This window comes from Yinghuangia aomiensis (assembly GCF_039542225.1).
Classification (GTDB): Bacteria; Actinomycetota; Actinomycetes; order Streptomycetales; family Streptomycetaceae; genus Yinghuangia; species Yinghuangia aomiensis.
Genome location: NZ_BAABHS010000028.1, coordinates 1 through 55,802 on the forward strand (window position 1 = coordinate 1; position 55,802 = coordinate 55,802).

General features: G+C 72.5%; 55 protein-coding genes and 1 pseudogene. 25 read left to right on the plus strand and 31 right to left on the minus strand.

Going from position 1 to position 55,802, the window contains the following annotated elements:
- Together ABEA93_RS30730 and ABEA93_RS30735 are read left to right on the plus strand one after the other, a co-directional pair.
- A pseudogene (locus ABEA93_RS30730) lies at window positions 1–350 on the plus strand (hypothetical protein); the annotation flags it as partial.
- Between the two features lie 171 nt (window positions 351–521).
- Window positions 522–1,085, plus strand: a complete 564-nt coding sequence (locus tag ABEA93_RS30735) for a YdeI/OmpD-associated family protein (RefSeq protein WP_345679122.1) — start codon at window positions 522–524, stop codon at window positions 1,083–1,085.
- 6 nt (window positions 1,086–1,091) lie between these two features.
- On the opposite strand, the gene ABEA93_RS30740 is transcribed toward ABEA93_RS30735, so the two are convergent.
- From ABEA93_RS30740 to ABEA93_RS30750, 3 genes are all read right to left on the minus strand, one after another.
- Entirely contained in the window at window positions 1,092–1,628 is a 537-nt protein-coding gene (locus ABEA93_RS30740; RefSeq protein ID WP_345679123.1) for an SRPBCC family protein, read from the minus strand.
- Window positions 1,629–1,834: 206 nt separating this feature from the next.
- Window positions 1,835–2,275 (minus strand): PIN domain-containing protein, encoded by a 441-nt coding sequence (locus ABEA93_RS30745; RefSeq protein ID WP_345679124.1) that lies wholly within the window; start codon window positions 2,273–2,275, stop codon window positions 1,835–1,837.
- A 181-nt stretch (window positions 2,276–2,456) separates the two neighbouring features.
- Window positions 2,457–4,649 (minus strand): MMPL family transporter, encoded by a 2,193-nt coding sequence (locus tag ABEA93_RS30750; protein WP_345679125.1) that lies wholly within the window; start codon window positions 4,647–4,649, stop codon window positions 2,457–2,459.
- Window positions 4,650–4,911: 262 nt separating this feature from the next.
- Between ABEA93_RS30750 and ABEA93_RS30755 the strand changes: the two genes are divergently transcribed.
- The gene (locus ABEA93_RS30755; protein WP_345679126.1) at window positions 4,912–6,201 is read left to right on the plus strand and encodes a sensor histidine kinase; all 1,290 of its coding nucleotides are present in this window, start codon (window positions 4,912–4,914) and stop codon (window positions 6,199–6,201) included.
- Window positions 6,198–6,899, plus strand: a complete 702-nt coding sequence (locus tag ABEA93_RS30760; protein ID WP_345679127.1) for a response regulator — start codon at window positions 6,198–6,200, stop codon at window positions 6,897–6,899. The genes ABEA93_RS30755 and ABEA93_RS30760 overlap by 4 nt, the downstream gene beginning before the upstream one ends.
- A gap of 21 nt (window positions 6,900–6,920) precedes the next feature.
- Here ABEA93_RS30760 and ABEA93_RS30765 read toward each other — a convergent pair whose 3' ends face one another.
- The 6 genes from ABEA93_RS30765 to ABEA93_RS30790 form a co-directional block, all read right to left on the minus strand.
- On the minus strand, window positions 6,921–7,475 hold the full coding sequence (locus tag ABEA93_RS30765) for a hypothetical protein (RefSeq protein WP_345679128.1): 555 nt from the start codon (window positions 7,473–7,475) through the stop codon (window positions 6,921–6,923).
- Window positions 7,476–7,477: 2 nt separating this feature from the next.
- Entirely contained in the window at window positions 7,478–7,834 is a 357-nt protein-coding gene (locus ABEA93_RS30770) for an MmpS family transport accessory protein (protein ID WP_345679129.1), read from the minus strand.
- Window positions 7,835–8,169: 335 nt separating this feature from the next.
- Entirely contained in the window at window positions 8,170–8,736 is a 567-nt protein-coding gene (locus ABEA93_RS30775) for a carboxymuconolactone decarboxylase family protein (RefSeq protein ID WP_345679130.1), read from the minus strand.
- Between the two features lie 74 nt (window positions 8,737–8,810).
- Window positions 8,811–9,647: an ABC transporter ATP-binding protein gene (locus ABEA93_RS30780; protein WP_345679131.1), complete on the minus strand. Its 837-nt coding sequence runs from the start codon at window positions 9,645–9,647 to the stop codon at window positions 8,811–8,813.
- A 4-nt stretch (window positions 9,648–9,651) separates the two neighbouring features.
- Entirely contained in the window at window positions 9,652–10,737 is a 1,086-nt protein-coding gene (locus ABEA93_RS30785) for a FecCD family ABC transporter permease (protein ID WP_345679132.1), read from the minus strand.
- Window positions 10,734–11,711, minus strand: a complete 978-nt coding sequence (locus ABEA93_RS30790; RefSeq protein ID WP_345679133.1) for a FecCD family ABC transporter permease — start codon at window positions 11,709–11,711, stop codon at window positions 10,734–10,736. Before ABEA93_RS30790 ends, ABEA93_RS30785 begins: the two co-directional genes overlap by 4 nt.
- A 208-nt stretch (window positions 11,712–11,919) precedes the next feature.
- Between ABEA93_RS30790 and ABEA93_RS30795 the strand changes: the two genes are divergently transcribed.
- From ABEA93_RS30795 to ABEA93_RS30805, 3 genes are all read left to right on the plus strand, one after another.
- Entirely contained in the window at window positions 11,920–12,966 is a 1,047-nt protein-coding gene (locus tag ABEA93_RS30795) for an ABC transporter substrate-binding protein (RefSeq protein ID WP_345679134.1), read from the plus strand.
- The gene (locus ABEA93_RS30800; protein ID WP_345679135.1) at window positions 12,963–13,844 is read left to right on the plus strand and encodes a siderophore-interacting protein; all 882 of its coding nucleotides are present in this window, start codon (window positions 12,963–12,965) and stop codon (window positions 13,842–13,844) included. Before ABEA93_RS30795 ends, ABEA93_RS30800 begins: the two co-directional genes overlap by 4 nt.
- A gap of 141 nt (window positions 13,845–13,985) precedes the next feature.
- Window positions 13,986–15,173 (plus strand): UDP-N-acetylglucosamine--N-acetylmuramyl-(pentapeptide) pyrophosphoryl-undecaprenol N-acetylglucosamine transferase, encoded by a 1,188-nt coding sequence (locus ABEA93_RS30805; protein ID WP_345679136.1) that lies wholly within the window; start codon window positions 13,986–13,988, stop codon window positions 15,171–15,173.
- Between the two features lie 18 nt (window positions 15,174–15,191).
- Here ABEA93_RS30805 and ABEA93_RS30810 read toward each other — a convergent pair whose 3' ends face one another.
- Window positions 15,192–15,623: a hypothetical protein gene (locus tag ABEA93_RS30810; protein WP_345679137.1), complete on the minus strand. Its 432-nt coding sequence runs from the start codon at window positions 15,621–15,623 to the stop codon at window positions 15,192–15,194.
- A gap of 118 nt (window positions 15,624–15,741) precedes the next feature.
- Here ABEA93_RS30810 and ABEA93_RS30815 point away from each other — a divergent pair, with 118 nt between their 5' ends.
- Window positions 15,742–17,115 carry an APC family permease gene (locus ABEA93_RS30815; RefSeq protein ID WP_345679138.1) on the plus strand — a complete coding sequence of 458 codons (1,374 nt, stop codon included), beginning with the start codon at window positions 15,742–15,744 and terminating at the stop codon, window positions 17,113–17,115.
- A gap of 130 nt (window positions 17,116–17,245) precedes the next feature.
- Complete coding sequence (locus ABEA93_RS30820; RefSeq protein ID WP_345679139.1) at window positions 17,246–18,028, plus strand: isoprenyl transferase; 783 nt, start codon at window positions 17,246–17,248, stop codon at window positions 18,026–18,028.
- A 196-nt stretch (window positions 18,029–18,224) separates the two neighbouring features.
- Here ABEA93_RS30820 and ABEA93_RS30825 read toward each other — a convergent pair whose 3' ends face one another.
- Window positions 18,225–18,791: a DUF6328 family protein gene (locus tag ABEA93_RS30825; RefSeq protein WP_345679140.1), complete on the minus strand. Its 567-nt coding sequence runs from the start codon at window positions 18,789–18,791 to the stop codon at window positions 18,225–18,227.
- 199 nt (window positions 18,792–18,990) lie between these two features.
- On the opposite strand from ABEA93_RS30825, the gene ABEA93_RS30830 reads away from it, so the two are divergent.
- Window positions 18,991–19,239: a hypothetical protein gene (locus tag ABEA93_RS30830; RefSeq protein WP_345679141.1), complete on the plus strand. Its 249-nt coding sequence runs from the start codon at window positions 18,991–18,993 to the stop codon at window positions 19,237–19,239.
- 188 nt (window positions 19,240–19,427) lie between these two features.
- Here ABEA93_RS30830 and ABEA93_RS30835 read toward each other — a convergent pair whose 3' ends face one another.
- From ABEA93_RS30835 to ABEA93_RS30850, 4 genes are all read right to left on the minus strand, one after another.
- Window positions 19,428–20,468, minus strand: coding sequence for a TIGR03086 family metal-binding protein (locus ABEA93_RS30835; protein ID WP_345679142.1), 1,041 nt, complete (start codon window positions 20,466–20,468; stop codon window positions 19,428–19,430).
- Window positions 20,465–20,875 carry an ArsR/SmtB family transcription factor gene (locus tag ABEA93_RS30840; RefSeq protein WP_345679143.1) on the minus strand — a complete coding sequence of 137 codons (411 nt, stop codon included), beginning with the start codon at window positions 20,873–20,875 and terminating at the stop codon, window positions 20,465–20,467. The genes ABEA93_RS30835 and ABEA93_RS30840 overlap by 4 nt, the downstream gene beginning before the upstream one ends.
- 128 nt (window positions 20,876–21,003) lie before the next feature.
- Window positions 21,004–22,878, minus strand: coding sequence for a molecular chaperone DnaK (dnaK, locus tag ABEA93_RS30845; protein ID WP_345679144.1), 1,875 nt, complete (start codon window positions 22,876–22,878; stop codon window positions 21,004–21,006).
- A 108-nt stretch (window positions 22,879–22,986) separates the two neighbouring features.
- Window positions 22,987–24,096 carry a CapA family protein gene (locus tag ABEA93_RS30850; RefSeq protein ID WP_345679145.1) on the minus strand — a complete coding sequence of 370 codons (1,110 nt, stop codon included), beginning with the start codon at window positions 24,094–24,096 and terminating at the stop codon, window positions 22,987–22,989.
- Between the two features lie 293 nt (window positions 24,097–24,389).
- Here ABEA93_RS30850 and ABEA93_RS30855 point away from each other — a divergent pair, with 293 nt between their 5' ends.
- Complete coding sequence (locus tag ABEA93_RS30855; protein ID WP_345679146.1) at window positions 24,390–25,853, plus strand: FAD-dependent monooxygenase; 1,464 nt, start codon at window positions 24,390–24,392, stop codon at window positions 25,851–25,853.
- 3 nt (window positions 25,854–25,856) lie between these two features.
- Here the strand turns inward: ABEA93_RS30855 and ABEA93_RS30860 are convergent, their stop codons facing one another.
- Window positions 25,857–26,744 carry a SigB/SigF/SigG family RNA polymerase sigma factor gene (locus ABEA93_RS30860; protein WP_345679147.1) on the minus strand — a complete coding sequence of 296 codons (888 nt, stop codon included), beginning with the start codon at window positions 26,742–26,744 and terminating at the stop codon, window positions 25,857–25,859.
- A gap of 585 nt (window positions 26,745–27,329) precedes the next feature.
- On the opposite strand from ABEA93_RS30860, the gene ABEA93_RS30865 reads away from it, so the two are divergent.
- Together ABEA93_RS30865 and ABEA93_RS30870 are read left to right on the plus strand one after the other, a co-directional pair.
- Window positions 27,330–28,505 (plus strand): alanine--tRNA ligase-related protein, encoded by a 1,176-nt coding sequence (locus ABEA93_RS30865; protein WP_345679148.1) that lies wholly within the window; start codon window positions 27,330–27,332, stop codon window positions 28,503–28,505.
- Window positions 28,506–28,661: 156 nt separating this feature from the next.
- On the plus strand, window positions 28,662–28,901 hold the full coding sequence (locus tag ABEA93_RS30870; protein ID WP_345679149.1) for a hypothetical protein: 240 nt from the start codon (window positions 28,662–28,664) through the stop codon (window positions 28,899–28,901).
- 118 nt (window positions 28,902–29,019) lie between these two features.
- Here ABEA93_RS30870 and ABEA93_RS30875 read toward each other — a convergent pair whose 3' ends face one another.
- Genes ABEA93_RS30875 through ABEA93_RS30895 form a run of 5 tightly spaced genes read right to left on the minus strand, consistent with a single transcriptional unit; the run spans window position 29,020 to window position 34,925 of the window.
- Window positions 29,020–30,063: a TIGR03617 family F420-dependent LLM class oxidoreductase gene (locus ABEA93_RS30875; RefSeq protein ID WP_345679150.1), complete on the minus strand. Its 1,044-nt coding sequence runs from the start codon at window positions 30,061–30,063 to the stop codon at window positions 29,020–29,022.
- 41 nt (window positions 30,064–30,104) lie between these two features.
- Window positions 30,105–31,265, minus strand: coding sequence for an acyl-CoA dehydrogenase family protein (locus tag ABEA93_RS30880; protein WP_345679151.1), 1,161 nt, complete (start codon window positions 31,263–31,265; stop codon window positions 30,105–30,107).
- A 38-nt stretch (window positions 31,266–31,303) separates the two neighbouring features.
- A complete protein-coding gene (locus ABEA93_RS30885; protein ID WP_345679152.1) occupies window positions 31,304–32,836 on the minus strand; it encodes a 3-hydroxyacyl-CoA dehydrogenase in 1,533 nt (510 codons plus the stop codon).
- 29 nt (window positions 32,837–32,865) lie between these two features.
- On the minus strand, window positions 32,866–33,324 hold the full coding sequence (locus ABEA93_RS30890) for a MaoC family dehydratase (protein WP_345679153.1): 459 nt from the start codon (window positions 33,322–33,324) through the stop codon (window positions 32,866–32,868).
- A gap of 59 nt (window positions 33,325–33,383) precedes the next feature.
- Window positions 33,384–34,925, minus strand: coding sequence for a class I adenylate-forming enzyme family protein (locus ABEA93_RS30895; RefSeq protein WP_345679154.1), 1,542 nt, complete (start codon window positions 34,923–34,925; stop codon window positions 33,384–33,386).
- A gap of 201 nt (window positions 34,926–35,126) precedes the next feature.
- Here ABEA93_RS30895 and ABEA93_RS30900 point away from each other — a divergent pair, with 201 nt between their 5' ends.
- From ABEA93_RS30900 to ABEA93_RS30920, 5 genes are read left to right on the plus strand one after another with little or no spacing between them, the layout of a single operon-like run.
- Window positions 35,127–36,266: an acyl-CoA dehydrogenase family protein gene (locus tag ABEA93_RS30900; protein WP_345679155.1), complete on the plus strand. Its 1,140-nt coding sequence runs from the start codon at window positions 35,127–35,129 to the stop codon at window positions 36,264–36,266.
- A 2-nt stretch (window positions 36,267–36,268) separates the two neighbouring features.
- Complete coding sequence (locus ABEA93_RS30905) at window positions 36,269–37,195, plus strand: acyl-CoA dehydrogenase family protein (protein ID WP_345679156.1); 927 nt, start codon at window positions 36,269–36,271, stop codon at window positions 37,193–37,195.
- Window positions 37,192–38,139, plus strand: coding sequence for an acyl-CoA dehydrogenase family protein (locus ABEA93_RS30910; RefSeq protein WP_345679157.1), 948 nt, complete (start codon window positions 37,192–37,194; stop codon window positions 38,137–38,139). Before ABEA93_RS30905 ends, ABEA93_RS30910 begins: the two co-directional genes overlap by 4 nt.
- Window positions 38,136–38,981 (plus strand): enoyl-CoA hydratase/isomerase family protein, encoded by an 846-nt coding sequence (locus ABEA93_RS30915; RefSeq protein WP_345679158.1) that lies wholly within the window; start codon window positions 38,136–38,138, stop codon window positions 38,979–38,981. The genes ABEA93_RS30910 and ABEA93_RS30915 overlap by 4 nt, the downstream gene beginning before the upstream one ends.
- Window position 38,982: 1 nt before the next feature.
- On the plus strand, window positions 38,983–40,104 hold the full coding sequence (locus tag ABEA93_RS30920) for an acyl-CoA dehydrogenase family protein (RefSeq protein WP_345679159.1): 1,122 nt from the start codon (window positions 38,983–38,985) through the stop codon (window positions 40,102–40,104).
- Between the two features lie 102 nt (window positions 40,105–40,206).
- Here ABEA93_RS30920 and ABEA93_RS30925 read toward each other — a convergent pair whose 3' ends face one another.
- The 4 genes from ABEA93_RS30925 to ABEA93_RS30940 all read right to left on the minus strand — a co-directional run bounded on the left by ABEA93_RS30925 (window position 40,207) and on the right by ABEA93_RS30940 (window position 44,596).
- Window positions 40,207–41,343 carry an SMP-30/gluconolactonase/LRE family protein gene (locus ABEA93_RS30925; RefSeq protein WP_345679160.1) on the minus strand — a complete coding sequence of 379 codons (1,137 nt, stop codon included), beginning with the start codon at window positions 41,341–41,343 and terminating at the stop codon, window positions 40,207–40,209.
- A 32-nt stretch (window positions 41,344–41,375) separates the two neighbouring features.
- Window positions 41,376–42,965 (minus strand): AMP-binding protein, encoded by a 1,590-nt coding sequence (locus tag ABEA93_RS30930; protein ID WP_345679161.1) that lies wholly within the window; start codon window positions 42,963–42,965, stop codon window positions 41,376–41,378.
- Window positions 42,966–43,027: 62 nt separating this feature from the next.
- A complete protein-coding gene (locus ABEA93_RS30935; protein WP_345679162.1) occupies window positions 43,028–43,396 on the minus strand; it encodes a Zn-ribbon domain-containing OB-fold protein in 369 nt (122 codons plus the stop codon).
- 57 nt (window positions 43,397–43,453) lie between these two features.
- Window positions 43,454–44,596 (minus strand): thiolase family protein, encoded by a 1,143-nt coding sequence (locus tag ABEA93_RS30940; protein WP_345679163.1) that lies wholly within the window; start codon window positions 44,594–44,596, stop codon window positions 43,454–43,456.
- Window positions 44,597–44,859: 263 nt separating this feature from the next.
- Between ABEA93_RS30940 and ABEA93_RS30945 the strand changes: the two genes are divergently transcribed.
- Complete coding sequence (locus ABEA93_RS30945; RefSeq protein ID WP_345679164.1) at window positions 44,860–45,738, plus strand: cyclase family protein; 879 nt, start codon at window positions 44,860–44,862, stop codon at window positions 45,736–45,738.
- A 17-nt stretch (window positions 45,739–45,755) separates the two neighbouring features.
- Here the strand turns inward: ABEA93_RS30945 and ABEA93_RS30950 are convergent, their stop codons facing one another.
- The 3 genes from ABEA93_RS30950 to ABEA93_RS30960 form a co-directional block, all read right to left on the minus strand.
- On the minus strand, window positions 45,756–46,754 hold the full coding sequence (locus ABEA93_RS30950; protein WP_345679165.1) for a hypothetical protein: 999 nt from the start codon (window positions 46,752–46,754) through the stop codon (window positions 45,756–45,758).
- Window positions 46,755–46,843: 89 nt separating this feature from the next.
- Window positions 46,844–47,572: a FadR/GntR family transcriptional regulator gene (locus ABEA93_RS30955; protein ID WP_345679166.1), complete on the minus strand. Its 729-nt coding sequence runs from the start codon at window positions 47,570–47,572 to the stop codon at window positions 46,844–46,846.
- 122 nt (window positions 47,573–47,694) lie between these two features.
- The gene (locus ABEA93_RS30960; protein ID WP_345679167.1) at window positions 47,695–48,279 is read right to left on the minus strand and encodes a TetR/AcrR family transcriptional regulator; all 585 of its coding nucleotides are present in this window, start codon (window positions 48,277–48,279) and stop codon (window positions 47,695–47,697) included.
- Between the two features lie 142 nt (window positions 48,280–48,421).
- Here ABEA93_RS30960 and ABEA93_RS30965 point away from each other — a divergent pair, with 142 nt between their 5' ends.
- The 6 genes from ABEA93_RS30965 (at window position 48,422) to ABEA93_RS30990 (ending at window position 53,612) form a co-directional block, all read left to right on the plus strand.
- The gene (locus ABEA93_RS30965; protein ID WP_345679168.1) at window positions 48,422–49,615 is read left to right on the plus strand and encodes an acyl-CoA dehydrogenase family protein; all 1,194 of its coding nucleotides are present in this window, start codon (window positions 48,422–48,424) and stop codon (window positions 49,613–49,615) included.
- Window positions 49,612–50,640 (plus strand): phosphotransferase family protein, encoded by a 1,029-nt coding sequence (locus ABEA93_RS30970; protein ID WP_345679169.1) that lies wholly within the window; start codon window positions 49,612–49,614, stop codon window positions 50,638–50,640. The genes ABEA93_RS30965 and ABEA93_RS30970 overlap by 4 nt, the downstream gene beginning before the upstream one ends.
- Complete coding sequence (locus ABEA93_RS30975; RefSeq protein ID WP_345679170.1) at window positions 50,637–51,395, plus strand: SDR family NAD(P)-dependent oxidoreductase; 759 nt, start codon at window positions 50,637–50,639, stop codon at window positions 51,393–51,395. Before ABEA93_RS30970 ends, ABEA93_RS30975 begins: the two co-directional genes overlap by 4 nt.
- Window positions 51,396–51,526: 131 nt before the next feature.
- Entirely contained in the window at window positions 51,527–52,027 is a 501-nt protein-coding gene (locus ABEA93_RS30980) for a nitroreductase family deazaflavin-dependent oxidoreductase (protein WP_345679171.1), read from the plus strand.
- 86 nt (window positions 52,028–52,113) lie between these two features.
- The gene (locus ABEA93_RS30985) at window positions 52,114–52,887 is read left to right on the plus strand and encodes a TauD/TfdA dioxygenase family protein (RefSeq protein ID WP_345679172.1); all 774 of its coding nucleotides are present in this window, start codon (window positions 52,114–52,116) and stop codon (window positions 52,885–52,887) included.
- Complete coding sequence (locus ABEA93_RS30990; protein WP_345679173.1) at window positions 52,884–53,612, plus strand: hypothetical protein; 729 nt, start codon at window positions 52,884–52,886, stop codon at window positions 53,610–53,612. The genes ABEA93_RS30985 and ABEA93_RS30990 overlap by 4 nt, the downstream gene beginning before the upstream one ends.
- A gap of 87 nt (window positions 53,613–53,699) precedes the next feature.
- Here ABEA93_RS30990 and ABEA93_RS30995 read toward each other — a convergent pair whose 3' ends face one another.
- From ABEA93_RS30995 to ABEA93_RS31005, 3 genes are all read right to left on the minus strand, one after another.
- Window positions 53,700–53,969: a hypothetical protein gene (locus ABEA93_RS30995; protein WP_345679174.1), complete on the minus strand. Its 270-nt coding sequence runs from the start codon at window positions 53,967–53,969 to the stop codon at window positions 53,700–53,702.
- Window positions 53,970–54,198: 229 nt separating this feature from the next.
- A complete protein-coding gene (locus ABEA93_RS31000; RefSeq protein ID WP_345679175.1) occupies window positions 54,199–54,846 on the minus strand; it encodes a class F sortase in 648 nt (215 codons plus the stop codon).
- A 163-nt stretch (window positions 54,847–55,009) separates the two neighbouring features.
- The gene (locus tag ABEA93_RS31005) at window positions 55,010–55,558 is read right to left on the minus strand and encodes a hypothetical protein (RefSeq protein ID WP_345679176.1); all 549 of its coding nucleotides are present in this window, start codon (window positions 55,556–55,558) and stop codon (window positions 55,010–55,012) included.
- Window positions 55,559–55,802 lie beyond the last annotated feature (244 nt).

Here is a 55,802-nt window from a genome sequence, read left to right on the forward strand (position 1 = left end):
GCGGCGACGAGCTGCTCGACCAGCTCATCGCGGGCGGCTTCCTGCTCTGCGGCACCCCGGAAGAGGTCTGCGAGCAGGTCGCGCAGTACCAGGAAGTCGGCTGCGACCAGCTGGTGTTCGGCCTCAGTGCGAACCTGACGCACGACGAGTACCACGAGCAGATCGAGCTGTTCGGCGAGCACGTCATCCCCGAGTTCGACAAGAACCCGGAGCACTCGACGAGCGTCTACCGCCGCAACGCGGGTGGCCCGAAGTACCCGCCGTTCAACGGCCCGGTCGACGAGAACCTCAAGCACAGCGTGCTGCCGGCCAACGCCATCCTCGGCCTGGACGGCAAGCCGCAGGGCTGACGGTCCGCAAGAACGCGGCCGACGCGCTTCGCAAGCGGTCCGCGGGCATCCGGAACTCCGGGTGTCCGCGGACCGCGGCGTTTGCGGGCGGTTGCGAGACGGCTTACGACCTGCGGTCGGGTTGCAGTCGGCTTACCCCGGGCGCGGCCCCCGGCCGCCTAGCCTGGGCGCATGGACGAGATCGGTGGGGTGGAGGTCGTCGCGTTTGCGGACGCGGTGGCGTTCGAGGGATGGCTGGCGGACCACCACGGGCGGCATGAGGGCGTGTGGGTCAAGGTCGCCAAGAAGGGGTCCGGGGTTGCGTCGGTGACCGCGGACGAGCTGGTCGACGTGGGGCTGTGCTGGGGGTGGATCTCCGGTCAGCGGCGGTCGTCGGATGCGACGTACTACTTGCAGAAGTACGTGCCGCGGCGGCCGAAGAGCCTGTGGTCGCAGGTCAACGTCGACAAGGTCGCGGCGCTCGCGGCGGCGGGGCGCATGCGGGAGCCGGGGCTCGACGAGGTGCGCAAGGCGCAGCGCGACGGGCGGTGGGCCGCGGCGTACGCGCCGCAGTCGACCGCGGCCGTGCCGGAGGAGCTGACGGCGGCGCTGGCAGGCAATCCCGAGGCCCAGCAGGCGTTCGCGGAGCTGGACAAGACCGCCAGGTACCTGGTGATGCTGCCGCTGCTGCAGGCCCGGACGGCGGAGGGACGGCAAGCGGCGGCGGAGAAGGCCGTGCGGGCGTTGGGGGTGTAGGGCCGGTCAGGCGCCGCTGTCGAGGCCGGGGACGGGGGCGCCGGACGGGAAGCCCGCGGTGACGTACCCCGCGTAGTAGGCGCGCCATTCGGGGGTGGGGCCGGCGTGCGGGCCGTCGTAGGCCTCGCCGCGGGCGGCGGCGTCCAGGGCGTCGAGGCACACGTCCCAGCCCGCGGCGTTGCGGGCGGCGGTGTTCTCCTCGGCGAGGACGTTGGTGAGGGTGAGGCGGGTGCCGCCGTCGAACGCCTCGAGGTCGAAGCGCAGTTCGTCGGGGCCCCAGGTGAAGGCCAGGTGGCGGGGGGCTTCGGCAGCCAAGACCTCACCGGTGGAGTCGGGCATGCCGGCGTCGAAGCTGAAACGGACTTCGCCGCCGGGCTTCGGGTCGATCGCCACGCGGCTCGGGAACCAGCGGGCCAGTTCGGCCGGGTCGCTGACGAACTCCCAGACCCGGCCCACCGGGTGGGGGTAGGTCCGGCGCAGTCGAACGGCTGGCTGGCCGTCATCGACGGGAAGGAAGTCCGCGTGGGAGCTCGTGGGGGTCATACGGGATCCGGTCCTTCGCCGTACGGGTGACTGGGCACGCGGCAGGCTATGCCGCGGGCCGGGCACGGGCGGGGGTGCCACGCCGCGGCGGTGGCCGAGGGGCCGGGTCGGAGCCGCCGTCCGAGTGCCCCCCACGCCACGACCACCACGCCTCGCACCACCACCGGCCCCCGCGACACGACCGCCCGCCCTCGCGACACCTCCGCTCACCGCGGCCGCACGGCCCGCGGCCCCACCACCGCCGCCCCCAGCGGAGTGACCCGCGCCCGCAGCCCCCGGTCCGCCGTCACCACCAGGCAAGCCCGCTCCGGAACTTCGTCGTGCTCGATCGTCACCAACCGCACGATCATGTCGTCGCCGCTCCCCGGTGCGCTCGTCACGCGTACGCCCGGCACTTCCGGCAGGTCGCGGGCCTTGCCCTCGACTACGAGGAGCATGTCGAGCGGTCCGCGGGTCGCCCATTCCGGAGCGCCCGTCGCCCTCGGCAGGCCCTGCTCGGCGAACGGCACGAGCGCGTCCCGCAACCGCCCCGCCGCCGCCTTGCGGTCCTTCCACCACCCGTCGGGCACCGACCCCACCACGTTCGCGCCGTCGACGATCACCAACGGCACGTACTCGTCCTCGTCGCCTTCCACCGCTGCGGACATGCCCGCTCCCTCCGACCGCCGTCAACCAGGTGGGGCCCACATCGCGGACCCCGCCTCCCCCACCCGGTCGATCGTAGGCTTCACGCGCGACGCGCCACGGGCCTGTCGCTCCCGTTCACGCTCCCCGGTGATTTCCCACCAACCACATCACCCCGACGAGCGAAACAGGTTTGCCGCATGCTCAGCGCATCGATGTCGTCTCCGGCAAGCGGTACACCCGCTCGTCCGGCTTTTCCCCGCTCCGGACCCTGCGCGGCCACCACATCCCCCGGCCCAATACCGCCGCCAGTGCGGGGACGAGGGTCAGGGACAGGACCAGCGACGAGAGGACGATGCCCAGGCCCGTCGAGAAGCCGACTTCCTGCATGGCGGTATCCGGGTTCACCGCCAGGCTCGCGAAGGAGCCGGCCAGAACCAGGCCCGCGGTCGCGATCGCGGGGGCCGTGTGCCGCAGGGCTTCGCGTACCGCGACGCGCGCGGGCACGGGCTTGGCCATCTCCTCCCGCAGGCGGTCACTGATCAGGATGTTGTAGTCGGTCCCCAGCGCCACGACGAACAGGAACAGCACCAGCGGCAAGGTGAACGCCACCCCGGGGCGCCCCGCCACGTGTTGGAACGCGAACGCCGCCGCGCCCAGCGTGGCCGTGAACCCCAACCCCACCGCGAGCATCAGCACCAGCGGCGCGAGCAGGCTGCGCAGCAGCAGGAACAGGATCACCGCGATCAGCACCGCGGCCACCGGGAACACGATCTTCAGGTCGTGGTCGACCGCTTCCGACACGTCGGCGAAGATCGCCGCCGTCCCGGTGACATGCGCCTCCGCTCCCGGAGGCGCCGCGTCGCGGAGCGCCCCGCGCAGCGGGCCGGACACCAGGTCCCGGGCTTCGTGCGTCTCCGACGGGGACACCAGGAAGACGTCGAAGCGCGCGGCACCGCGGTCGGGCGTGTAGGAGACCGCACCCACCTGTCCCACGCCCGGCACGGCGCCCACCACCGAGGCCAGCCGGTCGACCGCGCGCCCGTCGAGCGCGGCACCCCCGTCGGCCCGGACGTACGCGGTGTGCGGGTCCGACGCCCCCGCCGGCAGGGCGGAGGAGATCTCCGCCGCGGTCCGCGCCGCCCCGGTGTCCGACCGCGGCTCGCCGACGTTGTAGTTCATCCGCACGCCCGCGGCGCCCGCGGTCAGGAGACCGAGCAGGAGCAGCGCACCGAGTGCGTGGCGTGCCGGACGGGCCGCGACCCGCGTCGCCCACCGCCCGGACCAGCCGCCCTCCGCGGGCTCCTTCTTCCATGCCTTCGCCGGCCAGAACAGCCCCCGCCCGCACACCGCGAGCAGCGCCGGCATCAGCGTGAGGCTCGCCGCCAGCATGACCAGGACCGACACGGCGATCGCCGGGCCCAGCACCCGGAACTGCCCGAAGGTCGCGATCCCGAGCGTCGCGAAGGCCGCGACGATGGTCAGCGCCGCGCAGGTGACGGCCGCGCCGACCTTCCCCGCGGTGATCGCCGCCGCGGTCCGCTTGTCCTGGTCCGGGTGGTTCCGCAGATGCTCGCGGAAGCGGAACATCTGGAACAGGAAGTAGTCGACCCCGATCCCGAGCAGCACCACGCCGATCAGCGACGGCACCGACGCGTCCAATTGGATGCCGAAGAGCAGCGCCATCCCCGCCACCGCGCCCGTCGCCGCCCCGCCCACCAGGGTGACCGCGAGCAGCGGCACGATCGCCGCCGGCACGCTCCGGAACGCCAGGACGTTGAGCAGCACGATCAGCCCGAACGTCAGGATCCCCGCCACCATCGTCGCGGTCTTGTTGGCCTCGTCGGTGTCGACGGCGTCCGCGATCGGCCCGGTGAAGCCGGTGCGCAGGCCGGCCGCCCCGAACTCCCGTGCGGCGTCGTCCCGGAACTTCTTGTAGACGTCCTGCACGGCCGTATCGCCGGGACCGCCGCGCAGGTCGGCGGTCACCAGTTGGAAGCTGCCGTCGGGTGCGCCCGGGCCGACGGCCACGTGTGGTGTCTGCGATCGGTCCTTGACCAAAGGCCCGCTCGGCGACACCTCGACGCGGAGCCGCCCAAGCTGTCCGGCGATGTCCGCGAGCCGGGCGCGGTCGCGGTCCGCGAGTTCGGCGCCGTCGGTGCGCGCCACCAGCATCGTGACCGTGGTGGTGTCCGACGCCTGGCCGAAGTCGTCCTCGGCGATGCGCAGCGCGGCCGCCGAGTCGTAGGTGCTCGGCAGGAAGTCACCGGTCTGGGCGTCCGAAGCCCGCGACATCAAGCCGGGGCCGAGCACGGTCATGGCACCGCAGACGATCACCCAGAGGACGACGACTTTCCAGGCGTGGCGGGTGGAGAAGCTGGTCAGAGCACGGATCATGGTCTCTCCGCGGAGGGGGACGGGCCGGGGTTCCGGACGGGTCCCAGGCCATCACCCGGCGATCCGGGGGGGCATCGGCCGCCGGAACGGAGCCGGAAGCGGGAGCGTGGTCCCGGGTCCGGGCCGGCGGCTGGTACCTGCGGAGGACACGCGAATCGTGCCGGCGGCGGGCCGGGGCGCCGACCGGGCACGATGGAATGGAGTCCCGGAACCTTCGGAAGCGCCGGGCACGACTCGGCCGGCGGCCGGAAGGGAGCGCGGCATGGGGTTCGGCCCGGCGTCCGCGGCGTTGGCCGGCCTGGGCAGGGCGATCACCGGACGCGACCTGCCGGAAACGGACAGGGACGCGGAGACGGGCCCGCCCGCGGCGACGGCCGCGCCGCCGCGGCCCGAGGCTCCGCCGAAGCAGCCGCGGAAGCGCGGGCCCCGCCCCCGCCAGGCCGACGTCTTCATCGCCGCCGCCGTCGGCGCCGTCGACCTGCTCGGCTACACGGTCACCATGCGCTCGGACAGCGCCGCGTACACGGTGACCGGCGCCCTGCTCCTGGTTCTCGCCGCGGCGTGCCTCCTGGCCAGACGCCGCCACCCGATCGTCGTACTCGCGGCGATCCTGGCCATCGAGATCGTCGTCAACGTCGTCGTCCGCATGCCGACGCATTTCTCGCTGTCGGTGGTCGCGGCGCTCTACACCGTCGGTCTGGCGTGCCGCCCGCGGACGGTGGCTTTGGCGTCGCTGGCGGTGCTGGCCGGGCAGATGACGGCGTACGGCAACTCGGAGGACTCGTTCGTCTGGACGTTCACCGGCGACCTCACCGCGATCGCGCTGGTCGTCGGGGTCAGCGCGGGTGTGCGGCGCTGGCAGAAGCAGGTCGACGTGAACCGGCTGCTGCTCGCGGACCGCGCGGTCACCGACGAACGCCGCCGGATCGCCCGGGAGCTGCACGACATCGTCGCGCACCACATCACGACCATGCACCTCATGTCCGGCGGCGCCCGCGCGAACCTCGACCGGGACCCGGAGACGGCGCGTGCCGCGTTGATCACCCTGGAGGCGTCCGGCCGGGTCGCGCTGGCCGAGATGCGGCAGTTGCTCGGAGTACTGCGCAGTGACGACGACGGGGAGAACGCCCCGTCGGCGCCGCAGCCGGGGGTCGGCGACTTGGACCGCCTGGTCGCGGAGTCGTGCCTGGCCGGGCTGCCCACCGAGTTCGCCGCGGCGGGCGAGTGGCGCGAGCTGCCGCTGCCGGTACAGCTGGCGGTTTTCCGGATCACGCAGGAGGCGTTGACGAATGCACGCAAGCATGCCGGTCCGGGTGCGCGGGCGACGGTGCGGCTGGCGTACCGTCCGGGGCGGGTGACGGTCGAGGTGCAGGACACCGGCGGGGCGAAGCCGGACCGGCCGCCGGGCGACGCGGCGCTGCCGGGTTCCGGGCACGGGCTGCTCGGGATGCGCGAACGTGTGGCCGTGCACGGCGGGTTCGTGGACGCGGGCCCGACCCCCGACGGCGGCTTCCGGGTCGCCGCGACCATCCCCACCCGGGAGACCGCATGACCGCGGCGGCTTCGGAGCGGGCGGACGCCCGCGTGACCGTCCTCATCGCCGACGACCAGCCGCTCGTGCGCACGGGCCTGTCGCTGATCCTGCGCTCGGACCCGTCCGTCGAGGTGGTCGGCGAGGCCGCGGACGGCGCCGAGGCGGTCGACGCGGCGGCGCGGCTGCGTCCGGACGTCGTGCTCATGGACATCCGCATGCCGCTCATGGACGGGGTGCGGGCGACCGCGGAACTCGCCGCCGCGCACCCGGAATGCCGGGTCCTCGCGCTCAGCACGTTCGACATGGACGAGTACGTGGTCGCCGCGCTCCGCGCCGGTGCCTCGGGCTTCCTGCCGAAGGACGTGTCGCCGGAAGACCTGCTCGCCGCCCTGCACACCGTGAAGGCCGGGGAGTCCGTGGTGGCGCCGCGGCTGCTGACCCGGCTGATCGAAACGTACGTGCGTACGCCCGACGCGCCCCAGCCGCTGGCCTCCGGCGTGCTGTCCCGGCTGACCCCGCGCGAGGTCGAAGTACTGCGTCTGATCGCGACGGGTGCGGAGAACACCGAGATCGCGGCCGCCATGCGGATCAGCGTGTCGACGGTGAAGAACCACGTGACGAGCATCTTCGCGAAGCTCGGCATCCGGGACCGGGCGCAGGCCGTGGTCGCCGCCTACGAGTCGGGCCTCGTCCGGCCCCGCCCGGGCACGCCCTGAGCGGGGCCGGCGCGGCTGCGCCTACGGCTTCGTGCGCTGGAAGCGTTCCGCCGGGGTATCCGTCCAGGCGATCGTGAGCGTCTTGCCGTCGGCGCTCACCGAGGCTTGGCCCTTCCCGGTGTCGCCTTTGCAGGAGATGTTCACGTACGCGGACGTCGAGATGCTGCCGGAGCAGTTGAGTCCCGTCGCCTGGACCGAGATCGTCGATCCGCGCACCGTCAGGGTCGGAACTCCCCCGGTCTGATCCCGCATCGAGTAGTACCAGAGGCCTTGGAACTTGGCGTCCGGGCCGCCCGCGGGCGCGCTGGTCCGCGGCTTTGCGGTGGTCGCCGCGCGCGTGGGGGACGTGGTGGCGGGCCGGGCGCTCGTGGCGCTCGGCTGCGCGGACGGGCCGGACGCGCCGGCCGACGCGGACGGGTCGGCGGAAGGCGGCGCCGAAGTCGCGGGCAGCGTCACCGGGATGCTCGCGGAGGGTTTGCCGCCGCCTCCCCCGCCGCCGGAGCATGCGGTGCCGGCCAGCAGCAGCGCCGCCGCGACGCCGAGGGCGCGGAGCGGGCGCGGTATCGGATTCGGCACGGTCACCGCTCCGACAGGTCGGCTTCGCACTGCAACGCGTCGGACACGTTGGAGCGCTTCTGCGTCTTCTCGTCGACGACCTTGCCGTCGAGGGTGACCCGGCAGGTGATCGTCTCGTCGGGCGCTTCGGACGGCGACGTGTACACGGTCATGTGCATGAGCGTCCCGGGCGTGGTGACCTCGATGGACTTCGTCCAGCCGGACGCGACGTTCTTGGCTTCCTCGCCGTCCGAGTTCGGGTCGTCGACGACGTAGCGGACGTCGGCAGGCCCGCGGCCGACGACCTCGTAGACGACGGTGTGCTTGGCGGTGTCCCCGCCGCCGGAACAGCCGGCGACCGATCCCACGGCCGCGGCCAATCCGACCGCGGCACTCCTTTTACGCAATGTTTTTCCCCGTGTTCGTGGCGCGTGCATGACGGACGCCGGGATGTCCGGCGCCGGAAGCACGCACCCGGGGAAGGCTTCTTCCGGGGACCGCCGGTGGCCCCGCGTCGATGCCCCGGGCCCCGACCGGCGAAAGCCGCACGGCGGGGGCCCGGAGTCCGGCGATGCTAGCCGCAACCGGCAACGAAGGGACGCGAGGCGCCACTACGCGCGAATCCCCGACGGCGCGGCGTGATTCCGGAGTGATCGCGCACACGCACGGCCCGCGCCCCGCCGCCCGGGCAGCGGGGCGGCGGGGCGCGGCCGGGTCAGGCCGCGGACGCGGCGGGGCGCTTGGCCAGCGGGACCTCGCAGTTGTCCGAGAAGCCCTGCGAACTGATGCCGTTCGCGTTGTTGTTGCGGGTGGCCATGTTGACGAAGGCGATGTAGGCGGTGAGTTCGACCATCGCGGGGGCTCCGAGACGGTCGAGCAGTCCCGCGTACATGTCGTCGGTGACGGTAGGCGGCGTGTTCGTCATCGCCTCGGCGTACTCCAGGACGTCGCGCTCCAGCGACGAGAACACATCCGAGTCGCGCCACACCGGCACCTGGCTGGCCTTGGCCAGGTCCAGGTTCTGGTTGAGGGCGTGGAAGTAGCCGATGTCCAGGCACCAGCCGCAGCCGACCTGGGTGGCGACCGCCATGTGCGCGTAGGACTTGAGGCTCTCTTCGGCGTCGCCCCACTCGGCCACCTTGCCGCCGAACTCCATGCTGGACAGGGAGACTTTGGGGCTGTGGAAGGTGGCCGCGACAGGCTCGGGCACCGTGCCGAGCTGCTCGATCATGTTCTTCTCGAGGTCGGCGGGCAGGTCGGCGAGGGGAATGCGGGGGGCCATGGTGTCCTCCTGGTGGTGGCGTTTCGTTGGCATGAAGACACCGGCCGGCGGAGAAGTGTGACAGGGCTCCGGGATCACTCCCGGGAAGGTGCCGCGGGGATGACCAGCGGGGTGCCGGTCTCCGGGTCGGCGATGACCCGGCAGCGCAGCCCGAAGACGTCGCCGACCAAGTCGGCGGTGACGATGTCGGCGGGCGGGCCCTCGGCGACGATGCGGCCGTCGCGCATCGCGATCAGGTGGGTCGCGTAGCGGGCGGCCTGGTTGAGGTCGTGCAGGACGGCGACGAGGGTGCGGTCCTGCTCGCGGTGCAGGCGGGCGCACAGGTCGAGGACGTCGATCTGGTAAGCGAGGTCGAGGAACGTGGTCGGCTCGTCGAGGAGCAGCAGCGGGGTCTCCTGCGCGAGCACCATGGCGATCCACACGCGTTGCCGTTGTCCGCCGGACAGTTCGTCGACCGGCCGGTCGGCGAGGTCCCCGACGCCGGTGGCCGCCATGGACGCGGCTACGACGTTTTCGTCCTCGCGGGACCACTGCCGCAGCAGGCCTTGGTGCGGGTAGCGGCCGCGGGCGACCAGGTCGGCGACGGTGATGCCGTCGGGTGCCGTGGACGATTGCGGCAGCAGGCCGAGGATACGGGCGAGCTGCTTGGCCGGGTAGGTGGCAAGGTCGCGGCCGTCCAGGACGATGCCGCCGCGGGCCGGGGGAAGCAGCCGGGCGAGAGCACGCAGCAGGGTGGATTTCCCGCACGCGTTGGGGCCGACGACGACGGTGAAGGAGCGGTCGGGGATGGCGACGTCGAGGCCGGTGGCGATGGTGCGCCGGTCGTAGGCGAGGGTGAGGTCGCTGCCGCGCAGGCGGGCCGACGGGTGGCCGACGGCGGCTTCGGTGCGTTCTGCGGTCGTCGTCTCCACGGAATCAGATCCTTCCCGCGCGGCGTTCGGCCGCGAGCATGGCCACCAGGTACACCCCGCCGAGCAGGCCGGTCACCACGCCGACCGGGAGGGGGTGGTCGTCGAAAGCCCGTTGGGCGATCCAGTCGGACGCCGTGAGCAGCGCGGCGCCGACCGCCATGGCGGGCAGCAGGTTGGGGCCGGGCGCGCGGGTCGCACGCCGGGCCAGTTGGGGAGCGGTGAGGGCGACGAACGCGACGGGTCCGGCGGCAGCCGCGGCGAGCGCGGTGAGGACCACGGCACCGCCGATCAGCGCGAGCCGGACGCGTTCGACGCGGACGCCGAGCGCCGACGCGGTGTCGTCGCCCATCTCGAGCATCCGCAGCGCGGGCCCGCAGCCGAGCAGCAGCGCGGGAACCACGACGGCCATGGCGACGGCCAGCGGGGCCACGTTGTCCCAGCCGCGTCCGTCCAGGCTGCCGGTCTGCCACAGCACGGCGCGGGCCGCGTCGGTGAGTTGGGCGCGGGTGAGGAGGTAGCCGTTGACGCCGGTGAGGGCGGCGGTCAGGCCGATGCCGGTGAGCACGAGCCGGAATCCGTGCACGCCGCGCCGCCACGCGAGCGCGTAGACGAGCACGCCGGTGGCGATGCCGCCGGCCGCGGCCCCGGTGGCGACGGCCCCCGCGCTGCCGCCGAGGTACACGATGGCGACGAGGGCCCCGGTCGCCGAGCCGGAGGTGAAGCCGAGCAGGTCGGGGCTGCCGAGCGGGTTGCGGACCACGGCCTGGAACACCGCGCCGGCGAGGCCGAGCGCGGCGCCGACGGCGAGGGCGACGCAGGCGCGGGGCAGCCGCAGTTCGCGCACGATGAAGGTGTCCGCGGGCGAACCGTGGCCGGTCAGCGCGTCGAGGACGCGGCCGAAGCCCATGGCGTACTGGCCGCTTCCGATGCACAGCACGGCGAACGCCGCGGCCGCCGCCAGCGCCAGCAGTCCGGCGGCCACGGCGCGCGGCCGGAAGCGCACCGAGAACCGGCCGGCCCGCACGGTGCGCGCGCCGGATATCCGCACCGCGGCCGGGGCGGCGGCGGTCTTTCCGAGCGGGGCGGTCATGCCGCCACCGCCTTGACGCGGCGCAGCAGCACCAGGAACAGCGCCCCGCCGACGACCGAGCAGACGATGCCGACCTGGATCTCCGAGGGGCGCGCGGCCAAGCGGCCGAGCACGTCGGCCATCAGCAGCGCGGCGGGCGTGAGGATCGCGCAGTACGGCAGGACTTTGCGCAGGTCGGGCCCGGTCACCGCGCGCACGGCGTGCGGCATGATCAGGCCGACGAAGACGAGGGGCCCGCAGGCCGCGGTGGCCGCCCCGCACAGCAAGGTGACGGCGACGATCGCCCCGGCCCGGGTGCGGACGGGCCGGGCGCCGAGCGCGAGGGCCGCGTCGTCGCCGAGGGCGAGCGCGTTCAGCGGCCGGGCGAGCAGCAGGGCGAGGAGGAGTCCGGCGGCGATGAACGGGGCGACTTTGCGGACGGTGCCCATGTCGGCGCTCGCCAGCGTGCCGTTGCCCCAGAAACGGGCGGCGTTGAGCGCGGCGGGGTCGATCAGCATGACGGCCTGCACGTAGGAGTACAGCGCGGCGTTGAGGGCGGCGCCGGCGAGCGCGAGGCGCGCGGGCGTGGCGCTGCGGCCGCCGCCGACGGCGTAGACGAGGACCGCGACGACGGCGGCTCCGGCGAAGGCGAACCACACGTAGCCGGCGAAGACCCGGACGTCGAAGAACACCATCGCGGAGACGGCGGCCGCCGAGGCACCGGCGTTGATGCCGAGCAGGCCGGGGTCGGCGAGCGGGTTGCGGGTCACGGCCTGCATGACGGCCCCCGCGACACCGAGGGCGAGTCCGACGAGCAGTCCCAGGAGGGTGCGGGGCAGCCGCATGTCGTGCACGACGGCGTAGCCCGCGGCATTCGGGTCGGTCAGCCCTGCCCATACCTCGCCGACGCTCAGGTGCCGGGCGCCCAGCGCGAGGCTCAGCAGCACCGCTGCGGCGAGCAGGACGCCGGAGGCGGCAGTCGGGGCGGGTCTCACGCGGAACTCCGTTGCGGATCGTGCGGGGTGACGGCCTGTCGGATCACGGCCGACCCCTGGGCTGGGGAGTTAGGTTAGGTTAACCTAACCTCCCCGAGTCGGCCAGGGGTGGCCTGGGCATCGCCATGCCGAAATAACGCACATGGCACATATGCCTGCAATTGCTCACCCCTCAAATGCCGTGAACCACCCGTAAAGGAGCACGTCCATGCCGCAGTTCACCGTTCCGGATCCGACCCGGCGCAGATTCCTCGCGGCCGGTGCCGCGCTCGGCGTCGGCGCCCTGGCCGCGGCCTGCGGCAGTTCCTCCGACGACACCGGTTCCGCGGCGGCACCCGGCGGCTCGGGCGCGCCGGGCGGCGACGGGCCGTGGAGCTTCGTCGACGACCGCGGCAAGACGGTCGGCACAAAGGCGCGGCCGAAGAAGATCGTCGCGTTCGTCGGCACCGCCGCCGCGCTGCACGACTACGGCATCGAGTGCATAGGCGTGTTCGGGCCCACCAAGACCGCCGACGGCAAGCCCGACGTCCAGGCCGGCGACCTCGACATCGGCAAGCTGAAGGTGCTGGGCAACACGTGGGGCGAGTTCTCGCTGGAGAACTACGCCGCGCTGCAGCCCGATCTGCTGGTCTCGGCGACGTACGACAAGGACACCCTCTGGTACGTCCCCGACGACAGCAAGGACAAGATCCTCGCCGTCGCGCCCAGCGTCGCCCTCAACGTCTCCGGGGTGCCCCTCACCGAACCCCTGCGCCGTCACGCCGAGTTGGCCGCAGCGCTCGGCGCCGACCCGAACGCCGCCAAGACCCTCGCGGACAAGCGGCGTTTCGAAGCCGCCGCCGAAACGCTCCGCCAGGCGGCGAAGGCCGCGGGCGGCATCAAGGTCATGGCCGCCTCGGGCAGCCCCGACCTGTTCTACGTCTCCACCCCCGCCCCGTCCGCCGACCTGCGCTACTTCGCCGAACTCGGCGTCGACTTCGTGCTGCCCAAGAACGTCGACCAGCAGGGCTACTTCGAAAGCCTCAGCTGGGAAGCCGCCGGCACCTACCAGGCCGACGTGATCATCCTCGACAACCGGTCCACGGCCCTCCAGCCCCAGGACCTCGCGGGCAAGCCGACGTGGCGCGAACTCCCCGCGGTCAAGGCCGGACAGGTCGTGCCGTGGGTCAGCGAACCGCGGTACTCGTACGCGGGCTGCGCGCCCATCCTCGAACAACTCGCCGCCACCCTGCAGAAAGCGAGGAAGCTGACGTGACGCAGACCGCCGAGCCGGCCACCGGACAGCCCGAACAGCCCGCCTATCCCTTCCGGTTCTTCGACCTGCGGGTCGCGCGCTCGACCCGTGTCGGCCCGCACATGATCCGCATCGCGTTCACCGGCGACGACCTGCACCTGTTCGCGAACGGGGGCTTCGACCAGCGCGTCAAGCTCTTCCTCCCGCACCCCGGCCAGGCCACCCCCGTGGTGCCCGCCGACGCGGGCGAGAACTGGTTCGGGGCCTGGTCGGCGCTGCCGCCGGACGAGCGCGCCGTCATGCGGACGTACACGATCCGTGAATCGCGGGCGCCGGAAGAGGTCGACATCGACTTCGCGCTGCACGGCGACACCGGCCCCGCGTCGCGGTGGGCGCAGGCCGCGGGCCCTGGCGACCGGGTGACCGTGCTCGGCCCGGCCGTCGCGGACAACGCCGGAGTGGACTTCCGGCCGTCGGCCGGGACCGACTGGGTGCTGATCGCCGCGGACGAGACGGGGCTGCCCGCCGCCGAAGGCATCCTCGCCGGTCTGCCCGCGGGTCTCCCGGCGCTGGCCTGGCTGTCCGTGCCGCACCAGGACGACATGCGGCACCTGCCCACGAAAGCCGACGCGACCGTGCGGTGGTTCGTCCGGCACGACGCCGACCCGCTGCCGGGCGCCGTCGCGGCCGCGGAACTCCCGGCCGAAGGGCGGGCGTATGCGTGGATCGCCGGCGAATCCGGCATGGTCCGCGCGGTCCGCCGCAACCTGGTCGCGGTCCGCGGCATCGACCGCAAGTCGGTCGTCTTCACCGGCTACTGGCGGCGCGGCGCCACCGACGACGACCTGGTCGCCGAAGCCCTCGCCGGCGGGGACCCGCACCGCGCCGAGGACGACTGAACCCGCGCTCCCCGGCCGCCCGGCCTCCTCGGCCCCCCGACACGGGTGGCCGAGGAGCGGGCGCGGTCCCGATACTGTGGTCGCGGCCGTGCCCGTCCACGGCCGCCGTGTCCGACCGTGCCCGAGTCTGTGGGAGCGCCCGTGAACCACGATGATTCCGACAACCGTGCCGGACGGCCGTTCCGGCTGCTCGTCACGGGAGGCGGGACCGGCGGTCACACGTATCCGGCGCTGACCGCGGTGCGGACGCTGCAGGCCCGCCTCGCGGTGACCCGCCGCGCCGTCGAGGTGCTGTGGGTCGGCACCGCCGCGGGGCTGGAGGCACGGGTCGCCGCGGCCGAAGGCATCGCGTTCGCCGAGGTCGCCACCGGCAAGATCCGCCGGTCGGCCAACCCGCTGAAGATGGTGTCCCCCGCGAATGTCAAGGACATGGGCCGGGTGCCGCTCGGCGTCGCGCAGGCGCGGTCCATCGTCGCCGCGTTCCGCCCCGACGTGGTGCTGTCCACCGGCGGCTACGTCGCCGTGCCGATCGGCTTGGCCGCGAAGATGTGCCGCCGCCCGCTCGTGGTGCACGAGCAGACCGTGCGGCTCGGGCTGGCCAACCGCGTGCTGGCCCGCGGGGCTTCCTGCGTGGCGGTGTCGGCCGAGTCCACCCTCGGGCTGCTGCCCGAGGCGGCCAAGGCGACCGCCGTCGTCACCGGCAACCCGGTGCGCCCGGAAGTGCTGGCGGGGAACGCGAGCAAGGCCGTCGAGGCGCTCGGGTGGCACGGATTCGCCCGGCACCTGCCGACGGTGTACGTCACCGGCGGTGCACAGGGCGCGCAGCAGATCAACACGATCATCCGCGACAGCCTGCCGTGGCTGCTGGAGCGCGCGAACGTCGTACACCAGTGCGGCCCGAAGAACGTCGAGGCGCTCGGCACCTACGCGGCGTCGCTGCCCGCGGAGTTGGCCGCGCGCTACCACCTGACCGGCTTCGTCGGCCCCGAACTGCCCGACGTGCTGGCGCTCGCGGACGTGGTCGTGTCGCGCAGCGGCGCGGGCACCCTCGCCGAGCTGACCGCGCTGGGCAAGGCCGCCGTGTTCGTCCCGCTCGCCTCCGCGGCGGGCAACGAACAGGCCCACAACGCCCGCCACTTGGCGGACGCCGGAGCCGCGGTCGCGCTGCTCGGCGAGGTCAGCGCGCAGACCCTGCAGGAAGCCCTCGGCCCGCTGCTCTCCGACGACACCAAGCGCCGCGCCATCGCCGAGCGAGCCCGTGCGCACGGCCGCCCGGACGCCGCCGAACGCCTGGTCGACGCGCTCCTGAAGGCGGCGTCGAAGGGCTGACGCCGCGCGGCGGATTGCTCAGAACGTCGCCAGGACCAGTGCCACGGAGCCGGCCAGCCACGCCGACGTGAGAATCACCGGCGCGGTGCGGCCGAGCTCGGGGAAGATCGCGCGCAGCCGCCGGAACGCCGCGTCCACGAACGCGGCTTCCAGCAGGACGACCACGAGGCTCCCGGCCGCCCACACGGTGCGCGCGATCGGCGACGTCCCGCCCGTCCACCAGTTCGCGCCGAAGAAGTAGCCGACCCACCCCATCGCGCAGGTCCACGGCCAGGTGAACGCGACGACGACGGTACCGGCGTCTTCGGCCAAGCCGGCGTCCACACCGCAGAGTTCGAGCCAGGCCGCGCCCACGGCCAGGGCGAGGAACGCTGCGAACAGCCGGGCTTCCCACCCGCGTCGGCGGCATTGGGTGTCGTGCACGTGCCGGACGGCGGTGACGAGGGACATGGCGGCTCCGGAGCCGGAGTTCCGGGGCGGCCCACCCCGCCCCCGAGTGGCAGGAATTTAACGCACCCTGGCATTTCTGCCGCTGGTGGGGCCGTCTCGCGGTCCGGACACTCGCTCCATGGGTTCCGCGAAGGAGACAACGACGGCCGGGCGGCGCACGGGGCTGACCGCGCTCCAAGGCACGGCGATGTACATCGGCGCGGTTCTGGGCACCGGCGTGATCGCCCTGCCCGCGCTCGCCGCGGACGCCGCGGGGCCCGCTTCGCTGCTGGCGTGGCTCGCGCTCGTGGTGCTGTCCGCGCCGCTGGCCGCGACGTTCGCCGCGCTGGGCGCTCGGCATCCGGACGCGGGCGGGGTGTCTACGTACGCCCGGCTGGCGTTCGGCGACCGCGTCGCGGGCGTCGTCGGCTGGTGCTTCTACCTGGCGATCCCGGCCGGGGCCAGCGCCGCCGCGCTGTTCGCCGGGGCGTACGTCGAAGCGGCCGTCGGCGGCGGCCGGACCACCGAAACGGCCACCGCGGCGGGCCTCATGGCGATCGTCACCGCGTCGAACGCGCTCGGCATCACGGTCGCCGGACGCCTCCAATTCGCGCTGGCCGGACTGCTGGTCGTGCTCCTGCTCGCCTCGGTCGCGCTGTCGCTGCCGCACGCGCACACCGCGAACCTGCACCCGTTCGCCCCGCACGGCTGGACGGCGATCGGCCCCGCGGCCGCGCTGCTCGTGTGGAGCTTCGCGGGCTGGGAGGCGATCACCCACCTCGCGGGCGAATTCCGTTCCCCGGCCCGGGACATCCCACGCGCCACCGCCGCCGCGGTACTCGTCGTCGGCGTGATGTACCTGGCGGTCGCGTTCGCCGTCATCGCGGTGCTCGGCCCGGCGGCCGCGGACGCCGACGCGCCGCTCGGCGCCCTCATGGCACGCGGCATGGGCGGCCATGCCAAGCTGCTGGCCGCGATGGTGGCCGTGCTGCTGACCCTCGGCGCGATGAACGCGTACTACGCGGGCGCCGCCAAGCTCGGTGCCGCGCTCGGCCGCGACGGGGCGTTCCCGGCCTGGCTCGGCCGCGGCAGCCTGGCCGGCGAAGTACCGCGCCGCAGCCTCGCGACCGTGTCCGCGCTCGCGGTGGCCGCCCTGGGCGTGGTGACGGCGGCGCGGCTCGGCGTGCGGCCGCTGGTGCTGATGACCACCGGTTCGTTCGTCACGGTCTACGCGGTGGGCGTGGCGGCCGCGGTCCGGTTGCTCCCGAAGCACGGCAGGCACCGTGTGGCGGTGTGGGGCGCGGTGGTGGCCGTGGCGATCATGCTCGCGATGTCCGGCCGGTATCTGCTGTGGCCCGCGGCGGTCACCGGCGCCGCGCTGGTCTACCTCAAGTTCCGTGCCGGGCGGCCGGATCGCGGTGCCGGGACACCGGTGCCCGCGGCGGCCGCGCCTCCGGTGGCCGCCGCGGCGGTCGGCGACGGGCCGGTGGAGCCGACCGCCCGGGGCATCTGACTTGCCCGATCGCCGCAATGTCGTCAAGTCGCTTGTCGGTCAATCCAATTGCCGGGTCGCAGGGCTTGAGGAAGGAGCGTGCGCCCCTGGTAGCCTGCCGAGGCTTCCCGACGCGATGGAGATGTTTCCCATGAGGCTGCTCCCGTTGTTCCTCCGACGGCCGATCGAGACGGTGTACGAGCGTCGGTTGTCGGCGACGATGGTCGGTCTCCCCCGGCCGCAGCACGTGGGGATCATGCTCGACGGCAACCGGCGTTGGGCCCGGCAGGCGGGGCATTCCGACGTGCGGGAGGGGTACCGCGCGGGCGGCGCCAAGGTGGCCGAATTCCTCGGCTGGTGCACGGCCGACGGGATCGCGCACGTGACCCTGTACATGCTGTCCGACGACAACCTCGACCGCCCCGCCGAGGAACTCGAGCCGCTGATCGAGATCATCGAGGAGACCGTCCGGGACATCTCGGCCGAAGGCCGCCCCTGGGAGGTGCAGGTCATCGGGTCGCTCGACATGCTGCCCGGCGACACCGCGCGGGTACTCAAGGAAGCGGCCGCGGCCACGGTCGGGCGTCCGGGGCTCAAGGTGGACGTCGCGGTCGGCTACGGCGGGCGGCGGGAAATCGTCGACGCGGTGAAGAGCGCGTTCGAGACCCACATGGCGACCGGCGGCGACCCGGCCGACCTGGTCGAGCGGTTCGCGGTGGAGGACATCTCCCGGCACCTGTACTCGCCGACGGCGGCACACGTCGACTTCGTCATCCGCACGTCGGGCGAGCAGCGGCTGTCGGGCTTCCTGCTGTGGCAGTCCGCGTACGCCGAGATGTACTGGGTGGACTGCTACTGGCCGGCGTTCCGGCACGTGGACTTCCTGCGCGCGCTGCGCTCGTACGCCAACCGGGAACGCCGGTTCGGCAAGTAGTCGGCAAGGGCGGCGGCAGAGCGGTCGCCGCGGTCGGTCGGCCGTCCCGACACACCCGCGGACCCGCCATGGACGACCCGCCAAGAAGGTCACCGACGAGTACAACTCGTCCGCGCTGACCATCCCGTGCAGCTCGGGCGTCTCCTGGGACAACGACACTCCGACGCTCACGGTGCCGGTCCCGTAGCGGGCACGGTCACTCCAGCGGGTCCCCCTCCCCCGGGTCCGGGCGTTTCGCGCGCAGGACCGCAGGGAGGACGACCCACCAGCCGAGGAACCACACCGCGGCGAGCCCGGTGAGCAGGCCCGCCGTCACCGCGCCGACCGCGACCCGCAGAAGCAGCAGCAGAGCGCAGCCGATCGTGCAGGCCAGGAGCCCGACGCCGAGCGGCACGAGCCGATAGCCCACGCGGACCAGCATCGGTTTGACGTGGTGGCCCGCCACCGCACGGTGCAGCGAGACGACGGACACCAGGACGGCCATGGACGCGGCGCCGAGCACGACCGCGCCCACGTACAGCGCCACGTCGAAGTCGCTCAGCGTGCCGAAGCGGGGCGTGAAGACCACGCTCGGCAGGAAGCCGAAGAGCACCTGCGCACCCGTCTGCACGACGCGCACTTCCTGGAGCAGATCGGTCCACCGCCGGTCGGCGCGCTCGTCGGCGCTCTCCCGGCGGCCGACGCGGACCTTGTCCGGCTCGGCCCGGCGGCCCGCGGCGCCGCGCGCGTCGTCGTCGCCGCGCGGTGCTGACGTGTCGGACACGGCGCCTCCCGAGGGTGCTGAGAGACCCGGCTCCCGGTCCGGCCCGGTTTCAGCCGCGCCCGGCCGGGCAGCGGGGGCGCATGAACGAGGTGAATGAACGGGCCGCGGCCGGGTAACCGCGGGGTCGCCCGGTGCCCGCGGCACCGGCGCCGCCATCGCCCGCGATCGACGCGCCGTCGAGGAGTCCAGGAGGAGCGCCATGACGATTCCCGCACCGCCGGAGCCGGACACCCATCCGCCGGGGCCGCCGGTCCCCGACCCCGGGCCGCTGCCCGACCCCTGGCCGGGCCCGCTGACCCCCGATCCGTTCACCCCCGAACCGCCGCTCCCCGGGCCCGGGCCCGGACCCGACCCGTCGCCCGAACCGGGCCCGCCGGAGCCCGATCCCGAGCCGGAGCCCGGCCCCGAGCGGAAGCCGGAGCCCAAGCCGGCACCCCCGCCGCCGTAGACCCGGTCACCCCGCGCGTCGGGATCCGGCCGGAAGCCGTCCGAGTCCGGCTCCGCCGCGGTCAGGTCGAGACCGGCCGCCGCGGCGGAGTCCCGGCCGGCCTCGGGTGCCGGCCCCGGGGACCGGCACCCGAGGCCGGGCCTGCGCCTGTGTCCGTGTCCGTGCCCGTGTCTGTGACTGTGCCGGTGTCAGGGCTGCCGGCCGATGAAGGCCAGTAGCCGCGTCTGCACGTCGGCGTCGGCCGGGACCGCCACCTTGGGCCCGTATTGCCCGCTGCCACGGAGCACCTCGTCGATGGGCTCCATGCCGGTCAGCAACTGGCGGCACTTCTCCGGGTCGAGCACCTCGTCCTGGCCGGTCGCCCGGGACAGGTCCCAGGTGTGCATGAAGACGTCGGCGGTGTAGAACTGGTCGACCGCGGTGTCGAGCGGGATGTCGCCGATGTGCGGGTTGGACAGTGTCTTTCCCGCGGTCGCCGGGTCGTCGAGCAAGGCCTGCACGGCCTCGCTGTGCACCGTCCACGCGCCTACCGGGTCGTCGTCCACCGACGGGCCCTTGGGCAGCGCGATCCCGGCGCCGGACTTCAGGAACTCCGGGAACCACTCGACCAGGTGACGTACGACGTCGCGGGCGACCCAGCCTTCGCACGGCGCCGGGGCGTCCCAGCCCCCCTCCGGCACGGCGCGCACGCGCTCGGTGAACACGCCTGCGATACGCCGGTGTTCGGCGGCAGCGGGGGTGCCGCGGAGGAGTTCGTCGAGGCGTTCGTGGCCGTCCCGGACACCGCCTTCCATGCCGCTCGCCAGCATGCCGTCGCGCGCTTCGAACGAACTCATGAGCGAGGTGGTGGTGACCAGGGTCCGACCGCCGAGGTCCTCGAAGACCATCGTCTCCAGGCTCACCTCGTCGGGCGAGCCTTCGTAGGTGAACGTCTGCACGATCCGCTCCGCCGGGCGAACGTCGTGGAACACGCCGTGGAAGGCGAACTCGGTGCCGTCGTCGGCGCGGTGGACGTAGCGGTACGAGCCGCCCCGGCGCGCGTCGTACGCGTCGATCCGCATGGTCAGCCGCCGCGGCCCGAGCCACTGGATCAGCAGGTCGGGGTCGGTGTAGGCGCGGAACACCCGTTCGGGCGCCGCGGCGAACTCGCGGCTGATCACGATGGTGGGCAGCGCGGGGTCGGCCGCGATCCGGGTGTCGTCGTTCTGGCGGGTGTCGGTGCCGGTCATGATGCCGCTTCCTCCGTCCGGGACGCGCCGGCCGGCCGCGCCGCCTGGTCGCCGACGGGGGCGTCGAGCGGGTCGCCGCGTTCGTCGTCGAGCGATTCCAGGACGGCGTCGAGGCGGCGGAACCGGTCCTCGGCCTCGCGCCGGTAGCGTTCGATCCATTTGGTCATCAGGTCGAAGACGTCCGCTTCGAGGTGCACCGGCCGCCGCTGGGCGTCCTTGCGGCGGCTCACCAGCCCGGCGTCCTCGAGGACCTTGAGGTGCTTCGAGACCGCCTGCACGCTCACGGCGTAGGGCTCCGCGAGCTCCCCGACCGTGGCGTCCCCGCCGTCGGCCAGGCGGGCGACGATGTCGCGCCGGGTCGGGTCCGCCAGCGCGGCGAACACACGGGAGAGCCGGTCGTCGGACACCGCAGCCACCTCACATTTTCAACCTTGGGGTTGAATACCACCCTAGGCCGGTGCGCGAGCATGGTCAACCGGACGATTGAATACGCAGGTCAGCGCGCCATGTGGGCGTGCCGTCGGCGCGTGGCCGGTCAGCCCTTGCCTTCCTTCCGGTCGTCGTCGACGATCTCGGCGTCGACCACGTCGTCGTCCTCGGCGGTCTGGCCGCCGGCATCTCCGGCGCCTCCGCCACCGGGTGCGGATGCCGCGTCACCCGGTTGGGCGTGCGCGTACATTTCCGTGCCGATGCGCTGAGCGACGGCCGCGGCCTTCTCCGCGGCCGTGCGGACGACCTCGGTGTCGTCGCCGCCCAGCGCCGTCTTGAGTTCGGCGATCGCCGCCTCCGTCTCGGTGCGCGTGGCGGCCGGGATCCGATCGCCCTCGTCGCGGATCAACCGCTCGGTGCTGTAGACGAGTTGCTCGGCCTGGTTGCGGGTTTCGGCGTCCTCGCGCCGACGCAGGTCCTCGGCGGCGTGGGCGTCGGCGTCCCGGACCATGCGGTCGATGTCGTCCTTCGACAGCGAGGAACCGCCGGTCACGGTCATCGACTGCTCCTTGCCGGTGCCGAGGTCCTTCGCGGCGACGTGCACGATGCCGTTCGCGTCGATGTCGAACGTCACTTCGATCTGCGGGACGCCGCGCGGCGCGGGCGGCAGACCGGTCAGCTCGAACATGCCCAGGCGCTTGTTGTAGGACGCGATGTCCCGTTCGCCCTGGAAGACCTGGATCTGCACGGACGGCTGGTTGTCGTCGGCCGTCGTGAAGACCTCGGAGCGCTTCGTCGGGATCGTCGTGTTCCGCTCGATCAGCTTCGTCATGATGCCGCCCTTGGTCTCGATACCGAGGGACAGCGGGGTGACGTCGAGCAGCAGGACGTCCTTGACCTCGCCCTTGAGCACACCGGCCTGCAGTGCCGCGCCGATCGCGACGACCTCGTCCGGATTCACGCCCTTGTGCGGGTCCTTGCCGGTCAGCTCGCGCACCAGTTCGGTCACGGCCGGCATGCGGGTCGAACCACCCACCAGGATCACGTGGTCGATGTCGGAGACGGAGATCCCGGCGTCCTTGAGCGCGTTGTGGAACGGCTGCTTGCAGCGTTCCAGCAGGTCGGCGGTGAGCTGCTGGAACTGCGCGCGGGTCAGCTTCTCGTCCAGGTGCAGCGGACCCTCGGCCGAGGCCGTGATGTACGGCAGGTTGATGGTCGTCTCGGACGCCGACGACAGCTCGATCTTCGCCTTCTCGGCCGCCTCGCGGAGCCGCTGGGTGGCCATCTTGTCCTTGGACAGGTCGATGCCGTAGCCGTTCTTGAACTGCGCGACGAGGTGGTCGACGACCCGCTGGTCCCAGTCGTCGCCGCCGAGGTGCGTGTCGCCGTTGGTCGACTTCACCTCGACCACGCCTTCGCCGATCTCCAGCAGGGAGACGTCGAAGGTGCCGCCGCCGAGGTCGAAGACCAGGATCGTCTGGTCGTTCTCCTTGTCGAGGCCGTACGCGAGCGCCGCCGCGGTCGGCTCGTTGACGATCCGCAGCACGTTCAGGCCCGCGATCTCCCCGGCTTCCTTGGTCGCCTGGCGCTGCGCGTCGTTGAAATACGCCGGGACGGTGACCACCGCGTCGGTGACCTTCTCCCCCAGGTACGCCTCCGCGTCCCGCTTGAGCTTCTGCAGCACGCGCGCGGAGATCTCCTGCGCGGTGTACCGCTTGCCGTCGATGTCGCCGGTCTCGGGGAAATGCCAGGCGGCGTCCCCCATGTGCCGTTTCACCGACCGCGCGGTGCGGTCGACGTTGGTCACGGCCTGGCGCTTGGCGACCTCGCCGACGAGGACTTCGCCGCCTTTCGCGAAGCCGACCACCGAGGGGGTCGTCCTGGCCCCTTCGGCGTTGGCGATGACCGCCGGCTCACCGCCTTCGAGCACGCCCACCACGGAGTTCGTCGTCCCGAGATCGATCCCCACCGCACGTGTCATGGCGGTTCCTCCTCGCCCGCGTCGGGTAGGCCGGGTCTCCCGGACCCAACTCCCGTCCTAAGCCGGGAACGGGCCGATGTCAAAAGGGCCGGTGTCAAAAAGGGGGCCTCACCGCAGGACCGCGAGATCCCCGTCCGCGTCCACGCCGACATCGCAGCCGAAGGGTCGGCTGACCCGGGACAGGGTGGTGGCGAGCCACTCCGCGTCGTCGCGGCCGGCGTGCTGCAGGCGCATGCGCCGGGCCTGCATGGGGACCATGCGCAGGTCGAGGAGGTCGCCGTCGTCCGGGCGGACCGTAGCGAGGTAGAGAAGCCGCAGGTCGTCGCGGTAGTACTCGTAGCCGCTGATGCCTTCGTAGTCGTCGACGCAGTCGCCGCAGCCGTACAGGATCAGCTTGCCGTGGTAGACCTGCACGGCGCGGGGGTGGTGCGACGAGTGCCCGTGGACGACGTCGACGCCGCCGTCGATCAGCCGGCAGGCGAAGGCGGTCATCGCACGGTCGACGTCGTAGCCCCAATTGCCGCCCCAGTGGACCGACACGACCACGACGTCCCCCGGCTCCGCGACCCGCGCGACCCGTTCCAGCACGTGATCGGCCGACTCCTCCGAGGCATCGGCCAGGAAATCCACGCCCGCGGTGTTCTCGGCCGCGGCCCAGTCGACCGGCACACCGCTCGAGGGCATCCCGAACGCGGCCACGACCACGCGTGCACCCGCGGCGCTACGGAGCACCGCGGGCTGCGCGGCTTCGCCCGCGTCCCGCCCGGCCCCGACCGTGCGCAGGCCCGCGCCGTGCAGCACGTCCAAGGTCTCCAGCAGTCCGGCACGGCCGAAGTCCAGCACGTGGTTGTTGGCGAGCACACAGACATCGGGACGGACGGCGGCCAGGGTCGGCAGGTTGCCGGGGTTCATCCGATAGTGCACGGCCTTGTACGGAGCGAAGTCGCCTTCCGAGGTCACACTCGTCTCGAGATTCACGATCCGCACGTCAGGCCGCGCGTCGTCCAGCAGGGCCAGGGCCTCTCCCCACGGCCACGTGTACTCCACCGGCCGCGGAATGGGCCCGTTGACGGCTTCGGCCGAGCGCACGTACCCCCGCGCATCGCCGACGAACTCCTCGCGCAGGTGCGGATCCCCGGGATGCGGCAGCACTTGGTCGACACCGCGGCCGAGCATGACGTCGCCGCAGAGGAACAGGGAGACGGGGGTGGAGGCCATGTATCCAGGGTTCCACTCCGCGTGCAGAAGCGGCGTGGCCGCAGGTGGGCCGCCGCGTGGGCGCGGCACACACCGCACACCGACGCCGGCCGGGGCCGCCGGTTTCAAGCTATAGCCGACCGGGGGCCTTGCGGCAAGACCCCCGTGGTGCCGCAGAATGACCGGCCTCGGCGACATCATGCCGGGATACTCCGAAAACCAGGTATTCACGGCTTTGGTACGGGTATGCGGCGCGGCATTGCGCGCCCGCCCGGGGCCGTGCTCGAAATCCTTCTCCTCGAACGGGCGTTCTTGTGACGATTGACGTGATCGTGGTCGGCGGCGGACCCACCGGCCTGATGCTGGCCGCCGAACTGCGCCTGCACGGCGTGGGCGTGGTGGTGCTGGAGAAGCTGGCCGCACCGACCGGGGAGTCGCGCGGCCAGGGACTGCACGCGCGCAGCGTCGAGATCATGGACCAGCGCGGGCTGCTGGACCGGTTCGCCGCGGTGAGCGAGAAGTTCCAGTCGGGCGGCCTGTTCGCGGGGCTGCCGAAGCCGTGGCCACCGGGCATGGACACCGCGCACCCGTACGGTCTCGCCACCCCGCAGCCGGTCACCGAACGCCTGCTCGACGAACGCGCGCGCGAACTCGGCGCGGACATCCGCCGCGGCCGCGCGGTCGTCGACCTGCACCAGGACGCGGACGGCGCGACCGTCGCGCTTGCCGACGGCAGCACGCTGCGCGCCCGCTACGTCGTCGGCTGCGACGGAGGCCGCAGCACGGTCCGCAAGCTCCTCGGCGTCGCCTTCCCCGGCGAACCCGCCACCGCCGAACACCTGCTCGGCGAGCTGGAACTGACCGCGGATCCGGCGGCGATCGCCGAGGTCGTGGCGGAAGTCCGCAAGACCCAGCTGCGGTTCGGCGCCGTCCCGGACCGCGAGGTCGCGGGCCTCTACCGCGTCGTCATGCCCGCGGACGGCTTGGCCGAAGGCCGCGAGGCCCCGACGCTCGACGAGTTCTCCGGGCGACTGCGGGCCGTCGCGGGCACCGACTTCGGCGCCCGCGCGCCGCGGTGGCTGTCCCGGTTCGGCAACGCCACGCGGCAGGCCGAGCAGTACCGGGTCGGCCGGGCGTTCCTCGCCGGCGACGCCGCGCACATCCATCCCCCGACCGGCGGGCAGGGGCTCAACCTCGGTGTCCAGGACGCGTTCAACGTCGGTTGGAAGCTCGCCGCCGCGGTGCGGGGCTGGGCGCCCGACGGGCTCCTCGACACCTACCACGCCGAACGCCACCCGGTCGGCGCCCGGGTGGTCTCCGGCACGCGCGCGCAGATGACACTGATGGGCACCGACCCGGGCGCCGTCGCGCTGCGCGAGCTGTTCGACGAACTGATGGCCTTCGACGACGTCAACCGCCATGTGACCGGCATGATCACCGCCTTGGACGTCCGCTACGACTTCGGCGAGCCCGGCAGCCACGACCTCGTCGGCCGACGCCTGCGGGACGTCCGGCTGACGCACGGCCGCCTCTACCCGCTGCTGCACGCCGGCCGCGGCCTGCTCCTCGACCGGACCGGCCGGCTGTCGGCACACGCCTGGGCGGACCGCGTCGACCAGGTCGCCGACCGCATCGACCCGGCCGAGGACGTCGACGTTCCGGCGGTGCTCCTCCGTCCGGACGGCCACGTGGCCTGGATCGGCGACGGCCAACACGACCTCGCCACCCACCTGACCCGCTGGTTCGGCCCCGCCACGCCCGACGCGGCCGCCGGGTGAGGATCAGACGCGCACGGCTCGCCCGTGGTCGCTCTCCAGCGGCGTGCGCAGTTGGTCCAAGACCCGTTTGAGCAGCCGGGAGACGTGCATCTGCGAGATGCCGAGTTCGCGGCCTATTTCGCGCTGCGTCTTGTCGCCCCAGAAGCGCAGGCGCAGGATCGTCCGGTCGCGTTCGTCGAGGTCGGCGATGAGGGGGGCGACGGAGACCTTGAAGTCGACGAGGTCGAACTCGGGCTCTTCGGCGCCGAGCCGTTCGGTGGACGCCTGGCCCGGGTCGCCCTCGGGCCGGTTGCGCACGGCGTCCAGCGAGTCGACGCTGTAGGCGTGTTCGGCTTCGCGGCCGAGGCGCACGTCCTCGACGGTGGTGTCGAGGTGGGTGGCGATCTCCTGTTCGGTGCCGTCGCGCCCCAGTTCCTGGCGGACCTCCTCCTGGGCGCGGGTCACGGCGAGGAACCGCTCCTGCTGCCCGCGCGGGACGTGCACGCCCCATCCGGTGTCGCGGAAGAACCGCTTGATCTCCCCGGTGATGGTCGGCAGCGCGAACGACGCGAACTCGTCGCCGCGTTCGGGGTCGTAACGGTCGATGGCCTTGATCAGGCCGACTATGCCGGTCTGAACCACGTCTTCGTACAGGTCGCGGCGGCGCTTGTAGCGCCGTGCGGCGTGGTGCACCAGCGCGAGGTTGGCGTCGACCAACGCGGCCCGGATACGCCCGTATTCGCGCGTGCCCTCCTCCGCGTCGCGCAACCGTGCCAGCAATACCCGGGTGACCCGGCGCGCGTCCGACTTGTCCAAGTCGCGCACCCGGTCCATCCCCAGTGCATCGACCAGCCACAAGTCCGGCGGCGCGGACGGCAGGTGGGTTTCCACGGCGGTCGCTGCAAAAGCCACAGGGGCTCCTTCCCTGGTCCGAGACCCTGCGGGGCGCGGCGGCCCAGATCCTGGCTGGGCCCCGTCGGGAAGTCGCGCCGACGGCAGGGGAACTCCGCGGGGCGCGCGACGTGCGCACGCTGCTGCGCGGGGCCCGGCACGTGTCGGGTGCCTTGGCCCGGAGCGGTCGACACCCGCCCTCATCACCGGAACCGGCAGGCAGCCCGGCGGCCATGCCTCCATCCTTACCAAGGGTCGGGGGCAGAAAACACCCCTGGGTGGATTCCGGGCCGACATGCCACGAAAATTGGAACGTCCGTTCGATGTCGCGGGCGTGCCGGGCGAAAACCGATCGGTTCCCGCGGCGGCCCCTGTTACGGTCGGGACATGGAGTTCTTGCCCACCCACGTGCGCACCGGTCCCCGGACCGGCGCCGCAGCCGCGCGAGCGACCCGCTCGCCGGCTGCCGCTGCTTGCTGAACTCCCCTTCCTTCGCCCGGCGGCCGGAAACGGACCGCCGGGTGTGCCGTGTCGTCGCGGAGAGGCTCCCGCAGTCCGTTCCCGGTCCTTGGCGTCCCCCGCCCCTTCGCCCCGAGGACCACGGCCATGGACACCGAGCAGATCCTGCGCACCTTCACCGACTTCTTCCGCGAACGCGGGCACCGCCTCATCACCGGCACGACGCTGCTTCCCCCGCCGGGGGATCCGGTGCTGTTCACCACGTCGGGCATGCATCCGCTCACGCCCTACCTCCTGGGCGAGCCGCATCCCGAGGGGCGGCGCCTGGTCGACGTGCAGCGCTGCCTGCGCACCACCGACCTCGACGAGGTGGGCGACACCACACACTTGACCGTCTTCGAGATGCTCGGCTCGTGGTCGCTCGGCGACTACGGCCACCCGCAAAGCCTCCGCTGGGGCTACGAACTCCTGCGCGACGGCTTCGGCATCCCGCACGAGCGGCTGCACGCCACCGTCTTCGGTGGCGACGACACCCTCGGCCCGGACACCGATTCCCTACGGGTCTGGGACGACCTGGGCGTCCCGGTCGAACCGACCGGCGGCGACAACTGGTGGTCCAACGGACCCACGGGCCCGTGCGGCCCGGACTCGGAGATCTTCGTGTGGACCGGCGGCCCCGGCACGCCGCCGCAAGGCCGGCCGAGCACCGATCCGCGGTGGGTGGAGGTGTGGAACCACGTCCACATGCGCTACCACCGGCACGACGACGGCAGCCTCGAACCGCTGCGGCAGCCGGGCATCGACACGGGCATGGGCCTGGAACGCCTCGCCACGCTGCTGCAAGGCCGCGATTCGGTCTACGGGATCGACCTGTTCGACCCGTGGATGCGGATGCTGCCACCGCTGTGGGACCTCGACGAACCTTCATTGCGCCTGGTCTCCGACCACCTGCGGTCCGCCGCCGTCATCGTCGGGGACGGCGTCCGGCCGTCGAACACCGGCCGTGGGTACGTCCCACGCCGCCTGATCCGCCGCGTCCTCACCACGCTGTGGCGCGGCGAACCGTCGCGCACCCTCGCCGACCTGCCGCCCGAACCGCTCGACCACACGCTGGAGCACTTCCGCCAGTCCGGCGGGTCGGACCCGGTCGTCGCCGTGCTGCACGACGAGGAACGCCGGTTCCGGACACTGCTGGAGCGCGGACGGCGCGTCCTCACCCGCCCCGAATTCGCCCGCACGCTGGGCGAAGAGGACTACCGGTACCTGCACGACACCCATGGCCTCCCGCGCGAGTTGGTGTCCGGAATCCTGCGCCCCGAATGACGGCCGTGCGGGTCCGCCGGCTGCCCGGTGACGCCCGGCCGTCACCGGCAGCAGGCGGGCCCGTTTGGGTCGGCGGATAGCGAGCAAATTCCCTATATGGCGACAACTCGCAGGCGCAGAACGCACGTTCATCTCATCGCCACGGCCATCCGAGCCGTGACCGCGGTCTTCGTGGGCATCCTGGTGCTGCACATCCTGCTGGTGCTGCTCGAGGCCAACCCGGGGAACAGCCTGGTCCAGCACCTGTCCAACTGGGCGGGCGACATCTCGGGCTGGTCCAAAGACCTCTTCACTCCCGACAGCTACAAGGCCCGCGTCTTCGTGAACGAAGGCCTCGCGGCCGTGGTCTACGCCCTCGTCGGCGGCGCACTCTCCCGTGCCTCGACCCGCCTCTGACGGTGCACGACCTCCGACGGTGCACGACCGCACGCCTTCACGGCCCCGGCGACCGCCGCCGGACCGGCCCGGCACGTTTGGCATGCTGCCGGGGGTGTGAAGATCCACCAGACACGCCCTAACCCCGCACGCCCTCCAATACCGCCAAAGCCAGATCCAGGTCCGATTCCGCCGCCAGGGCGATGGACAACCGCGTGTACACGCCGGTGTACCGCTCGCGGAGCAAGCGACCGGCCGTGGCCGGGTCTTCGGCGACGACGGCGAACGTGCCCAAGACGTCGTCGTCGATGAGGCCGCCCATCTCCTTCCACCGTCCCTGCAGGGACAGTTGGTGCAGGTCCTCGTGCAGGTCGCCCCAGCCGTGGTGTTCCAGGACCGCGCGGTAGGCGCGTGTGGAGCCGTAGAAGGCAAGGCGTTCGCAGATGCCGCTGCGGTTGGCGGCGTACTCGGCTTCGGTGCGGCCGGTGACGGTGAACACCTGGCCGGTGATCTCGAACGGCCGGGTGGACGCCCCCGGTTCGCCGGCGGCTTCGGCGCGGGCGCCGCGGACCACCGGGGTGATCTGCTCGGTGACGTACGCGGCGGTGCTGAAAGGGTGGCAGATCACCCCGTCCCCGACCGCTCCCGCGGTCGCCGCCATGCGCGGGCCGACGGCGGCGATGAGCACCGGCGGCGGGCCCTGCTCGATCGGTCCCGGGTCGAACAGCGGGTTCATCAGCGTGTGCTGGTAGAACTCGCCGCGGAAGTTCAGCTTCTCCCCGGTCTGCCACGCGTCCCAGATCGCCCGCGTCGCGGCGACGAACTCGCGCATCCGCGCGGCCGGGCTCGACCACGGCATGCCGAAGCGGCGCGTGATGTGGGCCTTGACCTGCGAGCCGAGGCCGATGGCCGCGCGTCCGGCGGACATCCGCTGCAGCGTCCAGGCGCTGGAGGCCAGGGTCATCGGCGTGCGGGCGAACGCGATCGCCACGCCGGTGCCCACCTCGACGGACGCGGTGTGCGAGGCCGCGACGGCCAGCGGCGGGAAGGGGTCCTGCGCGGTCTCCGGGACCAGGACCCGGTCGATTCCGTGCCGTTCGGCGATCACCGCGGCCTTGGCGATGTCCGGCTGGGTGCCTATGCCGAGGTCGAGCTTCAGCGGTTCGGCGGGCTGCGTCGTCATCTGGTTCCTTTTCTGAGTAAGGCAGTTCGCGGCGGTCCGGCTTACACCAGCGCGTTCACTCCGGTGAGCGCGCGGCCGATGATGAGCTTCTGGATCTGGCTGGTGCCTTCGTAGAGGGTGAGGACGCGGGCGTCCCGCAGGTACTTGCCGAGCGGGTACTCGTCGATATAGCCGTAGCCGCCGAAGACTTGAAGGCAGTTGTTGGTGACGCGCACGGCGGTTTCGCCCGCGTGGTACTTCGCGATCGACGCATCCGTCGCGAATTCCTTGGGCGCCATGCCCGCATCGACCATGCGCGCCACCTGGTGGGTGAGCAGCCGCGATGCCCGGACGTCGACCTCGGAGTCGGCCAGCAGCTCCTGCACGAGCTGGAACGAGGCGATGGGCTTTCCGAACTGGGTGCGCTCGGTCGCGTACCGCACCGCCGCGTCCACCGAAGCCTGGGCGACGCCCACCGCGCCGGCCGCCACCGAGACCCGGCCGCGAGTCAGCGCGGCCATCGCGATGCCGAGGCCGCGGCCGACGTCGCCGAGGCGGGCGCCGTCGGGGACGCGGACCGCGTCGTAGACCAGTTCGGCGGTGGCTTGGCCGCGCAGGCCGAGCTTGCCGTGGACCTCCGACGCCGTGAGGCCGGGGCTGTCGGTGGGCACCAGGAAGGCGGTGATCCCGGCATCGCCGGCCCGGGCGAAGGTCAGCGCGACCTTGGCCCACGTGCCGTTGGTGATGAACATCTTGGTGCCGCTGATCAGCCAGTCGCCGCCGTCGCGGACCGCGCGGGTGGCCAGCGATCCTGCGTCGGATCCGGTGCCGGGTTCGGTGAGCGCGAAGCAGCCGAGGGCGTTGCCACTGACCAGTTGCGGGAGCCACTCGCTCTTCTGCTCGGCGGTGCCGTGCGCGGCGATGGTCTTGGTGACGAGTCCGAGGGACACCGAGACGATGCCGCGGACCGAGGAGTCGCCGCGGCCGAGTTCCTCGGTGGCGAGGACGTAGGACAGCATGTCGGCGGGGGTGCCGCCGTACTCCTCGGCGATGGTCAGGCCGAGGAAGCCCAGGTCGCCGAGGCGTTTGACGATCCCCCGGTCGACGCTCTCGGCGCGGTCCCAGGCGCGGGCGTGCGGGGCGATCTCGGTGTCGACGAAGTCCGCGGCCATCGCGCGGATATCGCGCTGGGTGTCGGTGAGGCCGAAGTCGGGTGCGGGCATCAGGGAAGCTCCTTGAAGTGCGGGTAGGGGCTGGGGCGCTACACGTCGGCCGGTGCGGTCCCGGCTTCGGTCAGGGGCAGCCCCAGGCGGGCCCGTTCGGTCACCCACCGGGTAGGCCGGTAGCGCGGGTCCCCGGTCTCGTCGTGCAGGGCGCGCTGCAGTTGCAGCATCCGCGCGGCCCCGATCCGGTCGCCCCAGGCCAACGGGCCGTGCGGATAGCCGAGTCCGGCGGCGACGGCGCCGTCGATGTCGGCCGGGTCCGCGATGCCGCGTTCGGCGACCGAGGCGGCGACCGACACGATCGACGCCAGGATCCGCTGCGCGACCCCGCCGGGCGTGTCGCGGACGACGGTGACCCCGCGCTCCGGCGCTGCCCCGGCGTCGGGTCGGGCCAGCACCGCCCGCGCGTCGCGCGCGGCGGCGGGGTCGGAGGCCGGGGTGACGGCGAGGACCCGGCGGGGCCCGTCGAGCGCGAGCGGGTCGACACCGAAGGCCAGGCGCGCGGGGAGCCCGCCTTCGGCGACCGCGGCGGCCACCGTGGTGCCCCAGGTCGGCACCAGCACGAGGGTGTCGTCGTCCGGTCCGCCGTCGGTGCGGACGGTCGCGCCGGACCGTGCGAGGGCGTCGCGCAGCGCGTCCGCGTCGGGCCCGGCACCGGCGACCCGCACCGGCCGGTCGGCGTTCCCGGCGATCGGCGCTTCGTCGGGGACCGACGCGGTGCCGTCGGTGTAGGAGTGGAAGCCGCGGCCGGTCTTGCGGCCGTGCAGGCCCGCGGCGACCCGGTTCGGCGTGAGGTACGACGGCCGGAGCCGGTCGGAGTGCCGGAACCCCGTCCACACTTCGTCGTTGACCGCGGCGCTGACGTCCAGGCCGGTCAGGTCGACGAGTTCGAACGGGCCCATGCGCAGGCCCAGCACGTCGCGGACGATGCGGTCGATGTCGGCCGGTTCCGCGACCGTGTCCTCCAGCAGGGCGAGCGCCTCGGTGGCGAGGCCGCGGCCCACGTGGTTGACCAGGAAGCCCGGGGTGTCCGCCACGATCACGGCGGCATGGCCGGTGCCGCGGACCAGGTCCGCGAGCCGGGCCGGAATGTCCGGGCGGGTCAGGACGCCCGGGACCACCTCGACGATCTTCATCAGCGGGACCGGGTTGAAGAAGTGCAGCCCGGCCAGCCGCGAGGGGTCGACGAGGCCCGCGGCGATGCGGGTGACCGACAGCGACGAGGTGTTGGTCGCGAACACCGCGGTGTCCGGCAGGACGGCTTCGAGGGCGCGGAACAGCTCGGTTTTGACGGCGAGGTCCTCGCGGACCGCCTCGACCACCAAGTCGACCCCGGGGCCGGGCGCCGTCGGCGAGTCCAGCGGGACGAGCCTGCCGCGCACCGCGGCGGCTTCCTCCGCGGACATGCGCTGCCTGCGCACCGCCCGCGCCAGCATGTCGGCCACGAACTCGACCGCTTCGCCGACGGATTCGCGGCGCATGTCGCCGATTTCGACGGTGTGGCCTGCGGTGGCCGCCCACTGGGCGATGCCGCGTCCCATGACGCCCGCGCCGACGATCCTGATGTGCACGGTGCTGCTCCTTCCGAGGGTGTTCTCTGTCACGGGTAGTAGTGCGTGAGGGATTCCGCCACGCACGCGGGCTTCGCCGACCCGTCGAGTTCGAAGGTGAACGCCCGGCTCACCTCGACCCCGCCGCGGCCGACCTCGCGGACGCCGGTGACGGCCGCGTGCAGGCGGACCCGGCTGCCGACCGGGACCGGAGCCGGGTACCGGACCTTGCCGAGACCGTAGTTGAGCGCCATGCCGACGCCGGTGACCCGGATCAGTTCGGCGACCATCGGGACGCCCCAGCTCAGGATCATGTAGCCGTGCGCGATGGTGCCGCCGAACGGCCCGTCGGCGGCGCGGTCGGTGTCGGTGTGGATCCACTGGTGGTCGCCGGACACGTCCGCGAAGGCGTCGATCTGCTTCTGCGTCACCTCCCACCACCGGGAGTGGCCCAGGTCCCGGCCGGCCAGGCGGGTGATCGCGGCGATGCCGTCGACGACGAGGGGCATGGTGGTGCTCCGTTCCTTGCGTGTGGGGGCGGGGGGAATCCCGATCGGGCGGGGGCCGCTCAAGGGCGCCGGACGGCGGCGGGGTCCGCCTCCCGCAGGGCGTCGTCCCGCACGCGGCGCCGGTCCGGCTTGTTGTTGGCCGTCAGCGGGATCGCGTCGAGCAGCCGCAGGCCTTTGGGGACCTTGTAGCCGGCCAGGCTCGTCCGGCAGAACTCGCGCAGCTCGGCGAGGCGGACCGTGGCGCCCGGCACCGGGACCACGGCGATCTCGACGCGCTCGCCCCAGTGGTCGTCGGGGAGTCCGAACGCCAGGGCGTCGGCGACCCGCGGGTGGCGGAGGACGACGTCCTCGACCTCGCGCGGGTACACGTTCTCGCCGCCGGTGGTGATCATGTCCTTGCGGCGGCCGACGATCGTCACCCAGCCGTCCGCGGCGCGCGCGGCGAGGTCGCCGATGTGCACGCCGTCCGGGCGGAACGTCTCCTCGGTGTCGCGCGGCAGGCCGTAGTAGCCGCGGGCCTGCCACGGGCACGCGACGACCAGGTCGCCGACCTCGCCGGGCGCCGTCTCGCGGCCGTCGGGGCCGAGGACCCGCACGGTCGCTCCCGGCAGCGGCCGGCCGACGCCGGTGAACCGGCCCGCGGCCAGGTCGTCGTGGTCGAAGCCCATGACCGAGCCGAGTTCGGTCGCGCCGAAGCCCGCGCGGATTTTCGCGTTGGGGTAGTCGCTCAGCAGGTCGCGCACGAAGTCCCCGCCGGCCGGCGCCGATCCGAAGCGGATCGCGGTCACCCGGTCCCGGGCTGCCGCGGCGAACCCGGGGTGGGCGCGCATCGCGGTGAACATCGTCGGCGCGCCCATCAGCCGGGTCGCCCCGCCGTCGACGGCCGCCAGCGCCGCGCCCGCGTCGAACTTGCGCTGGATCCACACCTCGCCGCCGGCCAGCAGCGGCGCCAGCAGGTTGGTGCCGAGGGTGATGTGGAAGAACGGCGAGAAGCACAGCTCGACGTCCTCCGGGGTGCGCGGGTTGCCGCGCACGCAGGTGTCGAGCCACAGCCACAGGCTGCGGTGGGTGTGGAAAGCGCCCTTGGGTGTGCCGGTGGTGCCGCCCGTGCCGAACACGATGGCCGGGGCGGCCTCCGCGGGCCGCGGCGGCGGCGTGCCGACGGTGTGCAGCGGGGCGAGCCGGGCGGCGATCGGCAGGTGTTCGGTCGCGGCCGGGAGTTCGACGACGCGGTGGCCGGTGTCGCGGGCGAGGTCCGCGTGGGCCGGGTCGGCGACCACCACGGCGGGGCGCAGCGGGGTGAGGTAGGCGCGGGCTTCCGGTGCGGTGAGCCGGGTGTTGAGCGGTGCCGCGACCATGCCCGCGGCCATCGCGCCGAGGATCACCGCGACGTGTGGGACCGACGGTTCCATGGCGGTGACGACCCGCTCGCCGGGGCGCAGTCCGGCGGCGCGCAGGCCGACGGCGACGGCGTCCGCGGCGTCGACGAGTTCGGCGAACGTGACGTCGCCGGCCTCGTCGCGGAGCGCGCGGCGGTGCGCGCCGTGCGGCTGGGCACCGATGGTGCGCAGCCAGTGGGGCAGGGTCAGGACGTCGGCCATGCGTGGCTCCTTCGGAAGCGACCCGACAGTGATTGAGTGCACTTAATCTATGCATGCCACCCCAGCCGCAGGGAAGAGTGGGCCGACCAGTGTGGTCAAGGCAGCATGGGGGAGGGCCGGGGGCGCGATCGAACCACCTTGCCGACCCCCGAAAATAGAGTGTACTCTTTTCAGCGTTGCCCGTAGCACCGGGAGGAACAGATGGAGTTCGCTTTCACCGAAGCGGACGCGGCGTTTCGCAGCGATCTCGTCGCCTATTTGGAACCCGAACTCGCGCACTGGACGCGCTCCGAGTTCGGCCTAGGCAGTGCCGTCTTCACGGACTTCTCGCGCGAGTTCGTCCGCACGCTGGCCGCCAAGGGCTGGCTCACCCCGCATTGGCCGGTCGAGTACGGCGGCGGCGGACAGGGCGCCTGGCAGCACTTCGTGCTCGGCGAGGAAATGTGGATGCGCGGCGAGCCGCGCGGCCCGCAGTACATGAACGTCAACTGGGTCGGCCCCGCGATCATCAAGTACGGCACCGAGGAGCAGAAGCGCACCCTCCTGCCGCCGATCACCCGCGGCGAGGTCTTCTGGTGCCAGGGCTTCTCCGAGCCCGAGGCCGGCACCGACCTGGCGGCCCTGCGGACCCGCGCGGTCCGGGACGGCGACGGCTACGTCCTCAACGGGCAGAAGATCTGGACGTCGTACGCCAACGAGGCCGACTACTGCTTCCTCCTCGCCCGCACCGGCACCGTCGCGGACGGCCGGGACGGCATCTCGGTGTTCCTGCTGCCGCTGGACACCCCCGGCGTCGAGGTGCGCCGCATCGAGGGATTCGTCGGCGCGCACTCGTTCAACGAGGTCTTCCTCACCGACGCCCGGGTGCCCGCGGAAAGCCGGCTCGGCGAGGAGAACAAGGGCTGGGAAATCGTCCGCCGCACCCTCGCCTACGAAAGGGTCGGCGCCCCGCGGTATGCCCGCGCCGCCCGCGTTCTCGACGGGCTCGCGGAATGGTGCCGGAACGCCGGCTTGCTCGCCGACCCGGGAATCCAGGAGCAATTCGGAAACGCCCGGGTCCTGTGCGAAGCCGCGCGCGTCCTTGTCTACCGTGTGATCGACGAGCGGGCCAAGGGAAAGGAGCCGTCGCCCATGGCCTATCAGGCACGCGCGGCCATGGTCCTGGCCGAACGCGCGGTCGGCGACCTCGCCCTGGACGTCATGGGCAGCGAAGCCCTGGTCGAGCATTCCCCCGGCGACGCGCAATTCCGCAATTCGCTGGGCGCGGGCATCGCCGCGGGCAGCTACGAAACCCAGCTCAACCTGATCAGCCGCCTGATCCTCGAACTCCCGAAGGGATAGCCGTGGATTTCGAACCGTCGGACACACAACGCGCGCTCCTCGACGCCCTCGACGCGCTGCTGCGCCGGCACGCCGGGCCCGCGCGCTCCCGGGAACTGGCGGTGCGCGGCGAATACGACCACGCTCTCGACGCCAAGCTGCGCGCGGGCGGGTTCTTCGAGCTGTTCGCCGACGCCGACGCGGGCCCGCTGGAAGCCGCCCTCGCGGTCGAGCGCATCGCCGCGGAACTCGGCGCGGTCAGCGCGGTGCCGCACCTGCTGGTGCTGCCCGCGCTCGGCCTCCCCTCCCCCGAAGGCCCGGTCGTGCTGGCCGTCCGCGACGACGCGAGCCCCGTGCGGTACGGCGCCGCGGCCCGCCGCGCGCTGCTGGTCGGACCCGACCGGTGTGCCGCCGCGGAACTCGTGCCCGACGACGCCACCCCCGTGCCGTCCGCCTACGGCTACCCCCTCGCCCGCGTCTCCCCCGCCGGCACGACCGACCTCGACCCGGGCACGGCCGCGGCCGCCGCCAACTGGTGGCGGGTCGGCGTCTCCGCCGAAGCCGTCGGCATGATGCGCAAGGCGCTGGACCTGACCGTGCGGTACGCCAAGGACCGCACCGTTTTCCGGCGCCCGATCGGCTCGTTCCAGGCGCTCCAGCACCGCCTCGCCGAGCTGAGCGTGCACGTCGAAGGCGCCCGCTGGCTCACCTACGAGGCCGCCGACCACGGCGCCCCCGCCGAGGCGTCCGCCGTCGCCGCCGCGCACACCATGGCCGCGGTGCGCCGCCTGACCCGGGAGACCCACCAGATCATGGGCGCGGTCGGACTCACCCGCGAACACGACCTGCACCTGTGGACGCTCCGCCTCCAGCAGTTGGCCGCGGAGGCCGGCGGGCTGCGCGGGCACCGGCGGGCCGTGACGGCGTCGCGGTGGGGAGCTGCGGCGTGAGCATCCCCGTGGCGTTCACGCCGGAGCAGGCCGCCCTGGCCGAGTCGGTGCGCCGCTACTGCGCCGCCAAGTGCACCGAAGCGGTCCGGCGTGCGCCGGCCGGCGCGTTCCCGCTGCCGTTCTGGCGCGGGCTGGCCGACCTCGGGGTGTTCGCCATGGCGCTGCCCGGCGAGGGCGGCGGCGCGGGCGAAGTGTGCGCAGCCGCAAGAGAATTGGGCCGCGCTGTCGCGCCCGGCCCGGTGGCCGCGACGTTCTTCGCGGTCCGCACGCTGCCGCGTGCCGACGCGGAACCCGTGGCGGCGGGCGAGGCCCTGGTGTCGATGGGCAAGCCGCCGCTGATGCCGTGGGCGCCGGCCGCGGGCGTGTTCGTCGAAACCGACGGCGACCTCGCGTGGCTCGCGCGGCCGAGCGGCGGCATCGACCCCGTCGACACGCTCGGCGGCGAGCCGTGGGGACGCGTCGCCTTGGAACGCGTCGCCCCGCTGGAGGACGCCGCCGACGGCGCGGACTTCGCGAACGTCGCCCTCGCCGGCTACCTCGGCGGCGCCGGTCGGCGGCTGCTCGACGAGACCGTCGAACACGCCCGCACCCGGGTCCAGTTCGGCCGCGCGATCGGCACGTTCCAGGCGGTCGCGCACCCGATCGTGGACACCGGCCTCGGCCTGGAGGCCGCGGAAAAGCTGGCCGTGGTCGCCGCTCAGGCGGTCGACCAAGGGCACCACCAGGCCTCCGCCCTCGCGGCGGCGGCGCGGCTGTCCGCGGGGCGGGCGGCCATGGCGGCGGCATTCGTCGCCCACCAGACGTACGGCGCGCTCGGCTACTCGGTCGAAGGGCCGGTCGGCCACGTGGCGCAGCGCATCAGGCAACTGTCCCTGCTGCCCGCGCACGAGGCCGGGATCGGCGAGCGGGTACTGGCGATGTACACGGAGAAGGGCCGGGCATGACACAGGATCGGAACGAGGCGGCGGGCGACGAGGCGGGCGGGGACGCCCCGGAGGTCCTCTTCGAGAAACGCGACCACGTCGCGTACATCACCCTGAACCGCCCGCACAAGGGCAACTCGCTGACCGGCACGATGATGCCGCGCATGCGGGAGATCTGGGGCGAGGTCCGCGACGACCCGTGGATCCGGGCGGCGATCGTCACCGGCTCGGGCGAACGGCACTTCTCCACCGGCGCGGACGTCAACGTCGTCGCGAACCGCGGCGGCATGAGCACCGGCACCGGCCCGCTCACCGACGAGGTGTTCTGGTCGCCGCGCCAGAACCGGGTCTGGAAGCCCGTCGTGGCCGCCGTGAACGGCCTGGCCGCCGGGGCCGGCCTGCACTTCGTCGTGGACGCCGACATCGTCGTGGCGTCCGAGCGCGCGAGCTTCATGGACACCCACGTCAACGTGGGCCTGGTCGGTGCGATGGAGAACATCGGCCTGGCCAAGCGCCTGCCGCTGGGCTCCGCGCTGCGCATGACGCTCATGGGCAAGAGCTACCGGATGCCCGCGGAACGCGCCTACCAGCTCGGCCTGGTCGACGAACTCACCGCCCCGGAAGACCTGATGGACACGGCCGAGGAAATGGTCCGGGCCATCGTGAAGAACTCCCCCGCCGCGGTGTCGCTGTCCCAGCAGGCCATCTGGGGCTCGCTGGAGATGAGCTACGCCCAAGCCTGCGAGTACGGCTGGGCCCTGCTGCGCATGCACTGGGCGCACCCGGACTCCAAGGAAGGCCCCCGCGCGTTCGCCGAAGGCCGCGAGCCGCGGTGGACGACGGGCGCACGCGAGGACGGCTGACATGGACTTCGGATTCACCCGTGAAGAAGAGGACTTCCGCAAAGAGGTCCTGGACTTCCTCGCCGACTACCAAGACCTGCAGGGCTACTTCCACCGCGGCGACCACACCGGGGCGGGCCTGCGGGACCTCTACCGGGCGCTCGGCGAGCGCGGCTGGCTGTCGCTGTCCTGGCCGGAGGAGTTCGGCGGCGCGGGCCTCTCCCCCGCCTACGAGTTCATCCTGTGGGACGAGATGGCCTACGCCCGTGTCGCCCGTCCCCCGATGGGCCCCGGCCTGGTCGCCAAGGCCCTGATGGGCCACGGAACCCCCGACCAGTGCGAGCGCTTCCTGCCGGACCTGCGGCTCGGCCGGATCAACTTCTGCCTCGGCTACTCGGAACCCGACGCGGGCTCCGACCTGGCGTCGGTCCGCACCCAGGCACGGCGCGTGTCCGACGCCCAGTACGTCGTCGACGGCGCGAAGTGCTGGACGTCCAACGCGCATTGGTCCGACTACATCTGGCTGCTGTGCCGCACCGGACCGGCCGACAGCCGGGCGCGCGGGCTCAGCATCCTCATCGTGCCGCTCGACCATCCGGGGGTGTCGGTGTCGCCGATCCCCACGCACGACGGAGGCCGCCTCAACGAAGTGCGGTTCGACGGCGTGCGCGTGCCCGCGGAGAACCGGGTGGGTGAGGAGAACCACGGCTGGCAGGTCGCCGGTTCCGCGCTCGCCGTGGAACGGCACGTGCAGTTCCCGCCGAAGCGGCTCCGCCGCGACTTGCAGGACCTCGCCGCGTGGGTCCGGGACACCGGCCTCGACGGCGATCCGGTGGTGCGCCGCACGCTGGGCGATCTGGCGGTCAAGGTCGCCGAGGTCGAGGCGCTCGGGCTGGCGCTGCTCGGCGAGATCATCAGCGGGCAGCCGTCCGCGGTCCCGGCGGCCTACCACAAGCTGGCCGGCACCCTCCTGACCCAGGACATCGCCCGCGCGGCCCTGGAGTTCGGGTCGCCGGAGGCGCTGGTGAAGGGCACCGACGTGGAGTTCATGTGGCGCCAGGCGATCCTCGAGACGATCGGCGGCGGCACGTCCGAAATGATGCGCGGGCTCGTCGCCCGCCAGGCGTTCGGCTTGGAGCGCTGACCCGCACCGAGACCGGCACCGGGCCGTCCTCCCCCGGGACGGCGGGGTCCAGGCCCGGGTGTGAGGCCCGCCGCGCGCGGCGGGCCTCACGCGGACCGCGGGTCAGGCGCCGCCGCCGTTGGACTGCGGGGTGCCCGGGGCGAAGGCGCGGAACGTGTAGATGTAGCCGCCGTCCTTGCCGCCGACCGTGATGAAGCCGTCGGTGGTGCCCGGCTTGATGACGAGGTTGCTGACGAGGGGCTCCCAGCCGCGCTCGTCCGGCACCACGATCGTGCCGATCAGGTCGCCGTGGTCGTTCCAGACGAGGATCTTCCCGGTGCCGATCACGACCTGGTAGACGTTGCTGGCGGCGTCGACCGCGTTGGAGTCGAAGCCGTGGCCGCCGATGTTCGCGGTCATCGCCACCCGGCTCTCCACCACGCTCTTGCCGTCCGGCGCGAGGGTGAACAGGGCTTCGCGGCCGGTGCTGTACTCACCGACCCACAGCGCCGAGTAGTCGGCGTTGAACGAGATGCCGTTCGGCGCGGACAGTCCGCCCTGCAGCACCGTCGGATGGGTGCCGTCGGCGTCGAACCGCACGATGCGGCCGGTCGGGTCCCACGGCGAGCCGTGGTAGTCGGCCACATACATGTTCCCGGCCTTGTCGAAGGCCAGGTCGTCGGGGACCATCGTGCGGCCCTCGACGGGGCCGGAGAAGACGGTGGTGAAGCCGCTGCCGTCCGGATTGAGCCGGTCGATCTTGCCGTTCTTGAAGTCGGTCGCGTAGATCTTGCCGTCGGCCGGGCTGAACTGGAGCGACGAGAAGCCGCTGTCGGCGTCGCGGTGGACCGGGGTGACGGCCTTCGTGCGCACGTCGAACTTGAGGATCTTGGGGCCGCCCGCGGGCGCGGTGAGGTCGACGAAGTACAGCTTGCCGTCGGGGCCGAACGCGGGGCCTTCCAGCACGGTGAGCGGACCGAAGCCGGACGGCGGGTCGAGGTCCGCGACCTTGGCGTAGCGCGTCGCGGGGACTTCGCGCGGGCCTTGGCCGCGGCCGGCGGCGTTGCCGTTGGAGCTTTTGCCGTCCGCCGGGTCGGCCATCGCGGCGGTCGTCGCCGCCGCGCCGCCGGCGCCGAGCACGATGGCGAAGGCGGCGGCGAGGGCGAGGTTCTTGCGGTTGTTCCCGGCTGTCGTACGGTTCTTGCTGTTCTTGCTGTTCTTGCTGCTCTTGCTCTTGCTTGACGTGCTGTTCTCGGTCACCTCTCCTGTCGGTTGTCCGGTCGTGTGTCCTGTCATGTGTTCTCCCGGTGCCAGGGCTCGGTACCCAGGGGCCCGGCGGCGTGCGTGCGCAGCAGGGCCTTCTGGATCTTGCCGGTCGAGGTTTTGGGCAGGTCGCCGAAGACGACCCGGTGGGGTGCTTTGAACTTGGCGATGCGGTCCCGGACGAAAGCGATCAGTTCGGCTTCGTCCGCCGAGGTCCCGGCGCGGAGTGTCACGTAGGCGACCGGGACTTCGCCCCATTTGGGGTGGGGTGCTCCGACCACCGCGGCGTCGAGGACGGCCGGGTGGCGGGCGAGGGTGTGTTCGACTTCGACGGAGGTGACGTTCTCGCCGCCGGAGATGATCACGTCTTTGGCGCGGTCGCGGAGTTCGACGTAGCCGTCGGGGTGCAGGACGCCGAGGTCGCCGGTGCGGAACCAGCCGTCGGCGGTGCAGGCGGCGGCGGTCGCCTCCGGGTCGCGGTAGTAGCCGAGCATGACGTTGTTGCCGCGCAGCACGATCTCGCCGAGCGCCGCGCCGTCCGCGGGCACGTCCGTGCCGGATTCGTCGACGACGCGCACGGGTTCGGCGACGATGTTGGCGATGCCCTGCCGGGCGGTGAGCGCGGCACGGCGTTCGGCGGGGAGGCCGCGCCACTCGGGCTGCGGAGCGCAGACCACGGCCGGGCCGAACGTTTCGGTCAGCCCGTAGAGATGGTGGATCTCCACACCCGCGGCGCCGAGTTCGGCGAGCAGGGCGGGTGCGGGCGGTGCGCCGCCCGCGAAGGCCTGCACGCGGTGCTCCCGCTCGGCGGGGAGGCCCGCGGCGGGGTCGGCGGCCAGCATCGCGAGCACGGTGGGTGCGGCGCAGAAGTGTGTGACGCCGTCCTCGCGGATGGCCCGCCAGATCGCGGCCGCGTCGACCTTGCGCAGGCAGTGGTGGACGCCGCCGGCCGCGGTGACCGCCCACGGGAAGCACCAGCCGTTGGTGTGGAACATCGGCAGCGTCCACAAGTAGCGGGACGAGGTGTCCAGCTTGGCCTGGTACGCCATGGCGAGGGCTTGGAGGTAGGCGCCGCGGTGGTGGTACATGACGCCCTTGGGACGCCCGGTGGTGCCGCTCGTGTAGTTGAGCGACAGCAGGGACTTCTCGTCGGCGACGGGCAGCGCGAGGGGGTCGGCGGCGGCCAGCAGCGCTTCGTACGCGTCGGCGCCGCCGCCGGACTCGACGACGGTGGGCCGCAGACTCGGATCGGCGCGCAACGCGGCGGCGAGGAGGTCGCGGTATTCGGCGTCGACGACGACCGTGGCGGCGCCGCTGTGGCCGAGGATGTACGCGATCTCCGCGGGCGCCAGCCGGGTGTTGAGCGCGACCAGGACGGCGCCCGCGAGCGGGACGCCGTAGTGCGCTTCCAGCAGGACGTGCGTGTTCGGCGCGAGGACGGCGACCCGGTCGCCCGGCCGTACGCCGTGCGCCGCGAGCGCTCCCGCGAGGCGGGTGCTGCGCTGCCACAGCTCGGCGTAGGTGAACCGGAGTCCGCCGTCCACGACGGCCGGACGGTCCGCGAAGACCGCGGCGGCGCGGGCAGCGAAGGCCGTCGGGGTCAGTTCGGAGAATGCCATGCCGTTCATGCGTCACCGTCCGGCCGTCGGGAGGGGTTGAGGTGGGTGGTCGGGCCGGCCGGTCAGGCGGGCGACGGTGCGAAGAACGGCAGCGCGATGTCGTCGGCGACCGGGGCGAACACCACGGACACGGGCATGCCGCAATACACCGCGTCGGGCTCGCAGTTCACCACGTTGGTAAGCATCTGAAAGCCCTCGGCGAGTTCGACGATGGCCACGACGTAAGGAACTTCGAATGCGGGGGTTTGCGGCCGCCAGACGACGGAGTAGCTGTAGACCTCGCCGCTCCCGGAACTCTCCCGCCAGGTGAGCCGGATACCGAGGCAGTTCGGGCAGAAGTCCTGCGGTTTGAAAATGGCGCGGCCGCAGTCTTCGCATTCCTGGTAGCGCAGTTTTCCTTCCGCGCAGCCTTGCCAGAAAGGGGCGGACAACGGGGTCGGCACCGGAATCGGCCGTTGTGCCGGTGAAGGGGAGTCAGGGTTCACAGGTCACTCCGAGGTCATGAGCAGCAGGCCTTTCGGCCAGTTGGCAAGCGCGATCTTCGCGCCGGGAACCTGGTTGACGTTCGCGGTGCCGCGCAATTGCTGGACGGCGCGGACGACTTTCTGGGTGAGTTGCGAATAGCCGGTGTGCGAGTGCGCCATGACGCCCCCGTCGGTGCAGATCGGGTAGCGGCCGTCGAGGCGGATGTTCTCGGGCGACAGGAGCTGTGCGCCTTCCCCCGGCGCGCAGTATCCGTAGGCCTCGAAGTAGCGGGGGATCTCGTAGGTGAAGTTGTCGTAGACCTCGAAGACGTCGACGTCGTCGCGGGCGATGCCGGCCTGCGCGAAGGCCGCGTCGGCGGCGCGGCGGCCGACCGGGCCGGTGCGGCGGTACGCGGGCGGGTTGACGTACGTCGGACCCCACTCCTCACGGCCGCCGCCGAGCAGCCGGATCGGCGCCGCGGGCAGGTCGCGGGCCCGTTCCCTATCGGTCAGCACGATGGCGCTGCCGCCTTCGGAGGTCGTCGCGCAGTCGAGCAGCCGGTAGGGCGAGGCGACCATGCGGGACGCGAGGATGTCGTCGGGGGTGAACGGGCCGCGGCCGTAGTAGACGGCGTTGGGGTTCACGGCGCCGTAGTTGCGGATCGTGGCGGGGATGTGCGCCACGTCCTCGGGCTTGATGCCGAACTCGTGCAGGTAGCGCTGGGCGGGCAGGGCCCATTCGACGGCGGTGTGCAGGCCCCACGTCTCGATGAACTCGTTCGTGGGACGGGTCCACGGCGCCGTCGACGCGCGGTCGGTGTAGAGCGACGCTTGGCCGCTGGCGATCAGCGCGACCGCGCATTCGCCGGACGCGACCGCGAGCGCGGCTTCCAGGACCGCTTGCACGCCGTCCATCTCGTGGCCGATCCAGAAGTGCTCGGCACCGACGTCGTAGGCGAACGCGGCGCTTGCCTCCGCGTCCAGCCCGACGGTGATGTTGAACCCGTCGACGTCCGCCATGGCGAGACCGGCCTGGGCCAGCGCGCCCTTCGCGGCTTCCAGCGTCACCGACGCCGAGGTCCGTCCCGGCAGCGTCCGCGCCTGCGGCGTGTTGAACGCGCCGACGACGGCGACGCCTTGCAGCGCCCGCCCGATGTCCTTGAGCACGGGAAGCCCTCTCTTGTCGACCCCACCCAAACACGAAAAGAGTATCCTCTTTACCGACGGCCACACAATGGTCATCGGGCGCCGACGGGGCGGAAATTGCCGCGATCGGCGCCAACCAGGCAGCCCACCGAGGGCTACGGTGCCGCAACCCTGGACCTTTGCCAGCTGTTGAGTACACTGAACTTGTGTCGACACGTCGGGCATGGCGTGTTCAGCGGGGGCGTCTCCGGCGCCCCGGCAGCGACTCGCGAAAGGGACGCTCCATGACTTCGCCGGTTCCGCCGCGCCTCGGCGCGGCCGACCTCCTCGGCAGCCTCGCCCTCCCCACCCGGGGCACCGTCTACGACCTGTCATCGGGCTGGTGGCGGCACATGCCGAGCTTCGCCGGGTATCCGCGCTTCGAGGTGGTCACCTACAACTCGCCGCAGGCGCAGCGCAGCGAGAAGCGCTTCCCCTTCGACGACCCGGAGCGCAACCAGGAGCAGATCGGCTACACGTCCGAGCTGGTCTCCGGCGGCCTGCACACCGGAACGCACATCGACGCGCTGTGCCACATCACGTGCGGCGACAACGACGAATGGCACGGCGGCGTGTCCGCACGTGACGCGATGGGCAACTACGGCGCGGAAAGCGGCGACGCGTCGGAGCTGCCGGCGATCATCGGCCGGGGCGTGCTGCTCGACATCCCCAAGGCGCTCGGCGTCGACGTCCTGCCGCCGCACTTCGGGATCGGCGAGGAACACCTCCGCCAGGCCGCCGAGGCGGGCGGCGTGGAGGTCCGGGACGGCGACATCGTGCTGGTGCGCACCGGGCAGATGAAGTACTGGCCGGACATCAAGAAGATCCGTGCGCTGAGCGACGGCAGCGGCGTCGCCCTCGACGGCGCCCACTGGCTGGTCGCCCAAGGCGCCCGCTACGTCGGCGCCGACACCCTGTCATTCGAACGCATGCCGTCCCCGGACCCGGCCAACCCGTTCCCGGTGCATGTGTACCTGCTGCACGAGCACGGCATCCACATCATGGAATGGGTGAACTGCGAGGAACTGGCCGCCGACGGCATCACCGAGTTCCTGTTCATGGGCCTGCCGCTGACGATCCGCGGGGGGACGGGGTCACCGCTGCGGCCTGTCGCGGTGGCCTGAAGGGGCGTTCGGCTGCCTCAGTCGTCCACCACCACGATGCGGCAGGCACGCAGGGTGTCGGCGGGGACCGCCAACCGTCGGCGGCCCGCGTCCCGGTGGGCGAGGAGGGCATCGTCCCAGCCTTCGCCGCGGAGTTGCTCAGGTGAACTGAGAGCGTCGTGGTCCGTCCGGCCCGTGCAGGCCAAGTGGCCCGGGTAGCCGTAGGGCAGGCGTTCCGTGCGCCACCCCGGCCATGCGGCGGCCAGCCGCTCGTGCGCTGCCGGGGGAACCGAGTCCGCCGTCCAATAGCGCAGACGCCGAGATGCCGTGTCGAGGACCGCGCCCGCGCTTCGACCGACGGTGGATTCGCCGGGCAGCGGGTACGGGGCTTCGGCCGACAACGCCGGAACCACCGCCTCGCCGTGGCGGGTGAGCCAGCCGACGACGTCCCAGTACTCCAGGCGGTAGTCCAGCACCACGTCGTCGGGCCGGACGACACTGACGACCGAGCAGCAGGAATGGAACCAATCCGCGGAAGACTCCGCGTACTTCACGGTGATCTCGGACCGCCCGGCGTCCCACCCGACAAACCACTCGTCGCGCGCGCACAGGGCGGCGAGCGGGACGTCCGCCGGAGCCGGGTCGTCGGGCGCCACGGCGGGTGCGGCCTGCGGCACGACGTCGAGAAGCCCCTGTCGGCCTCCCCACGCGTAGCCGACATCCCAGCCCGACCACACCGGGGCCGCCGCAACCCACGCCGCGAAGCTGTCGGCGTGGGCGGCACTGTGCAGGGACATTCCGCACTGAAAGTGGCGCACACGGCGTTCGACCATGTCGATCGCGACGGCCCGGCAGTGCCAGCCGTCGACGAAGTCGGCAGCGCGTCCGTCGTCCGTCGGTATGCCGGTGCGGCGGATCATCTCCAGCATGCCGTCGACGTGCTCCGCACGGCCGAGATCCCACCAGCTGTGCTTCTCCGCGGTGACCAGGCATCTGCCATCCGCATCACGGAGGATGTATGCCGTCCGACAGCTCATCTCGCGAACGCTACGCCACCCCGGCAGACGCCGGGACCGCCCCGGGCGTGCTTGCGCCAAGACGGTCGCAGCCGCCGAACCGACCCGGCTCACTCCTGCTCGTCGGCCGCTTCGTCGTCCAGAAGGGCGGCGATCGCCTGCAAGTGGCGCCGCATCCGGTGCTGGGCGAGCGCGGCGTCGCCGCCGACGATGGCCTCCACGATCGCCTCGTGCGCCTCGTGCGAACGCAGCGCTCCCTCGCGCAGGCCTTCGTCGGACTGCTCGCCCGACTCCCACTCCTGCTGCACCATGTCCTGGTCGAGCTGTGCGAGCACCTCGACGAACAGGGTCAGCGCCGGGTTGCCCGCGAGTTCGGCGATCACGCTGTGCAGGTTGCGCGCATGCCCGAGGGTGACGCCGCGGTCGATCAAGTCCCGTTCGGTGGCCAGCGATTCGGCCAGCCGGGCAATGCCCGGCTCGGTGAGTTTCTCCGCGGCGGCCGTCACGCCCGCGAGTTCGAGGGCCATCCGGGCGTCGAACAGCTGCCGGCGGCTGACCGCCGCGCGGCGCAGATAGACGCGCGCGGCGTCGCGCACGATGCCCGGGTCCGGTTCGGTGACGACGAGACCGCCGCCGGGGCCGCGCCTCATGCGGGCCATCTGGTGGTGCTCGACGAGGCGTACGGCTTCGCGGAAGACCGCCCGGCTCACCCCGTACCGCTCGATCAGCTCGCGCTCGGACCCCAGGACGGTGCCGGTGCTCCAGCCCGACGAGACGATGTCCTTCTCGATCCGCGCGGCCACCGTCTCGGCGAGCCGCTGACTGCCTCCCTCCTGCATACGCCGTGCCGCCCTTCCCACGAAAAAGGATACTTATTCAGGGGTTCATCCTAGCGAATCCAGGCCTTTGCTGCCGTTGAGCGCAAGATGAGTCGCCCCATCAAGGTCGCAGCCACAGGGGCTCAGTCCGGCAGGCCGGCGCCGGCGATGCGCAGCGCGAGTTCGCCGTACTCCCACACCACGGCATCCTCGCCGATCTCGCCGTCCTCGCGGAACCACACCGCGACGCCCATGCCGAGGTCCAGGATCGCGTACGACGTCAGCCGCGCGGACGCGACCCGGAACCGGCCCGCTTCCACCCCGGCGTTCACCAGCTCGCGGAAGCCCGACTCGTACGCCGCACGCAGCGCGAGCACGTCGGAGCGGTGCGGCTCCTGAAGGCTGCGCAGCTCGCGGGTGCCGACGAACGCCTCCTTGCGGTGCCGGGCGTGGTAGCGCACATGCGCCTCGGTCGCCCGGCGCAGCCGCTCGACCGGATCCGCGGTGGTGGCGACGGCGGCGCGGTGCAGTGCGAGCAGGTCGTTCATCGCACCGGTGATGAGGCCGGCCAGCAGGTCCTGCTTGGAGGCGACGTGCTTGTAGAGGCTGGGACCGCGGATGCCGACGGCGGCGCCGATGTCCGCCATGGTCGTCGCCTCGTAGCCGCGCCTGGTGAACAGGTCGAGCGCGGCGGCGCGGATGTCGTCGGACCGCGGCGAACCGGACACGGATGACCCCTGCCTTTCCTGAAGCTAATTGTCGCTAGCTCACACATCGTGTTGGCCATCTCATAGTATCCCGCCGTCTTGCAGTGCCTCCTGTTATGTTCGGCTAATACCCGTTAGCCGACGTGTCAGCGTGGAGGGTTCCATGGCAGTCGATCTCACCCCCGGTCCGGTCGCGGCCGAACTGGCGCGGCGTACCGCGCGGTTCGTCCGGGACACCGTCGTCCCCGTCGAGGAGGCGAACGGCGGCGTGCTCCGCTCCGACGACGAACGGCGCGAACTCCAGGCGGCGGCCCGCGCCGCGGGGGTCTTCGCACCGCACGTCGCCTCGGAGTTCGGCGGCCACGGGCTGGACATGCGGGACCGCGCCTTCGTGTTCGAGGAGGCCGGCTACTCGCTGCTCGGCCCTCTCGCGCTGAACTGCGCCGCGCCCGACGAAGGCAACATGCACATGCTGGAGGCCATCGCGACTCCCGCGCAGAAGGAGCAGTACCTGCGTCCGCTCGCGACGGGCGGGACGCGTTCCTGCTTCGCGATGACCGAACCGGCCCCGGGCGCGGGCTCGGACGCCTCCGCGCTCACCACGAAGGCCGTGCGGGTGCCGGGCGGTTGGCGTATCGACGGGCACAAGTGGTTCATCACCGGCGCGGACGGTGCGGGCTTCGCGATCGTGATGGCGCGGACGTCGGGGGCGCCGGGTGAGGCGGGCGGGGCGACGATGTTCCTCGTGGACGCGGGCAACCCGGGGATGAAGATCGTCCGGCACATCGAGACGCTGGACGAAAGCCTCTTCGGAGGCCACGCCGAGATGGTGTTCGACAACTGCGTCGTGCCGGACGACGCGGTGCTCGGCGAGGTCGACGAGGGCTTCGCGTACGCGCGCGTCCGCCTCGGCCCGGCCAGGGCCACGCACTGCATGCGGTGGCTCGGCATCGCGCGCCGGGCCCAGGACATCGCGGTCCGGCGCGCCTCCACCCGCGAACTGTTCGGCTCCCGGCTCGCCGAGCTGGGCATGGCGCAGCAGATGATCGCGGACAACGAGATCGACATCGCCGCCGCACACGGCCTGATCCTCCAGGCGTGCGCGGACCTCGACCTGGGCGGCCCGTCCGGGCATTCGACGTCGATCGCGAAGACGTTCTGCGCGGAGGCGGTCTGGCGGGTCGTCGACCGGTCGCTCCAGATCTGCGGCGCGCTCGGGGTGTCGGGTGACGTGCTGCTCGGGCGGTTCCTGCGCGAGGTAAGGCCGTTCCGGATCTACGACGGGCCGTCGGAGACGCACCGGTGGACCATCGCGCGCCGCGTGGTGCGCCGGCTGGATGCGGAGGACGCCCGATGAGCGGGGCGGTCGCGGTCGACGGACTGGATCTGCCGGCCCTGGAGCGGTTCTTCGCCGACCACGTGCCGGAGTTCGACGGCGGTCTGCGGGCGGAGCTGATGCACGGCGGTCGGTCGAACCTGACGTACCGGCTCACCGACGGGCACCGGACGTGGGTGCTGCGGCGCCCGCCGCTGGGCGGCCTCACGCCGTCGGCGCACGACATGGCCCGGGAGTACCGGGTCGTCGACGCGCTCGCGGGCAGCGCGGTGCCGGTGGCGCGCGCGGTGGCGTTCGGGCCGGCGGAGGTGGTGGGGGTGCCTTTCGCGGTGTTCGACTACGTCGCGGGTGCCGTGATCCGGACCCCGGAGGACCTTCATGCGCTGCCCGACACGCGCATCGCCGATTGCGCGTTCGCGCTGGTGGACACGCTGGCCGGCCTGCACGCCGTCTCCCCCGACGCGGTCGGCTTGGCCGGCTTCGGCCGGGCGGAGGGGTACCTGTCCCGGCAGATCCGCCGCTGGTACGACCAGTGGCAGCGGGTCCGCACCCGCGAACTCCCCGACGTGGACAAGCTGCACGCGCGGCTGGCGGAGGCATGCCCGGCGGAGAGCGGCGCGTCGATCGTGCACGGCGACTTCCGCATCGACAACGCGATCCTGGCCGCGGACGACCCGTCGGACGTACGCGCCGTCGTCGACTGGGAAATGGCCACTCTCGGCGACCCGTTGGCCGACCTCGGCCTGCATCTGGCCTATGCCAACCCGGCCTTCGCCCCGGTCCTGGCCGACGCGGCGGCGTCGACGAGCCCGCGATTGCCGTCGCCGGACCGACTGGCCGAGCGCTACGCGGCCACGAGCGGCCGCGACGTCCGCGACCTGGGGTTCTACACCGCACTGGGCCTGTTCAAGGTCGCGGTCATCGCCGAAGGAATCCACGCCCGCCACCGACAGGGGCTGACCCGCGGCACCGGGTTCGGTTCGGTGGGCAGTGCGGTGGAGCCGCTGACGGCGGCCGGGTTGCGGGTCCTGGGAGGCAGCGCATGACCATCCTCGACAGCTTCCGCCTGACCGACCGCGTAGCCATCGTCACCGGCGCCTCCTCCGGCTTGGGCGTCGTCTTCGCCCGCGCTCTCGCCGAAGCCGGCGCCGACGTGGTGCTCGCCGCACGGCGTACCGACCGTCTCGCGGAGGCCGCCGCATCGGTCGAGGAGGCCGGGCGACGGGCCTTGTGCGTCGGCGCGGACGTTTCCTCACCCGGGCAATGCCGTGAACTCGCGGCTGCAGCGGCCGACTTCGGACCGGTCCGGGTCCTCGTCAACAACGCCGGCGTCGGCACTGCGGTCCCCGCCGCCCGGGAGACCCCCGAGCAGTTCCAGGCCGTTCTGGACGTCAACCTGTCCGGCGCCTACTGGATGGCCCAAGCCGCCGCCGACGTCATGCCCGAAGGCGGGTCGATCGTCAACATCTCCAGCGTGCTCGGGCTCGTCACCGCGGGGCTTCCGCAGGCCGCCTATTCGGCGTCCAAAGCCGGGCTGCTCGGGCTGACCCGCGACTTGGCCGCGCAGTGGAGCACGCGCCGCGGGATCCGGGTCAACGCGATCGCGCCGGGGTTCTTCGCGTCCGAGATGACCGACCAGTACAAGGACGGCTATCTGGAGGGCCAGATCGCCCGGCTCCCCATCCCCCGCCTCGGCGACGCGCGCGAACTCGCCGCCGCCGTGGTGTTCCTGGCGTCCGACGCGGCCGGCTACACGACCGGCACGACACTGACGGTGGACGGGGGGCTGACGATCTCCTGAGGTTGGGTGGCGCGGCGGTGGACTGTGGCGGGGCCGCGGCGGGTGCGGGGCGGAGGCCGCGGGGGCTCGCCAAGGCTCGATAGTTATGCGCATAATAGTTATGCGCATAACCAAGAGCGAGGAGCCCCGCCATGCCCATCACCCGCGCCGACGACACCGCCGGCTTCGAGCCCAGCGCTCTCGACTGGGTCCGCGACCACGTCGCGCAGATCATCGACACCGGCACCACCGACGGCGTGACGATCCAGGGCCTGCCGACCGTGCTCATGACGTACCGCGGAGCCAAGACCGGCAAGCTCCGCAAGACGCCGGTCATGCGCGTCGAACACGACGGCCGGTACGCCGCGGTCGCCTCGAAGGGCGGCATGCCGGAGAACCCGCACTGGTACGCCTCCGTGGCCGCGGAGCCCATCGTCGAGCTGCAGGACGGCACGGTCACGCGCACGTACCGCGCCCACGAGGCGTCCGGCGCGGAGAAGGAACTGTGGTGGGCGCGCGCCGTCGAGGCGTACCCGGACTACGCCGTGTACCAGCGCAACACCGACCGGCAGATCCCGCTGTTCGTCCTGGAGCCGGCGGAACCGTCCGAACCGTCCGAACCGTCCGAGCCGGTCGAGCCCAAGGTCTCTTGACTCGGTCACACACCCGTGCCACCCTCCGGAGATATCAGGAATTCCCTTAACTCCTGGAGGCCGGCGCTGTGTCCCCTGTGTCCCCTGTGTCCCCCACCATCACGCCGATGCCGCAGGCGCTCGGCGCCGTCGTCACCGGACTGCCGGAGACGTTCGACGGCGCCGTCGCCGCGCAGCTCAACGACGCGTGGATGCGGCACCAAGTCCTGTTCTTCCCGCAGGCCCACCTGGACGACGAGCGGCTGATCGCCCTCGGCTCCCTCTTCGGCAACCTCGCGGCCACCAGTCCCGGCCGCGCCGACGACCACCGGCAGCAGACCGTGCTCGGCGCGCACGGCGAGATCCTCGAGATCGACGCCGACAGGGAACGCGCCAACGCCTGGCACACCGACGTCACCTGGGCCGAAACTCCGCCCACCGGCGCGCTGTTGTCGATGCGCACCTGCCCGGAACGCGGCGGCGACACCATGTGGCTCGACCAGTACCGCGCCTACGAGACGCTGTCCGAGCCGGTCCGCACCCTCGTCGACGGCCTGCGCGCCGTGCACGGCCGTCCGCCGTCCACCGGCGAGCACACCCACCCGGCCGTCATCACCCACCCGGTCACCGGACGCCGCGCCCTGTTCGTCAACCGCGGCTGGACCACCCGCTTCGAAGGCATGTCCTCGATCGAGAGCACCGGACTGCTGCGCATGCTGTGCGACCACGCCGAACGCCCGGAGAACACCGTGCGGTGGACGTGGACGCCCGGCGACGCCGCACTGTGGGACAACCGCTGCACGCAGCACTACGCCGTCAACGACTACGGCACCGCCAAGCGCGTCCTGCACCGCGTCACGATCTTCGCGCCCGCCGCGTGACCGCCGACTCGCGCGTCGCCCCGGGTACGCCCACCCGCACCCGGCAGCCGCGGGCCGACGCCGCCGACACCCGCGAGGCGCTGCTGAGCAGCGGCGCCCGCCTGATCGCCCGGCACGGCCTCGGCGTGCCGGTGACGCAGATCCAGGACGCCGCCGCCCAACGCAACAAGTCCGCGGTGCGCTACCACTTCGGCTCCGTCCTCGAACTCGCCCTGGCGGTCACCACACGCCACGGCCAACAGGTCGACGCGCGTCGTGACGAAGCCCTCGACGCGTTCCATGAACGCTACGCACCCCCCGGCACCGACGACGGCCGCCCGCACGCCGAACTGGCCGTCATCGTCGACCTCCTCGTCAGCCCCGCGGCCGAGGAACTGCACACCGCACAAGGCCGCGACTACCTGCGCCTGCTCCCGCAGGTGTCCCACCTGGCCCAAGTCCGCTCGGGCGCGCCCGCGGCCCCGCCCGCCGTCGTGCGCACCTTGGCCTTGCTCCGGGACCACCTCGACCGCTCCGGCGTGTCCGACATCGACGAACGCCTCGCCCTGGCCGTCCAGATGCATGCCGCGGTGATGGCCGACCGGGCCCGGCGGATCGACGAGGGCGCGGACGGCGAACCGGCCGCGGAAGTCCGCGGCGGGGAGAGGGAGATCGCACCCGATCACGACGGCTTCGTGCGGTTGGTGACGGGGATGCTCGCGCGGGCGCTGGGAGGGGCGGGCTGAGGGCCCTTTGTGGCGGACGGCCCGGCAGACGGTCCCGTTACGCGGTCGGCACGGCCAACGCGTGACGTGGTCACCACGGCCTAGGCATTACGTGGTCAGCACGACCAACGCCCCGGCGATCAGCCACCCCCAGCGCAGCAGGGCGAGCGGCGGCCGTCCGTGCGTGATCCCGCCGAGCAGCAGGAATCCGCACAGCCACACCACCGCCGCGCCGCCCGCACCGGCAACTCCGAGCAGCACCAGCAGAGCCACGTAGCCGACCGCGGCAAGCACCAGCATCGGGATGGTCATCGCCAGGTACTCACCGAGGCCCGGCTCTCGGCGCACGTACTGGAAACGTGCGGTCGGACGCCGCATGTCGGTTCCCCTTTCCGGTTCGCCCCCCTCACGATCGACTGCCCCGCTTCGCGCAGACCACGCGTCGGTGGCGATCGGACGGCGCGCATGCTCTTGGGACTTACCGTCGGGCGGGGGGCTTGCTCGGGTGATCGCGGGGTGTTGATCGTCGAGGCGATACCGGGCGGTCGGGCCGGGCCCACTGCGGCGTGGACCGGGCGTTGTGTGCACGACCACTCTCCCCGGCGTCTCACGTAGGCATGTTCTGCCCCGGCAGCCCCTGCCCCGTCAGCCGGGCGAAGACCACCACGTTGCCCGTGTAGCCCTGCTTCCTGTCGTACTTGCCGCCGCACGTCAGGATGCGGAGTTCGGCGAAACCCGTGCCGCCGTAGACGCGTTCGACGGGGAAGCCGGCTTTCTTGAAGACCTGGATCCCGTACACCGTGAAGACCGCCGTGCTGCCGTCCTGGCGGGTCACCCGGATCGTGGTCCCCTTGTGCAGCGTCGCGATGTCGTAGAACACGGCCCGGCCGCCCGTCGCGTCGACGTGGCCGACCACGACCGCCGTGCCGAGTGCCCCCGGTGTCGGCGAACCCGTGTACCACGCGGCCAAGTTCGGGTTGTCCGACGGCGGTGCGGCGATCGTGCCGTCGGCGTTGAGGCCGACCGTCCCGACCGGCGCCTCGATGCGCACCATCGGAATGCCGATCCGCACCGGCGGCGACGCCGCCATCGGCGGTGCGGGCCGCGGCTCGTCGGCCGCACTCGCCGGGGCCATCGGCGCCGCGCTGTCCGGGCCGGGCGGACGCGCGTCGGTGCTCGGTGCGGGCGGACCGCCATGCGCGGTGAACCCGTCGACGGCCAGACTGCCCCCGAAGCACACGGTCACCAGCACCATCCCCACCACCGCGAGCCGCCCGCGCCGGGTGAGCCGTACGCCGTTCCGGCGCCCGCGGCGCGGCGAAGGCCGCCGCCGCGCCCGGGTCACGGGGCGCGCCGGCGGCCTTCCCGGGCGCGGACGGCGCGGGGCCGATCCGTACGTCACTACGCGGTGTTCCTCGTCAGCCGTCGCTGCGACGCCCGCGCCGCAGCAGCCACACGCCGCCGCCGAGCGCGGCCGCCGCGATCGCCACGCCGCCGACCGCCTTCACCGGGTCCGAGCCCGAGACGGTGCTGCCCACACCGGTGTCCGCGCCGCCCACGGGCACGACGTTGCCGAAGATGTCGGTGTTGGTCGGCGTGTTCGGCGGCGGGGTCACACACGAGACCTTGAAGACCTTGTGCTTGCCGGCGCCGTTCTCGCCTTCGAACGTCCAGGTGAGCTTGTACTGCCCGTTGGGCAGCGACAGCGCGGCGGTGTGCCCGGTGCCGTCGACCAGCGTGATGGTGCCTTCGAGGTGCCCGGTGCCGCTGTTCGCGGGCTGCGGGTCGATGGTCCAGGTGACCTGCTGGAGCGTGTCGAAATTGAACGCGTCCAGGTAGAAGCGGCAGACCTTGGGCTCGTTCCGTTGGTCGTCCACCGGCGTGGTCGTCGCGTGGATCTTGACGTCGCCGTTGTCCCCGGCCGCCGCCGAGGCAACCGCCGGGAAGAGCGCGAGCGGCGCGAACACGGCAGCACCCACGACCGCGGCGGCCGGCCGTCTGCGGCGGATCGCACGGGCGTGTCGAGGAGGTCGCGGACGTCGGGGCTCTCGGGGACGGATGTCGGTGATCACGTGGTGCTCCTGTCGGCGGGCCCCCGGCTTGGTGATACAGGCCGACTATCCGATTCACGCCACCCTTGGATTGGCAGGGAACACGGCGACACGCACGAGTTCCGTCGGATGGAGGAGCGGGCACGAGGACCACCGAGCC

Coding starts and splice junctions, on each gene's coding strand:
- ABEA93_RS30735 (WP_345679122.1), top strand. CDS start 522: ATGGACGAGATCGGTGGGGTGGAGGTCGTCGCGTTTGCGGACGCGGTG.
- ABEA93_RS30740 (WP_345679123.1), bottom strand. CDS start 1,628: ATGACCCCCACGAGCTCCCACGCGGACTTCCTTCCCGTCGATGACGGC.
- ABEA93_RS30745 (WP_345679124.1), bottom strand. CDS start 2,275: ATGTCCGCAGCGGTGGAAGGCGACGAGGACGAGTACGTGCCGTTGGTG.
- ABEA93_RS30750 (WP_345679125.1), bottom strand. CDS start 4,649: ATGATCCGTGCTCTGACCAGCTTCTCCACCCGCCACGCCTGGAAAGTC.
- ABEA93_RS30755 (WP_345679126.1), top strand. CDS start 4,912: ATGGGGTTCGGCCCGGCGTCCGCGGCGTTGGCCGGCCTGGGCAGGGCG.
- ABEA93_RS30760 (WP_345679127.1), top strand. CDS start 6,198: ATGACCGCGGCGGCTTCGGAGCGGGCGGACGCCCGCGTGACCGTCCTC.
- ABEA93_RS30775 (WP_345679130.1), bottom strand. CDS start 8,736: ATGGCCCCCCGCATTCCCCTCGCCGACCTGCCCGCCGACCTCGAGAAG.
- ABEA93_RS30785 (WP_345679132.1), bottom strand. CDS start 10,737: ATGACCGCCCCGCTCGGAAAGACCGCCGCCGCCCCGGCCGCGGTGCGG.
- ABEA93_RS30795 (WP_345679134.1), top strand. CDS start 11,920: ATGCCGCAGTTCACCGTTCCGGATCCGACCCGGCGCAGATTCCTCGCG.
- ABEA93_RS30810 (WP_345679137.1), bottom strand. CDS start 15,623: ATGTCCCTCGTCACCGCCGTCCGGCACGTGCACGACACCCAATGCCGC.
- ABEA93_RS30815 (WP_345679138.1), top strand. CDS start 15,742: ATGGGTTCCGCGAAGGAGACAACGACGGCCGGGCGGCGCACGGGGCTG.
- ABEA93_RS30820 (WP_345679139.1), top strand. CDS start 17,246: ATGAGGCTGCTCCCGTTGTTCCTCCGACGGCCGATCGAGACGGTGTAC.
- ABEA93_RS30830 (WP_345679141.1), top strand. CDS start 18,991: ATGACGATTCCCGCACCGCCGGAGCCGGACACCCATCCGCCGGGGCCG.
- ABEA93_RS30835 (WP_345679142.1), bottom strand. CDS start 20,468: ATGACCGGCACCGACACCCGCCAGAACGACGACACCCGGATCGCGGCC.
- dnaK (WP_345679144.1), bottom strand. CDS start 22,878: ATGACACGTGCGGTGGGGATCGATCTCGGGACGACGAACTCCGTGGTG.
- ABEA93_RS30850 (WP_345679145.1), bottom strand. CDS start 24,096: ATGGCCTCCACCCCCGTCTCCCTGTTCCTCTGCGGCGACGTCATGCTC.
- ABEA93_RS30865 (WP_345679148.1), top strand. CDS start 27,330: ATGGACACCGAGCAGATCCTGCGCACCTTCACCGACTTCTTCCGCGAA.
- ABEA93_RS30875 (WP_345679150.1), bottom strand. CDS start 30,063: ATGACGACGCAGCCCGCCGAACCGCTGAAGCTCGACCTCGGCATAGGC.
- ABEA93_RS30880 (WP_345679151.1), bottom strand. CDS start 31,265: ATGCCCGCACCCGACTTCGGCCTCACCGACACCCAGCGCGATATCCGC.
- ABEA93_RS30890 (WP_345679153.1), bottom strand. CDS start 33,324: ATGCCCCTCGTCGTCGACGGCATCGCCGCGATCACCCGCCTGGCCGGC.
- ABEA93_RS30895 (WP_345679154.1), bottom strand. CDS start 34,925: ATGGCCGACGTCCTGACCCTGCCCCACTGGCTGCGCACCATCGGTGCC.
- ABEA93_RS30900 (WP_345679155.1), top strand. CDS start 35,127: ATGGAGTTCGCTTTCACCGAAGCGGACGCGGCGTTTCGCAGCGATCTC.
- ABEA93_RS30915 (WP_345679158.1), top strand. CDS start 38,136: ATGACACAGGATCGGAACGAGGCGGCGGGCGACGAGGCGGGCGGGGAC.
- ABEA93_RS30920 (WP_345679159.1), top strand. CDS start 38,983: ATGGACTTCGGATTCACCCGTGAAGAAGAGGACTTCCGCAAAGAGGTC.
- ABEA93_RS30930 (WP_345679161.1), bottom strand. CDS start 42,965: ATGGCATTCTCCGAACTGACCCCGACGGCCTTCGCTGCCCGCGCCGCC.
- ABEA93_RS30945 (WP_345679164.1), top strand. CDS start 44,860: ATGACTTCGCCGGTTCCGCCGCGCCTCGGCGCGGCCGACCTCCTCGGC.
- ABEA93_RS30950 (WP_345679165.1), bottom strand. CDS start 46,754: ATGAGCTGTCGGACGGCATACATCCTCCGTGATGCGGATGGCAGATGC.
- ABEA93_RS30955 (WP_345679166.1), bottom strand. CDS start 47,572: ATGCAGGAGGGAGGCAGTCAGCGGCTCGCCGAGACGGTGGCCGCGCGG.
- ABEA93_RS30965 (WP_345679168.1), top strand. CDS start 48,422: ATGGCAGTCGATCTCACCCCCGGTCCGGTCGCGGCCGAACTGGCGCGG.
- ABEA93_RS30970 (WP_345679169.1), top strand. CDS start 49,612: ATGAGCGGGGCGGTCGCGGTCGACGGACTGGATCTGCCGGCCCTGGAG.
- ABEA93_RS30975 (WP_345679170.1), top strand. CDS start 50,637: ATGACCATCCTCGACAGCTTCCGCCTGACCGACCGCGTAGCCATCGTC.
- ABEA93_RS30980 (WP_345679171.1), top strand. CDS start 51,527: ATGCCCATCACCCGCGCCGACGACACCGCCGGCTTCGAGCCCAGCGCT.
- ABEA93_RS30995 (WP_345679174.1), bottom strand. CDS start 53,969: ATGCGGCGTCCGACCGCACGTTTCCAGTACGTGCGCCGAGAGCCGGGC.
- ABEA93_RS31000 (WP_345679175.1), bottom strand. CDS start 54,846: ATGGTGCTGGTGACCGTGTGCTTCGGGGGCAGTCTGGCCGTCGACGGG.